This is a genomic window from Mesorhizobium sp. WSM4841 (assembly GCF_055811515.1).
In genome coordinates, this window is record NZ_JBVVQC010000004.1 from 1 (window position 1) to 56,490 (window position 56,490).

Sequence of the window (56,490 nt, forward strand, 5' to 3'; positions counted from 1 at the left end):
GGAAGCCTCTTTGAATCACGCTAACCTGCGGCGGGCCACAAATTACACGCCGTCGTTAACCTGAACTCGTTGCCCTGCATCGCACGGCCGCTTTCAAGCGTCGTCACCAGATTAGGTCGCCTTGGGTCGGGAACATCGCTCGGATGCTGGCGCTGCGTCGCCTGGGCAGGCCGTTCGGTCAGGTCCGCAGCCGGTACCCGGTCCTGAAGATCCACGCGACGATCGCTATGCAGATAAACAGGAAAACGACGGTCATGCCGAGGCTGATGCCGATCGAGACGTCGGACTTGCCGTAGAAGCTCCAGCGAAAGCCGCTGACCAGATAGAGGACGGGGTTGAACAGCGTCACCGAGCGCCAGACGCCGGGCAGCATGTCGATCGAATAGAAGCTGCCGCCAAGGAAGGTCAGCGGCGTGATGATCAGCAGCGGCACCAGCTGCAGCTGCTCGAAGCTTCTCGCCCAGATGCCGATGATGAAACCGAACAGGCTGAAGGTCACCGCCGTCAGCACCAGGAAGGCAAGCATCCAGAACGGATGCTCGATGGTCAACGGCACGAACAGCGCTGCGGTCGCCAGTATGATCAGGCCGAGTATGATCGACTTGGTCGCCGCACCCCCGACATAGGCAATGATGATCTCCAGATAGGACACCGGCGCCGACAGCAATTCGTAGATCGAGCCGACAAATTTCGGGAAATAGATGGCGAAAGAGGCGTTGGAGATCGACTGCGTCAGCAGCGACAGCATGATCAGCCCCGGCACGATGAAGGCGCCGTAGCTGATGCCGTCGATCTCGGTGATGCGCGAGCCGATGGCCGAGCCGAAGACGACGAAATAGAGCGATGTCGAGATGACCGGCGAAACAATGCTCTGCAGCACGGTCCGAAAGGCGCGCGCCATTTCCATCTTGTAGATCGCCCAGACGGCTCGCAGGTTCATGCGTCCCTCCTCACCAGATTAACGAAGATCTCCTCGAGCGAGCTGTTTTGCGTGTCGATATCGCGGAACTGGATGCCGGCCGTCTCAAGGTCGCGCAGCAGCGAGGCGACGCCTGGCCGTTCGCTCTGGTTGTCATAGGTGTAAGTCAGTTGATTGCCGTCCGGCGAAAGCTCCAGCGCATAGCGCGAAAACGTCTCGGGTATGGTGACAAGCGGACTGCGCAATTCCAGCAACAGCCTTTTGCGGCCGAGCGTGCGCATCAGTTCGGCCTTGTCCTCGACCAGCACGATCTCGCCGCGATTGATAACACCGACGCGGTCGGCCATCGCCTCGGCCTCCTCGATATAGTGCGTCGTCAGGATGATGGTGACGCCATCCTCGCGCAGCCGGCGCACCATCGCCCACATGTCCTGGCGCAGCTCGACGTCGACGCCGGCTGTCGGTTCGTCGAGGAACAGCACCCGTGGTTCGTGCGACAGCGCCTTGGCGATCATCAGCCGCCGCTTCATGCCGCCGGACAGGGTGATCGCCTTGGCGTCCTTCTTGTCCCACAACGACAGATCACGCAGCACCTTCTCGACGAAGGCGTGGTCGGCCGGCTTGCCGAACAGGCCGCGGCTGTAGTTGACCGTCGCCCATACGCTCTCGAACGCGTCGATGGTCAGTTCCTGCGGCACCAGCCCGATCAGGCTGCGCGCGGTGCGATAATTCCGGCTGATGTCGTTGCCGTCCACGGTGACCGTGCCCGACGAGCGGTTGACGATACCGCAGACGATCGAGATCAGCGTCGTCTTGCCGGCGCCGTTCGGCCCGAGCAGCGCAAAGATCTCGCCGCGCTCGATATCGAGGTTGATCTCCTTCAGCGCCTTGAAACCGGTGGCGTAGGTCTTGGTGACCCCGGAAATGGAAATGATGGATGGCATGGCTGAAAAACGGCTGCTTGAAAGGAGGTCTGTTGATTTTAGTCCGCTGAATGTCGGTGCGCGCAGCTGGAAGTCAATGGCTCTCCTGACAGTTCTGGACATCGACATGTGAGGACGCATCCACCGCTGCCGCGGTCCTGCGGCGTTCCGCCTCGCGTGACGCCACGCCGCTTTGACCGGTCGGCGCATCCGGCCTATCTTCCCTGACATAGCAGCAGCCGGAGCCCACCATGGACCCGCTCATCCTTTCGCGCATCCAATTCGGCGCGAACATCTCGTTCCATATCCTGTTTCCGGCTATCACCATTGCGCTTGGCTGGGTGCTGCTGTTCTTCAAGCTTCGCTACAACGCCACAGGCGATTCCGCCTGGATGCGCGCCTATTTTACCTGGGTGAAGGTGTTCGCGCTGTCCTTTGCCATGGGCGTGGTTTCAGGCGTCACCATGAGCTTCCAGTTCGGCACCAACTGGCCGGGTTACATGGAGACCGTCGGCAACATCGCCGGCCCGCTGCTCGCATATGAGATCCTCACCGCCTTCTTTCTCGAGGCGGCTTTCCTCGGCATCATGCTGTTCGGCTTCCGCCGCGTCTCCAACCGCATCCACACGCTGGCAACCGTGCTGGTGGCCGGCGGCACCACCCTGTCCGCCTTCTGGATCATCGCGCTCAATTCCTGGATGCAGACGCCGGTCGGCTTCGAGATGCGCAACGGCGTAGCGCACGCTATCGACTGGTGGGCGATCGTCTTCAACCCGTCCATGCCCTACCGGCTCGTCCACATGCTGCTTGCCTCCGGCCTGACGGTCTCGTTCCTGATCGCCGGCCTGTCGGCGCTGCGCTATCTCTATGGCGACCGCTCGGAATCGATGTGGAAGGCCTTGCGCACCGGTGTCTTCACCGCGGCGATCCTGATCCCCATCCAGATCTTCGCCGGCGACCAGCATGGCCTCAACACGCTGGAGCATCAGCCGCAGAAGATCGCCGCCATGGAGGCCAACTGGAACACCGGCCCCAATGTGCCGCTGGTCCTTTTCGCGCTTCCCGACGAGGCGGCAAGGGAGAACAAATTCGAAGTCACCATCCCCGACGGCGCCAGCCTCATCCTCAGGCACAGCGCCAGTGGCGTCGTGCCGGGGCTGAACGACTATGCCGGCAACCACCCGCCGGTGTTCCCGGTGTTCTGGGCTTTCCGCATCATGGTCGGCACCGGCGTCCTGATGCTCGTCGTCTCCTGGTCGGCCGCCTTTTTCCTCAAGCGCCGCCACAGCCTGCCGAAACCGCTGGCGCTGGTGATGGTGCCGATGGCGCTGTCCGGCTGGCTAGCGACGCTGGCCGGCTGGTACACCACCGAGATCGGCCGCCAGCCCTGGCTGGTCACCGGCGTGCTCAGGACCGTCGATGCCGTCGGCCCGGTCGCCGGCAGCCAGGTCGCGCTGTCGCTTGCGGTCTATCTCATCCTCTATGCGCTGCTTCTGACCGCCTATCTCGGCGTGCTGGTCTATCTGGCGCTGAAGGCGGCGAAGGACGGCGATACCTCGCCGCTGCCGGGCGTTCTCGACGCGCCGCTGTCGCAGCCGGCGGCGAAATAGGAGGAATGGTGATGACCCTCGACTGGCCGACATTGCTCCCCCTCATCTTCGCCGGCCTGATGGGCCTTGCCATCCTGATCTACGTCATCCTCGACGGCTTCGATCTCGGCATCGGCATCCTGTTCGCGGCCTCCGAGGACGCCGAGCAGGACACGATGATCGCGGCAATAGGCCCGTTCTGGGACGCCAACGAGACCTGGCTGGTGCTGGCCGTCGGCCTGCTGCTGGTCGCCTTTCCGCTGGCGCACGGCACCATCCTCACCGCGCTCTACATCCCGGTCTTCCTGCTCCTTGTCGGCTTGATCCTGCGCGGCGTTGCCTTCGATTTCCGTGCCAAGGTGCCGGCCGGCCGGAAGCATCGCTGGAACCGCATCTTCTTCCTGGGTTCGGTCATCGCCTCGCTGGCGCAGGGCTACATGCTGGGGATCTATGTGCTCGGCCTGGATGTCGGCCTCGGCGGCATGGCCTTCGGCGCGCTGGTGGCGCTCTGCCTTGCCGCCGCCTATGCGGCGATGGGCGCGGCCTGGGTCATCTACAAGACGGACGGCGAATTGCAGAAGAAGGCGGTGCTCTGGCTGCGCCGGGCGCTGGTGCTGACCGCGCTCGGCATGGTCGCCGTCTCGCTGGCCACGCCGCTCGCCAGTCCGCGCATCTTCGACAAATGGTTCGTCTGGCCCGCCATGCTCTATTTGTCGCCGCTGCCGATCCTGTCGGCGGTGCTGTTCGCGTGGCTGTGGCGGCAGACCTTCCATCTGCCTAAGACGGACGATCGCCATGCACTGACGCCGTTCTTGACGCTGGCCGCCATCTTCACGCTGGGCTTTGCCGGGCTCGCCTGGTCGTTCTATCCCTTCGTCGTTCCCGACAGGCTGACCATCTGGCAGGCGGCGTCCGCGCCTGAAAGCCTCGCCATCATCCTGGCCGGCACGGTGGTCGTGCTGCCGATCATCATTTTCTATTCGTTTTATGCCTACCGCGTGTTCGGCGGCAAGGCGACGGATCTGACCTACGACTGACAGGCAGCAGCCGCCGCACTGCACAATATGTAGGCAGCCTGCCGGTCGGGCGGGTATTGGATCGTGAAGACGGCCTTCCCAATCCTACTGGGAAACGCCGATTCGCGCTGATTTCGATGGTTTGGCATGTCTGTTGCTTTGCCCTGACGACCAATCGGTTTTGTTCAGTCAAAGGGAAAAATAATGAACCGTCGCAATGTATTCATGCTGGCCTTCGCCGCCGTGGCTGGAATCGCCATGGCTCCGTTTCCGCAGGCGCGGGCTGACGCCTTGAGCGACATCGGCGCGCGGGGCACCATCCGCATCGCCGTCCCACAGGATTTCCCACCCTTCGGCAGTGTCGGCGCCGATATGACGCCGCAAGGCTATGACATCGATATCGCCAATCTGATTGGCGAAAAGCTCGGCGCCAAGGTCGAGATCGTCCCGGTCACCAGCGCCAACCGCATTCCCTATCTCCAGACCAACAAGGTCGACCTGGTCATCTCCAGCCTCGGCAAGAATCCCGATCGCGAGAAGGTCATCGACTTTTCCGAAGCCTACGCCCCCTTCTACAATGGCGTGTTCGCTCCGGCGGACGTCGCGGTCGCGAAGGCGGAAGACCTCGCTGGCAAGACCGTTGGCGTCACCCGGGGCGCGATCGAAGACCTCGAACTGACCAAGGTCGTGCCGGCGAGCGTCGAGATCAAGCGGTACGAGGACAACAACGGCACTATTTCCGCTTTCCTTTCGGGGCAGGTCGAGGTGATCGCAACCGGGAATGTCGTCGCCGCCGCCATCCTCGAAAAGAACCCGCCCAAGCGGCCCGAGCTCAAGTTCCTGATCAAGAACTCGCCCTGCTACATCGGCATGAATAAGGAGCAGCCGGCATTGATGGCCAAGATCAACGGTATCATCGCCGCTGCCAGGTCCGACGGCGCCCTCAACGCGATTTCGCAAAAATGGCTGAAGGTGGACCTGCCGGCTGACCTGTGATCGCCGCCCGCCGCGTGTGGCTGAGGTCAGATAGCAAGCCATGACCTATCATTTCGATTTCGGCTGGCTGATCGATTCTCTGCCGGTGCTGCTCAAGGGCATCCGGATTACCGTGCAGCTCATCCTGATCGGTGCGGTGTTCGGCGTGGCATTGGGCATTGCCTGCGCCTGGGTGCGGGCGCTGGGGCCGAAATGGCTAAAACCTGTCGTCGCGACCTATGTCGAGCTGATCCGCAACACGCCGTTTCTGATCCAGCTGTTCTTCATCTTCTTCGGCCTGCCGTCGCTTGGCATCAGGATGTCGGAACTGACCGCCGCCAACCTCGCCATGATCGTTAACCTCGGCGCCTACAGCTGCGAGATCATCCGCGCCGGCATTCAGGCCACGCCACGTGGCCAGTTCGAGGCCGGCGCGAGTCTCGCCATGACCCCGTTCCAGGCCTTCTGGTATGTGGTTCTGGTCCCGGCGCTGCAGCGCATCTGGCCTGCGCTGTCGTCGCAGATCGTCATCGTCATGCTAGGTTCGGCCGTCGTTTCGCAGATCGCCGCCGAGGACCTGACCTTCGCCGCCAACTTTATCCAGTCGCGCAATTTCAGGGCCTTCGAAACCTACATCGTCTCCACCTTGATCTACCTGGCCCTCGCCATCCTGCTGCGCCAGCTGCTGGCCGGCCTGGGCTGGATGCTGTTTCCAAGGAAGGCGTCGCGATGAGACAAGCGCCATGATCGAGTTCAGCTTCTGGGACATCCTGCGTAACCTGCTTTTGGCCGCCCGCTGGACCGTTGTGCTTTCGCTGGTCTCCTTCATCGGCGGCGGCATCGTCGGTGCGGCCCTGCTTTTCCTGCGCATCGGCGGCCGGCATTGGCTGCGGCTTCTGTCACGCGGCTACATCCAGCTGTTCCAGGGCACACCGCTCTTGATGCAGCTCTTTCTCGCCTTCTTCGGCCTTGGCCTGTTCGGCGTCGACGTTCCCGCCTGGCTTGCCGCTTGTGTCGCGCTCGTCCTGTGGACCGCCGCCTTCCTCGCTGAAATCTGGCGCGGCTGCGTCGAGAGCATCGCCAAGGGTCAATGGGAGGCGTCCGCCAGCCTCGGCATGGGTTACCTCCAGCAGATGCGCTACGTCATCCTGCCGCAGGCGCTGAAAGTGGCGGTGCCGCCGACCGTCGGCTTCTCGGTGCAGGTGGTGAAGGGCACCGCGCTCACTTCCATCATCGGCTTCGTCGAATTGTCGAAGGCGGGTTCGATCGTCACCAACGCGACGTTCCAGCCGTTCACGGTCTATGGTCTGGTTGCGCTCATCTACTTTGCTTTGTGCTGGCCGCTGTCGAAATCGAGCCAGCTCCTGGAAAGGAAGCTCAATGTCGCTCATCGCAATCACTGAGGTGAAGAAGCGCTTCGGCGACAACGAGGTGCTGAAGGGGATTTCCATCGACATCGCGCCGGGCGAGGTCGTCGCCATCATCGGCAAGAGCGGGTCCGGCAAGTCGACGCTGCTGCGCTGCATCAACGGGCTGGAGACCATCGATGAAGGTTCGATCGTTGTCGCCGGCGCCCAGTTCCTGCCCGACGAGGTGCATCTCAAGGCGCTGCGCCTGAAGGTCGGCATGATCTTTCAGCAATTCAACCTGTTTCCGCATCTCACGGCCGGCGGCAATGTCATGCTGTCGCAGATGGTGGTAAAGAAGACGCCGAAAAAAGCCGCCGAAGCGGTCGCGCGAAAAATGCTCGACCGCGTCGGTCTCGCCCACAAGTTCGACGCCTTGCCGGATGAACTGTCCGGCGGCCAGCAGCAGCGCGTGGCGATCGCCCGGGCGCTAGCCATGCAGCCCATCGCGCTGCTATGCGACGAGATCACCTCGGCGCTCGACCCCGAACTCGTTGCCGAGGTGCTGGCGGTCGTCAAGGAATTGGCCGCGGAAGGCATGACGCTGGTGATGGTCACCCACGAGATGCGCTTCGCCCGCGACGTCTGCTCGCGCGTCGTCTTCATGCATCAGGGCCGCGTCCACGAGATCGGCGCCCCCGAGGACGTCTTCGCCAACCCCAGGACGCCGGAGCTCAGGCAGTTTCTGGGCGTGCACTAAGCGGGCATTGCTGCCCGCTCGCTGCCCTAAGCGCGTCGCAAAAGATCAGCTCTTGTTGGCGACCAGCACCAGCACCGGCTTGTCGCTGTAAAGGCTGGGGAATAGCGTCTTCAAATTCTCGACCTTGGGCAGGTCGTTGTAGACGATGTAGGGGTAGGTCGGGTTCAGCGTCAAAAAGTCCTGGTGATAGTCTTCGGCCGGATAGAACGTCTTTCCGGTCTCCAGCGTGGTCACGATCGGCTCTGGAAACACCTTGGCCTTGTCGAGCTGGGCGATGTAGCTCTCGGCGATCTTCTTCTGGGCATCGTTTTCGGCAAAGATCGTCGAACGGTATTGCGGGCCGCGGTCCGGACCCTGATAGTTCAGCTGCGTCGGGTTGTGCGCGACCGAGAAATACACCTGCAGCAACAGGCCGTAGCTCACCTCTGTCGGCTCGTAGGTGATCTCGACGGCTTCGGCGTGCCCGGTCCGGCCGGTGCCGACCGTCTCGTAGACGGCAGTGTCCTTGTCGCCGCCGGCGTAGCCGGAGACGGCGCTGGTCACGCCCTTGACGTGCTGGAACACGCCTTGCACGCCCCAGAAGCAGCCACCGGCGAAGACCGCCTTCGCGGTGCCGGCGGCGGGTTTCTCGTCCATCGCCGGCGGCGGGATCACCACCGCCTCCTCGGCCGAGCTTGCCGGCGTCTGCCACAAGGCGGCGCCGGCCGCCGCGAGCATCAGCGCCGCAAGCGCGCCCCTGGCGAAGCTCGTCGAGCGCCTCGCAATGGGTTCTCGAATGCCAGTCATGTCTGATCTCCCTTGATGGTGTTGTGACTATAGAACATTTGGGTCCGCCGGCGTCTCACATTGCCGTGCGTACTTTCGGGCCGTGCGTATTTGGAATGGTGCACCGGCGCGGGATTGAAACCCCGCGCCGGTGCCGCGAGGGCTTGCCGGACCTACTTGGCCATGCCCATGGCGTCGCAGGCCTTGGTTGCCTCATCCTTCTTCATCGCGTCGGTCTCCATGGCTGCTTTGTCTATGCACTCCTTCATCTTTTCGGCGGCCATCGGATCGGCCGGCTTCATCGCGTCGGTGGCCATCGCATCGGCGGGCTTCATGGCATCCGTGGCCATCGGCTTCATCGCATCTTCGGCGCGGGCAATGCCGCCGGCGAAAAGCGCCGTCGAGCAAAGCGCGAAGGCGAGCGCCGGCAGCGTCAGTCGGGTAAAGTTGGTCATGGTGGTCTCCTCTGGGTGGCGCGCTGATGCGGCCGGCATGTGCGGCGCCGCTCATGCGGCGTTGCGCAGATCTTTGGATTCTAGTTCGTCGCGGCGGCCAGGATCGGTCCGCCATCCGGCACTTGCACCAGCACCGCGGTGCTTAGCCCGCTCGGCGGTGCCGGCAGCGGCAGCGCGATGGCCTCGCCGGTCCAGGCGCCAAGCCTGGAGAGGGAATGCACGACGTTGGCATGCGGCAGCGTGCGTCCGGTGTTTTCGCCGCGCGCCACCGGCACTTCGATGACGCCCTGCCGGTAGCGCACCAGCCAGATATCGGCCTTGCCGCCCGACACCGGGCCGGCGCCGATGGCGATCTTGCCGCCGTCGAGTGACAGCGAGGGTCCTTTCGCGCGGCCGCTGCTCGAAATCAGCTGCTCGATCTCGCCGGGCCGGGCGCCGACCGCATCGGAATTGCCATTGACCACCACTTGCGGCGTGAACGGACCCGAACGGCCGAGAGACGGCTCGTAGCGGACCTGACGCTGGGTGAATTCCTCCCTGCCGAAAGTGTCCTTCCAGCCGAGATAGTCCCAGTAGGTGACGTTGAAGGAGAGCGCCAGCACATCAGGCCGGTCCTTGACCTTGATGAGATTGGCGTTGGCCGGTGGGCAGGATGAGCAGCCCTGGCTGGTGAACAGCTCCACCACGGTGAGCGGCTGGCCGGCGGCGCCGGTTGCTGAAAACAGAACAGCGGCGAGCCCTACAAGGACCGCGCCTGCGCTTGATTGCGTCGCGCTCCCGCTGCGTTTGGCTTGTGATCCAGTCATCGGCTGTCCTCCGCTGCGACGGGCGTGAAGCGCCGTCATGTTCACACTTCGGCGCCGCAGTGCGGTTCGTTACAGCCATCACCGCTTCGTGATCGTTTATCTTCGTTTGCTGCCGGCGCGATGCCGCGAATAACGGCGTATTCGGCCGCCTGCGCTCAGCCCTGGCGCCGCGTTTCCATGTAGTGCCATAGGCCGGCCGCGACGGCACCGGCCGCAATACAAACGGCGATCCAGATCCCGGTGTTGCCGCCCACATTGCCGAACGCGGCGCCCAGCACCACCCCCCCGAGAATGCCCCAAACCAGCTTGCTCGCCATTGGTTTGTCCTTTCGTGAGTTCGGAAGGATAAGAGCCTTGCATAGCTGTGTGGTCATTTCGACACCGGACGGAGACCGGAAAATGGCCGGCACCGATGGATGCCGCTTCGGCTTTCGCCAGCCACTAATGCTGGAACACAGGCGGGGTGAGCGCAAACCTGACGCGATTGCCCTGGCGCCGCGCCCGGCCGCTTGCCCGGGCAAGCTGCCCCTGCTAAAGCCGCCCCATCATGACCACGCCGATCAAAAACATCCGCAATTTCTCCATCGTCGCCCATATCGACCATGGCAAATCCACGCTTGCCGACCGGCTGATCCAGTCCACCGGCGGGCTGGAGCTGCGCGACATGAAGGAGCAGGTGCTGGACTCGATGGATATCGAGCGTGAGCGCGGCATCACCATCAAGGCGCAGACGGTCCGGCTGAAATACCGCGCCAACAATGGCGAGGACTATATCCTCAACCTGATCGATACGCCCGGCCATGTCGACTTCGCCTACGAAGTGTCGCGGTCGCTCGCCGCCTGCGAAGGCTCGCTGCTGGTCGTCGATGCCTCTCAAGGCGTCGAGGCGCAGACGCTGGCCAATGTCTACCAGGCCATCGACAACAACCACGAGATCGTCGTGGTGCTGAACAAGGTCGATCTGCCCGCCGCCGAGCCCGAGCGCATCCGCGAGCAGGTCGAGGAGGTGATCGGCATCGATGCCTCCAACGCCGTGCTGATCTCGGCCAAGACCGGGCTCGGCATTCCCGACGTGCTGGAGGCGATCGTCAACGATTTGCCGCCGCCGCGCGAGGGCGACATCACAGCACCGCTGAAGGCGATGCTGGTCGACAGCTGGTACGACGCCTATCTCGGCGTCATCGTGCTGGTCCGCATCATCGACGGCGTGCTGAAGAAGGGCCAGACCATCCGCATGATGGGCACCGGCGCCAAGTACCTTGTCGAGCGCACCGGCGTCTTCACGCCGGCCCGCATCAATGTCGACGAGCTCGGCCCCGGCGAATTCGGCTTCTTCACCGGCTCGATCAAGGAAGTCGCCGATACCCGCGTCGGCGACACCATCACCGAGGACAAGCGCCAGACGGCCCAGGCCCTGCCCGGCTTCAAGCCGGCGCAGCCGGTGGTGTTCTGCGGCCTGTTCCCGGTCGACGCCGCCGATTTCGAGGATCTTCGCGCCGCGGTCGGCAAACTGCGCCTCAACGATGCTTCCTTCTCCTTCGAAATGGAAACCAGCGCGGCCCTCGGCTTCGGCTATCGCTGCGGCTTCCTTGGCCTTTTGCACCTCGAAATCATCCAGGAGCGGCTGGAGCGCGAGTTCAACCTCAACCTCATCGCCACTGCGCCCTCGGTCGTCTACCGGCTGCTGTTGAACGACGGCACGACGAAGGAATTGCACAACCCGGCCGACATGCCCGACGTGGTCAAAATCCAGGCGATCGAAGAGCCGTGGATTCGCGCCACCATCCTGACGCCCGACGAGTATCTCGGCGGCATCCTAAAACTCTGCCAGGACCGGCGCGGCATCCAGGCCGATCTGTCCTATGTCGGCAAGCGCGCCATGCTGACCTACGATCTGCCGCTCAACGAGGTTGTCTTCGACTTCTACGACCGGCTGAAGTCGATCTCCAAGGGCTACGCCTCCTTCGACTATCATTTGACCGATTATCGCGAGGGCGACCTGGTCAAAATGTCGATCCTGGTCAATGAGGAGCCGGTCGACGCGCTGTCGATGCTGGTCCACCGCACGGCGGCGGAAAAGCGCGGCCGGCTGATGTGCGAGAAGCTGAAGGAACTTATCCCGCACCATCTGTTCAAGATCCCGATCCAGGCGGCCATCGGCGGCAAGGTCATCGCCCGCGAAACGATCTCGGCGCTGCGCAAGGACGTCACCGCCAAATGCTACGGCGGCGACGTCTCACGCAAGCGCAAGCTGCTCGACAAGCAGAAAGAGGGCAAGAAGCGGATGCGCCAGTTCGGCAAGGTCGATATCCCGCAGGAGGCGTTTATCCAGGCGCTGAAGATGGGGGACTGAGAAGCCGGTTGGCGCGCAGCGCGCCAAGTCATCGATCCGGTGGATCGATGACAGGCTTCGAAAGCGGGGGAGCTGCCGGAGGCAGCAGGCCCCCCGCCAGCGCGGCGTTGAAGCTGCCCGGTAGAGAGCGAGTGTAACGACCCAGTCGCCATTGCGTTTTCTACCCCCGATTGTATCTTTGCCTCGGGGTCTTTGGGGAAAATCGCCTTTCATGCGCAAATATGTTGTTCCGTTCCTTTCGCTTTTTCTTGATTTCATCTGGATCAACGCCGTTGTAGGTCTGGCTATCTATCTAGCGCCATCACTACCGGAAACTGCGTTTGGCGGACCTTTGCCGTGGTCGGCGCAAATCGTCATTTCCCTGGTCTTGCTCTCGATTAATCGCCTGCTGAACCTCTCGCTCGGTGAGTATCTGCTATCCTACGCTGTCGCTGAATGGGAAGCCGGCGTGCGGCTTCGCCAATGGCCAAACCTCCTCCTTGGGACGGTCGGAGTCCTGTCCGGCGTAAACGAGCTGGTGCGCGGGACCGAGCCTGGCACCGGAGTGCCGTTCCTTTTCATGGTGGAGGAAACACGGCTCAAGATGGTCTCGCTCATGGTCTACGGAGCGCTCTATGGTTTGGGGGGCATCATGTTGCTGAGGTTTGCAACAGGTGCGAAACTGCTCAACGCCGCCTTATTAGCGAGCGGCGCTGTGATCTTTGCGATCAACATGCTGTTCAGCCATGACGCAATGGTTGAAGCAATCATCGCGCGCAACGAAGATCAAGGCAGACCAATCACCTGGGGAGCGGCAGAACAAGTCGTGGCGTTCTCGCCATACTATCTCGCAGTTATGTTGGCTGTCATGGCCGCGATCCTGTACTTTTGCCGGGAGCGCCCGGCAGCCCGGTGACCGGCAAGCTGCTCGACAAGCAGAAAGAGGGCAAAGGAACGCGCGGCAGTTCGGCAAGGTAGATATGCCGCAGGAGGCGTTATCCACGCTGAAAATGGGGACTGAGCGAGCTGCGCCACGAAAACCAACGATTGGAGAACGCCCTTTCCTGAAGTATCCTTGGGCTTGGAAGGGGGATCTCAATGCGTTCCGCCAACCCTGCCATCTCCGATATCGTCGCCGCGATTGGCCTGGCGATCGGTGGCGCCTTTGGGCTTGCCGGCACCTTCGTGGCGAGCGCCGAGCTGCGCGAAACACTTTGGACGATCGACGGCGTCGCACTCGTGGTGGCAGCCGCCCTGTTAACGATGAAGTACCAGCGGCTGGGCAATGACTGGGTCGCGGCCGGGTTCCTCACCTTCGTCGCCGGCGAGAGCCTGCTGCTGTCAGGCAATGCCGCAGGCCTCGAGGCCAGCGTTCCCTCCTATGTCGGGGGCATCTCGCTTTGGGCGGCCGCCCTTGTCATGGTCAGCGCGCCGAAAACCTTCGCACTGTGGATGCGCCTGACCGCTGTCGTGGCCGCTGTGCTGTTTGTCGTGTCGGCAGGCCTGATCCTCTGGGGCGCCCCTTTGCTGGCGACTTCGGCGCCGCTGCCCGCTGCCGGATATCCGTTTCTGGTCCTCACATTCATCGGCTGGATCTGGACCCTGCTGAAATCAGGGCGATGAGTGGCCCATGTCTTCGCCCGTCGAAATCCGCAACAGCCCCACCGGAAAAATCTTTCCCGCGCTCGGGCCGCTCCTGATCGCTGCGATCTTCGGCTTCTTCGCGCTGAAGGGGCTTGCGTCAGGCGCCCCGGGCCAAGGGCTGTTCCTGGTGGTGGTGCTGGCGCTTGGCTGCCTGGGGCTTGGTCTGTTCCTGGCGCGCGGCGCGTTCGACACCGGCGTCCAGGTGGTGCTCGACGCCAGTGGCTTTCGCGACCGGCGCGGTGGCGACGTGCTGGTGCCCTGGGAGAAGGTGCGCAGCGCGCACCTCACCTCCGGCGAAGGCGCGGCGATGATCAGCTTCGAACTGACCGAGCCGCCTCCCGATGCGATCAGATATGCGCCGGCCAACGCGCTCGGCCGCTTGCTGCCCTTCGGCAAAAACATCGTCCATATGGAGATATCCTCGCTCGACATCACCGGCGCCGACATGATCGCGGCGATCCGGCGGCTCGCGCCGCATGTGGCGGTGTTGAGGTAAGCGCTCCCCCTTCTCCCCCTTTGTTTGGACTGGGGACATCGCGAACAGGTGTGCGAGGACATCGCGAACAGTTTTGCGCGTTGTGCGCGAGGGGGTTCGGGATGCCGTTCAAGGACAGAAGCGCGATGTCCCCAGTCCAAACAAAGGGGGAGAAGGAAAGGTCGCGCCTTTCGCGACGCGCAGATTTACCGCCACCCCCTTCCACCCCTCCAGCCTCTATGCCATGGTCTCCTCGCGGCCGGGCAGGCCGTTTCATTCCGGGGGGAATCATCATGTTGTCTTACGCTTTCGCGCGGCGCATCGCCGTCGCGCTCTGTCTTGCCGCATCGTTTGCATCGGCGGCTTATGCCGGCGATGTCACCTTCGCCATCAAAAACAGCCATCCCAACGCCATGCGCGTCGAGCTCTACAGCCAGGACCGCGACCATATCTGGCCGGGCAACAATCAGGACTATTATCTCAGCGACGGCGAGACCAAGTCGATCCCGCTGTCCTGCGATGACGGTGAATCGATCTGCTACGGCGCCTGGGTCGACGGCGACGAGGGCACCTATTGGGGCGTCGGCCCCGGCAACACCGAAAAATGCGACGATTGCTGCTACACCTGCAGCGGCGGCGAGACCGAAGAGATCGATCTGGTTCCGTGAGCGGGAATCTCCCCCCTCGAGGGGGAGATGTCGCCAAAGGCGACAGAGGGGGTCGGTACGTCCGGACGCGACTCGATCGCGGACAAAGGATGCCGGCGCTCCACGCGAGACGACCCCCTCTGGCCTGCCGGCCATCTCCCCCTCAAGGGGGGAGATTACGCGCGCCTGGCCCAGCGCTCGCGGCTTTATCGGCCGGGCCATATCGGCTAAGGGCTTCACAGCAAAAACCTCGCCGCCCCGGACCGCTGCTAAAATATGACCGCCAAATCCTCCCCCCTGTTCCTCGGCATCGACACCGGCGGCACCTATACCGACGCCGTGCTGTGGTCGGAAGCCGGCGGGCCAAGCGGAAAAGTGCACGCCAAAGCCAAGGCGCTGACCACCCGCCACGATCTGGCGGTCGGCATATCAGGCGCGGTCGATGCGGTGCTGCAAAAAGCCGGCACCGATCCTGCAGCGATAAAACTGGTATCGATGTCGACGACGCTCGCCACCAACGCACTGGTCGAAGGCCAGGGTGGCCGCGTGGCGCTGGTGATGATCGGTTTTTCCGAAGGCGATCTTGCCCGCGACGGGCTGAAGGCGGCGCTCGGCACCGACCCTGTGGTGTTCTGCCCCGGCGGCCACGATGTCCATGGCAATGCGGCAAAACTCGACCTGTCCGGGCTGGAGGCGGCGCTGCCGGAACTCGGCGCCTCGGTGTCCGGCTTTGCCGTCTGCGCCTATTTCGCCACCCGCAATCCGGCGCATGAGCTTGCCGCTCGCGACCTCATCCGCGAAAAGACCGGCCTGCCGGTCACCGCCAGCCACGAGCTTTCGGCCAAGCTCGGCGGCCCGCGCCGGGCGCTCACCACGTTGCTCAATGCCCGGCTGATCTCGATGATCGACCGGCTGGTGGCGGCGACCGAAGGGTTTTTGGCCGCCCGCAAGATCGCAGCCCCGCTGATGGTGGTGCGCGGCGATGGCGCTTTGGTCTCGGCCGCCTTCGCCCGCCAGCGGCCGATCGAAACGATCCTTTCCGGCCCCGCCGCCAGCCTTGTCGGCGCCCGCCACATGACCGGCCTCGACGATGCTGTCGTGTCCGATATCGGCGGCACCACCACCGATGTCGCCGTGCTCGACGGCGGTCGTCCCAGGCTCGACCCGGAAGGCGCCACCGTCGGCGGCTTCCGCACCATGGTCGAGGCCGTCGCCATGCGCACTTTTGGGCTCGGCGGCGATTCCGAAGTGGCGCTGGAGGACGGCGCGCTCAACCCGAAAATCCTGCTTGGGCCGCGCCGCCTGGTGCCGCTGGCGTTGGCCGGCATGGTGCATGGCGAGGCGGTGACTGTCGAACTGGAACGCCAAATCCGGGCGCCCAACCCCGGCCGCATGGATGGCCGCTTGGCGGTCAGGACCGGCGTGCCGGAGCGGCTGGCGGCCGGCCTGACCGGCGCCGAAGCCAAGCTTTATGAAATGATCCGCGCGACTCCGCTCACCGTCGACAGGCTTTTGACCTCGAATGCCCAGAACGCCACTTTGAACCGGCTGGTGTCGCGCGGCCTGGTGCATGTCGCCGGCTTCACGCCGTCGGATGCCGCCCATGTGCTGGGCAAGCAGGCCAATTGGGACGCCGCCTCGGCCCGTCTGGGTGCGGAGCTGTTCGCCCGCAAGCGCGACGGGCGCGGGCAGGCGATCGCCGCCTCGCCGGAGGAGATATCGGAACGGGTGCTGACCACGCTGACCCGCCTGTCGGCGGAAGTCATCCTCGAAACCGCCTTTGCCGAGGACGGGCTCGATGGCGCGGCGACCGTGGCGCACGCGCTGGTGCAGCGCGCTGTCGACGCGCATCCCGGCATCGCCCGCCTCAGCGTCGCGCTCGACCGCCCGGTCATCGGCCTCGGCGCCTCGGCGCCGCTGCACTATGCCGGCCTGGCCGAACTGGTCGGCAATGACTGCGTCGTGCCGGAAGATACCGACGTCGCCAACGCGCTTGGCGCCGTCGTTGGCCAGGTCCGCGTCTCAGCCGAGGCCCGCGTCAGCCAGCCCAAGGAAGGGCTGTTCCGCGTTTCGTCCGGGGAGACAGTCCGCGATTTTCTCGACGAGGCTGCGGCGATCGCGGCGGCCGAGGCCGATGTGCGCGCGCTTGCCGCCGGACGGGCCAGGGAAGCCGGCACCGACAGCGCCGAGATCGAGGTCGCCACCGAATTCCGCGTCTCCACCGTCGAAGCCCAGCGCATGTTCATCGAGGCGCATGTCGTGGCGGTGGCGTCGGGAAGGCCAAGGATTGCGGTGTGATGTCAGATGGAGGATTTGGGCGCGGTTGCAAGTCGCTCGAAAACCGCGTTTACCCGTATGCGGCTGCCATTGGGATCGACGATCTGCATGACCAAAATCAGCCGCTTTTGATGAAGCTTGAAGGCGGCCGCCAAGCCTCTGGCCTTGGCGCCTGCCGAAGTTGACTCCGGCCAAGTGCCTTTTCCGATCAACGCAGCTTCTCCATTGATCGTTTCTGCTTTCAGATCGGCGGTCCACCCATTACTTGCAGCGACCTGCAGGCCGGGATTGTCGCTGCGGATGACGACCGTGCAATCGCTGCATTGGCCGCCGGTCGAGTAAGCCTGCTGCCAGGTGCCGATGAATTCGGCATCAGCAGCCGCGGCAGGACCAGCGCTCGCGAATGCAAGAGAGAATAGAGCAAAAGCAAGCCAGGCAAATCTCAACATCGGCCAACTCCAAAACGTCTTCTTCATTTGACAGGCAATGTATAAGGCCGGGTTTACTGGAATGAGAAAATTGGCCCGATATGCGATTGCACATAGCCGCTTATGCGCCGCGACGTCGTTTCGCTCCTGCTTCGCCTGGGATGACGAAGTGGACCAAAATACCCACCTTCACCCTAAGCTGAATTGACCGTGCTACCCTGACATGCCAAAGGCCCGGCCAAAGCCTTCATCTTGGAGACCCCGATGACCGATCGCGTCGAAATCGCCGGATTGCGGATTGCCCGCGAGCTTTATGATTTCGTCGTGAACGAGGCGCTGCGGGGCACCGGCATTGCAGCCGACGCCTTCTGGACCGGCCTCTCGACCATCGTTCACGAGCTTTCGCCGAAGAACCGGGCGCTGCTGGAAAAGCGCGACGCGCTGCAGGACCAGATCGACCGCTGGTATCGCGACAATGGCGCGCCCAGCGATATGGAAGCCTACAAGGGATTCCTGAAGGAGATCGGTTATCTCGTGCCTGAGGGGCCGGCCTTCTCAGTGACGACCGAAAATGTCGACCCGGAGATCTCGGTGGTTGCCGGGCCGCAGCTGGTGGTGCCGGCGATGAACGCGCGCTACGCGCTGAACGCCGCCAATGCGCGCTGGGGCTCGCTCTATGACGCGCTCTACGGCACCGACGCCATTCCCGAGACCGGCGGCGCCGAGAAGGGAGGCAGATTCAATCCCGTGCGCGGCGCCAAGGTCATTGCCTGGGCGAAGGATTTTCTCGACGAGTCGGTGCCGGTCACCTCGGGCAAATGGGCAGGGGTGAACGGGCTTTCGGTTGCCAACGGCATGTTGCGGCTGGGCGAGGGCGCCGGCGCCACCACGCTTGCCGACCCCAGACAGTTTGCCGGCTATCGCGGCGACGCCGCCAATCCCGAAGCCGTCCTGCTCACCAAGAATGGCCTGCATATCGAGATCGTCATCGACCGCAGCAACCAGATCGGCAAGACCGATCCGGCCGGCATTGCCGAAGTCGTGCTGGAATCGGCGCTGACCACCATCCAGGACTGCGAGGATTCGGTCGCGGCGGTGGATGCGCAGGACAAGGTCGTGGTCTACCGCAACTGGCTCGGCCTGATGAAGGGCGACCTTGCCGAGGAGATCACGAAGGGCGGCAAGACCTTTACGCGAAAACTCAATTCCGACCGGTCGTATACCGCGCCTGATGGCGGCGCTCTGAGCCTGCCCGGCCGCTCGCTGATGCTGGTCAGGAATGTCGGTCACCTCATGACCAATCCGGCGATAACGGACCGCGACGGCAACGAGGTGCCGGAAGGCATCATGGATGCGGCGATGACGGCGTTGATCGCGCTGCACGATGTTGGGCCGATCGGGCGCCGCGCCAATTCACGCGCCGGCTCGATGTATGTCGTAAAACCCAAGATGCACGGGCCGGAGGAAGTCGCTTTCGCCGTCGAGATATTCGACCGCGTCGAGGCGCTGCTCGGCATGGCCGAAAATACCATCAAGATGGGCATCATGGACGAGGAGCGGCGCACCACCGTGAACCTCAAGGAGGCGATCCGCGCCGCCAAAGACCGCGTCGTCTTCATCAACACCGGTTTCCTCGACCGCACCGGCGACGAGATCCACACCTCGATGGAAGCCGGCCCGATGATCCGCAAGGGCGACATGAAGCAGGCCGCCTGGATTGCCGCCTATGAGGCCTGGAACGTCGACACCGGGCTGGAATGCGGGCTGGCCGGCCATGCCCAGATCGGCAAGGGCATGTGGGCGATGCCCGACCTAATGGCGGCAATGTTGGCCGAGAAGATCGCCCATCCCAAGGCCGGCGCCAACACCGCCTGGGTGCCGTCGCCGACGGCGGCAACGCTGCACGCCACCCACTACCACAAGGTCGACGTTCAGGCCGTGCAGGCGGCGCTGAAAAGCCGGCCCAAGGCAAAGCTCGACGACATATTGTCGGTGCCGGTAGCGGTGCGGCCGAACTGGTCTCAGGCAGACATCCAGAAGGAGCTCGACAACAACGCGCAGGGCATTCTGGGCTATGTCGTGCGCTGGATCGACCAGGGCGTCGGCTGCTCGAAAGTGCCTGACATCAATGACATCGGCCTGATGGAGGACCGCGCCACGCTGCGCATCTCCTCGCAGCACATCGCCAACTGGCTGCATCATGGCGTCTGCACCTCGGACCAGGTGATGGAGACGATGAAGCGCATGGCTGGCGTCGTCGACCGCCAGAACGCAGGCGATCCGCTCTACCAGCCGATGGCGCCGGACTTCGACAAATCGATCGCCTTCCTCGCTGCCTGCGACTTGGTTTTCAAAGGCCGCACCCAGCCCAACGGCTACACCGAACCAGTACTGCACGCGCGGCGGCTGGAGCTGAAGGCACGTGCATCGGCCTGACCCGAAGGTTCAACCTTTAAGGAGGCGGGTGAGGTAGGCTCGGCGTCCCCCACCCCTCAAGGGGAGGGAAACGTCACGCCGCCTGCGCCATCCGCTCCGAGCTCATGCGGTAGGAAATCGCCTCGGCCAGATGGATGCGGCCGACCGTCTCGCTCGCCTCGAGATCGGCCAGCGTCCGCGCCACTTTTAGCACCCGATGATAGGCCCGTGCGGAAAAGCCGAGTTTTTCGCTGGCGTCCCTGAGCAGCGACAGGCCTGATGCATCCGGCATCGCGATCTCCTCAATGACCGAGGGCGAGCAATGCGCGTTGGTGGTGGCGGAGGTCGCGCCGAGCCGTTCGAAACGCTCGCGCTGGATCGTCCGGGCGCGTGCCACGCGCAATGCCACCGCGGCACTTTTCTCCGCCCGGTCCGGCCGGATCAGATCGCTGGCCGAGACCGCCGGCACCTCGATCCGGAGATCGATGCGGTCGAGCAGCGGGCCGGAAATGCGCGCCTGGTAGTCGGTGCGGCAACGGTCGCCGCGCAGGCAGCGATAGCCCGGCTCGCCGGCCATGCCGCAGCGGCACGGATTCATCGCCGCGACCAGCTGGATGCGCGCCGGATAGGTGACGCGATGGTTGGCGCGGGCGATCATGCAATCGCCGGTCTCCAGCGGCTGGCGCAGCGCATCGAGCGCCTGCGGCGAGAATTCGGGAAACTCGTCGAGGAACAGCACGCCGTGATGGGCAAGCGAGGCCTCGCCCGGCCGCACGCGCAGGCCGCCGCCGACCATCGCCGCCATCGAGGCCGAATGGTGCGGCGCTCGGAACGGCCGCCGGTCGGTCAGTTTTCCCTCGCCGAGTTCGCCTGCCACTGATGCGATCATCGAGACTTCGAGCAATTCCCTCGGCGCCAGCGGCGGCAGGATCGACGGCAGCCGCTGCGCCAGCATCGATTTTCCCGATCCCGGCGGTCCGACCATCAGCAGATTGTGGCCGCCGGCTGCCGCCACTTCCAGTGCTCGCTTGGCGGTCTCCTGGCCCTTGATGTCGGCGAGATCCGGCAGGTCGCGCGCCGAGGTATGGATGCCGGCTTCCGGCCGCGACAGCACCTGCGTGCCGCGAAAATGATTGGCGATGGCGATCAGGCTGCGTGGCGCCAGGATGTCGAAATCCTTGCCGGCCCACGCCGCTTCCGGGCCGCAGGCGAAAGGACAGATCAGGCCCTTGCCTTCGGCATTGGCGCCGATCGCCGCCGGCAGCGCGCCGGCCACCGCGGCGATGGTGCCGTCGAGCGACAGCTCGCCAAGCACGACATAGCCGGACAGCATGTCGCCTGGAATGGCGCCCAATGCCGCCATCAGACCGAGCGCGATCGGCAAATCGTAATGGCTGCCTTCCTTGGGCAGGTCAGCCGGCGCCAGGTTAACCGTGACCTTCTTGGACGGCATCGACAGGCCCGACGCATGCAGCGCTGCCTGAACCCGCTCGCGGCTTTCGGCCACCGCCTTGTCGCCGAGGCCGACGATGTGCATGTTGACCTTGCCCGGCGCGATCATCACCTGCACGTCGACCGGCACGGCCTCAATGCCTTGGAAAGCGACCGTGCGAACCCTTGCCACCATTTTTTGTCCCCGGACATGGGCTCGCCCGAAGCCCATGCGATCATGCCGCGAACGGCGTTTACCAGAAACAACCACAGATTTCACACGAAGGCAAGAACATTACGGGAACAACTGGACGCTACAATCTGATGGCGTCGCGGCGCTAACGGGTCGGAAAAACACTGTTCCGCAAAGCGTGCGCTTACTTGCGTTTGTCCTCGACCGCATCCCAGAACAGGCTCGCAATATCGGCGCCACCAAAACGCTGCACCTCGCGCACGCCGGTCGGCGACGTCACGTTGATCTCGGTCATGTAGTCGCCGATCACGTCGATGCCGACGAGGATAAAGCCGCGCTCTTTCAGCGACGGGCCGATGCGGGCGCAGATCTCGCGTTCGCGCTCCGTCAATTCGGTTTTTTCGGCACGGCCGCCGACATGCATGTTGGAACGTGAATCAGTCTCGGCCGGCACCCGGTTGATGGCGCCGACCGGCTCACCGTCGATCAGGATGATGCGCTTATCGCCGGCGCGCACCTCCTTGAGATAGCGCTGCACGATGTAGGGCTCGCGGAACAACTGCCCGAACATCTCGAGCAGCGAGGCAAGGTTGCGGTCGGCCTCGTGCAGGTGGAAGATGCCGGCGCCGCCATTGCCGTAGAGCGGCTTGACGATGATGTCGCCGAACTCCTTGCGGAAGGCGGCGACCTCCAGCGGGTCCTTGGTGATCAGCGTTTCCGGCATCAGGTCGGGGAATTCGGTGACGAAGATCTTTTCCGGGCTGTTGCGCACCCAGGCCGGGTCGTTGACCACCAGCGTCTTGGGATGGATACGCTCGAGGATATGCGTGGAGGTGATGTAGTTCATGTCGAACGGCGGATCCTGCCTGAGCAGGATGACGTCCATCTCCGACAGGTCGGTGCGGACTTCTTCGCCGAGCGAATAGTGATTGCCGTTCTCATCGCGGACCTGCATTGCCTCGATGCGGGCAAACACCTTGCCGCCGCGCAGCAACAGTCGATCGGGCGTATAATGGAAGAGCTGATGGCCGCGCCGCTGCGCTTCCAGCGACAGCGCGAAAGACGTGTCGCCGGCAATCGAGACGGTGGAGATGTGGTCCATCTGGACGGCGATTTTCAAAGGCATGGCGGATCTCCGGCGGATCGTATGGGCTGCTTGCTTGCCTGTACAACCTCGCCGGTCATCTGCCAATCGCGACATTTTGAGGATTGCCTGCTGCAAGCGGGCGTCTGTCGGTCAGTTGCAGGCAAAGCGAGGCTGTGCGTGCGCTCGATGCCTTCGTGGGTTGGCCGCGCTGCGAGGACGCATAGTGGGGCGTGATCGACTTTTTGTCTGACATAAGCCTCGGGAATCGGTTTTTCTCCCTTGCTCCCCCGACCGGGCTGGGTAGGATGCGCGCCGACTGAGCCTACAGCGCCGCGCGTCCTTTTGGACGCTCAAAGGACGCTGTAGCACTTTGATTTTGCGCATGATCCTTTCCGAAAATCGAAACTGATTTTCGGGCCATGCGCAGGGAGAAAAAGATGATGCCATCGGCGCGCTTTGCCGACCTTGAAGGTGCTTCGGTGCTGATTACCGGCGGCGGTTCCGGCATCGGTGCGGCGCTGACGGAGGGCTTTGCCCACCAGGGAGCAAAGGTCGCCTTCATCGACATCGCCGACGGCCCGAGCCTGGCGCTGGCCGATCGCATCGAGAAGGATCTCGGCCGGCGGCCCTTTTATCTCAAGACGGACATACGCGACATCGAGGCGCTGCGGGCTTCAGCCGCCAAGGCGGCCGAAGCCCATGGCGACGTCACCGTGCTGGTCAACAATGCAGCAGTTGACGATCGCCACGCGGTGGAAGATGTCACCGTGGAGTTCTGGGACAACAACCAAGCGGTTAATCTGCGTCCGCATTTCTTCTCCGCACAGGCGGTGGCGCCGGGCATGAAGCGCGCCGGCGGCGGCTCGATCATCAACTTCACGTCGACATCGTTTCTGATCAACCACCCCGATATGCCGGCCTATACCGCGGCCAAGGCCGGCATCGTCGGCCTGACCAAGGGGCTTGCCGGCAAGCTCGGCGCCGACGGCATTCGCGTCAATGCGATCGCACCCGGCTGGGTGATCACTGAGCGGCAGAAGGAGCTCTGGGTTAGCGAACAGGCGCTCGCCGCCCATATTGCCAAGCAATGCATCAAGCAAGTGATGCAGCCGGAAGACATTGTCGGCACGGTGCTGTTCCTGGCGTCGGATGCTTCGCGCATGCTGACCGCGCAGATGCTGATCGTCGATGGGGGCTTCCTGTGAACTCAGCGAGCAGCGTGCCTTCTGTCGCCGCCGTCGACTGGGGCACGACCCGTCTCAGGGTCTGGCTGGTCGATGAGGCCGGAAACGTGCTTGCCGAGCGCCGCGGCGACGACGGGCTGATCACCGCGCAAGCCGCCGGGTTTTCGACCGTCCTCGAAGGACATCTGGCGGCGATGGGCGCGCCGGAAGCGATGCCCGTCATCGTCTGCGGCATGGCCGGATCGCGCCAGGGCTGGCTGGAGGCGCCCTATGTCACCGTGCCGGCGCCGATCGGTGCCATCCTTGCCGGCGCTGCGCGCGTCCCCGGCCAGCGCCGCGACATCCGCATCGTGCCGGGCCTGGCCCAGCGCCAGGCCGACGCGCCTGACGTCATGCGCGGCGAGGAAACGCAGCTTGCCGGCGCCGGTTTGCCGGCAAAAGGCCGCCATCTCGTCTGCATGCCCGGCACCCATTCGAAATGGGTGCTGGTCGAGGACGGCGCCGTTACCGGTTTCGGGACATGGCCGACCGGCGAGCTGTTTTCGGTGCTGGCGGCGCATTCGATCCTGCGCCATTCGCTGGGCGAGCAGCCACAGCCGGTTGCATCAGGCAATCCGTTTTTCCGGCGCTGGTGCGAGCAAGCGCTGGCCGAGGGCGGCGATGTCATGTCGAGGCTGTTCTCGATCCGCGCTGCCGGCCTGCTGCAGGACCTGAAGCCCGGCGATGCCGCTGCTTGCCTATCCGGCCTGCTGATCGGCGGCGAGATCGCGTCGGCCAGCCGCCGTTATGCCAAAGGCGGGTCGGTCGTGCTGGTCGCTTCCGGCGCGCTCGGCACGCTCTATACTGCGGCGCTCGGTCTTGCCGGACTTGCGGTGAGAGCCGTCGATGCCGACGAGGCGGTGCGTGCCGGCCTGATCGAGGCGGCGCGCAAAAATGGCATGATTGCTGGAAGCGGAGTTGCCGCATGACCGAGACCGCACCGTTTCCGAAGCTCGAGCGCGGGCTTGTCGCCATCCTGCGCGGCCTCAAGCCGGACGAGGCGGTGGCCATAGGCCGGGCGATCTTCGAGGCCGGCATCGAAGCGATCGAAGTGCCGCTCAATTCGCCGGACCCGTTTTCCTCCATCGCGAGGATTGTTGAGGCGCTGCCGGCGACGGCACTGGTCGGCGCCGGGACTGTACTGACCGCGGCCGATGTCAACGGATTGCACAACGCCGGCGGACGGCTGCTGGTCAGCCCCAACATTGATGCCGAGGTCATGGGCCGAGCTATGCATTACGGCATGGTGACGATGCCCGGCGTGTTCACGCCGACCGAGGCCTTCCAGGCCATCCGGCTCGGTGCCTCGGCGCTGAAATTCTTCCCGGCCAGCGTGCTTGGCGCGGCCGGCATCGCGGCGATGCACGCCGTTTTGCCGGCTGAGACGCTGGTCGGCGCGGTCGGTGGCGTTTCGGAAAAGGACTTTGCCGGCTACAAGGCGTCAGGTGTCAGCGTCTTCGGCCTTGGCTCCAGCCTTTTCAAGCCAGGTATGAGCGTCGATGAGGTGGCAACGCGGGCCCAGGCCGCAGTCGCAGCCTGGGATGCGGCGTTTGGAGCGGCAGGATGAGCGAAGCCATCGTCTCGGTTTTTTCCGACCATGTCTGCCAGCTCGGCGAAGGCCCGAGCTACGACCCCACCACCGATACGCTCTACTGGTTCGACATCGTCAACGGCCAGCTTTTGGAAAAGCGCCTTTCCGGCGGTACGGTCAAAATCCAAGAGCTTGGCCAGATGGCCAGCGCGATCGCCTTCATCGACGACAAAAGACAATTGATCGCCACCGAAACCGGCCTGCATGTCCGCGACGTGGCGACCGGCAAGATGACACTGCACACGGCGATCGAGGCCGACAATGCGGGGACGCGCTCGAACGATTCGCGCGTCCACCCCTGCGGGGCCTTTTGGGTCGGCACGATGGGCAAGGGTGAGGAAAAGGCCGCCGGCTCGATCTACTGGTTCCTCAAGGGAGAGTTGCGCCGGCTTTATTCCGACATCGCGGTGTCGAACTCGATCTGCTTTTCCGAAGATGGAACGTTCGCCTTTTATACCGACACCAGCACCGGCCTGTTGATGCGCGTCGCCTGCGATCCAGCGACTGGCCTGCCGGTCGGCGAACCGAAGATCTTCGTCGATCACCGCAAGGCCAAGGGCTATATCGACGGTTCGGTGCTCGATCGCGACGGTGTTCTTTGGAACGCCTGCTGGGGCGGCAGCGTCATCGAAGCATACGGGCCTGACGGCAAGCTCATCCGATCGGTCGCGATGCCGGTGACGCAGCCCTCCTGCCCGGCCTTTGTCGGCAGGAATGCCGATCGGCTGGCGGTCACCTCCGCCTGGTCGGGCAAGGATGAGAAACAGCGCCTGCTGGATCCGCAAGCCGGCATGACGTTTCTGCTCGATATTCCGGTGAACGGCCACTTCGAGCCGCGCGTGCTGATCGCCTAGGCCATGATCCCGAACCTTCGGTCCGGAAAAGATCACGGTCAACAGGAAGATCGCGCCAGCACTGTCGCGCAGGCGTCCAGCTGACGTCGGTTTTCCGCGAAAGCCGAATGCGTCTGCCGTGCGATGGTAGGCAATCGCGCTGCCAGGACCCGTTCATCCCGGATCGTGCATCTCATGTCAAGCCGCAGGCCGAAGCTGATCCTTGTATACGAGCCGGAAAAGGCCTGCTTCGACCGGCTGGTCGCCGATGGCCACGTGCCGGCGCGCGCCGCCGAAATCGCCTCCTATCTGGCGCAGTCGACCGACATCGCCCCTGAGTTCGACACGCTGGCGGCAGCCTGCCAGACGCGCGGTCTGTCGTTCGTGCCGGTGGAACTCGACGATGCCGCAAGCGTGCTTGCCGGTGAGGACACGACGCTCGTCTGGACGCTGACAGACGGCGTCGCCTATTTCCGCGGTAGCGCGGCACCGGCTTTGGCGAGGCTGAACGGCCTGAAGGCACTCGGCGCCGATGATGCGCTGTTTGCACTGTGCCAGGACAAATTCCGCTCCGGCGCCGTGCTCGGCGCACTCGGCCTGCCGGTGCCGCAATCCGGCTTGGCCCGCGACGGCCGCTGGCTGGTCGAGCCACCAGCTTCGCCAGCCGGCTGGTTCGTCAAGCCGAACCGGCTCGGCGCCAAGATCGGCATCTGGCCGGAGTCGCGCAGCAGTGATCTCGGCCACGCACTGGAGCTCAGCCGGCGTGTTTTCGACGCCTATCGCGACGATGTCGTCGTGCAGCCCTATGTCGCCGGGCGCAATGCGCGCGCCAGTTTTCTGGGCCTGAAGCCGGACACCGGCGTCGAAGCGCTCGGCGTCGCCTTTGTCGATTCGGGCGGTGATTTCCAGACCATGGCGGACAGCCTGGTGCTTTACGGCGACACCGGCGAGGCTGCCAGGGCGGCGGGAACATACACCGAGCCGGTGCTGCTGCCGGTCGCCGCCACCCAGCCGCGAGCCGATGCAAGGATCCGACGGATCGCCGAAAGCATGATGACCGGACTGGGCTTGCGGGATGTGTTTTCCATCGATTTCCGGGTCGAGGCCGACGACAGCGTCCATCTCATCGAGTTCGAGGTCTGCCCCGGCCTGCCGTGCTTCGATTTCCGCGCCTATTGCCGTACGCAGTGGGAGATGGGCCTCGCCGATGCGATGGCCGAGACCGCTGCGAGTCGTTTTGGTCGATTGGCCGCGTCTTGAGCAGAAATCCTGCGTGAAGCTGCCCGGAACCCTGCAGCCAAGTCCGCCAGTGGACTTCGGAAGATGGCAAGATCGAAGTCGGTGTCTGGGAATGTTCGCAGGGCCGGTTCACCGCGCGCCGAGACACGAATTCCGAGATTTGCCACATCGTCTCCGGCCGCGTGACGCTGCACGGTCCCGACGGCGCGGCCAAAGATGTCGGGCCCAGCGAATTGCTTGTCCTGCCTCTTGGCTGGGAGGGCGAATGGACCATCCACGAGAAAACGCGCAAGCTTTACATCCTGCATTCGGTCTGATCGCCGCGGGCACGTTCGCGACGGTTCCAAATGACTCTGCACGCTACGGCGGTGGCCGCTGAACTAAACCCCTTCGACCAGCACGATCTCGCCGTCGGCCACCTTCTGGCGGATCGCGACGGCGCGCTGGTATTCGGGCGAGTGATAGCAATCCTGCGCCGCAGCCAATGACGGAAACTCGATGATCACATTGCGGTCGCGACCTGGGCCCTCGGCCTTTTCATGTGCACCGCCACGTGCCAGGAATTTTACATCGAAAAGGTCGAAGGCAAGCTTGGCGGCGGCAACATAGTCCTTGTAGCCTTCGGCATCGCGCACATCGACGCGGGCGATCCAGTATCCCTTTGGCATGCTTCTTCTCCTGGTTTTTGGCCGTGCACGGACCGATTTCGAAAATCGCTCCGGCGAGATGGCTGGGGGCGTTTTCGAGAACCGGAGTGGAGCGTACGTAAAGTATATGAGCACCGGAAGCGGAGAAAACGCCGTCAGACAGCCGCCGGAGTAGAGTTTCGGAATTGGTCCTAGGCCGAGCGCATTTCGTCAAGAATTGCTTCCGCGACCGCCCGTCTGTCGGCGGCGCCGACGATCGGCCGGCCGACGACGAGATGGCTGGAGCCGTTGCGGATCGCCTGCGCCGGCGTGACCACGCGTTTCTGGTCGCCATGGTCGCTGCCCTTGGGCCGTATCCCCGGCGTGACGACGGCCATGTCGGGCCCGACGATCCGGCGCACCGCTTCCGCTTCCTCGGCCGAGCAGACGATGCCCCCCATGCCGGCATGCAGCGCCTGTTCGGAGCGCCTCAGCACCAGCGTGTGCGGGTCATGCTCATAGCCGGCGTCGATCACGTCCTGCTCGTCCATCGAGGTCAGCACGGTGACGCCGAGCAGGCAGAGATCGCTGCCCCTGGCGGCCTCGACCGCTGCCTTCATCGTCTTCGGATAGGCGTGCAGCGTCAGCATGGTCATGCCCATTCTGGCAATGGCCTCGACACCCTTGGCCACCGTGTTGTCGATGTCGAGCAGCTTCATGTCGAGGAAGATCCTGGTGCCGCCGCTGGCGAGCTCGCGGGCGAAGTCGAGGCCGCCGGCGAATGCGAGCTGATAGCCGATCTTATAGAAGGAGATGACCCCGTCGAGCTCGCGCACCGCCTTCTCGGCGTCCTTCAGCGTCGGCAGGTCGAGGCCGACGATCAGCCTGTCTTGCATGGTGCTGTCGCGTTGCTGGATCACGCCTCGATCCGCGTCGACAGCATGCGCGAGGTTTCGATCAGCGTGCGGCATAGGTGCTCCATCGATCTGTGCAGTTTCTCGTCCCTGAAATTTCCGTCCTCGTCGAAGGCGTTGCCGCCCTCCGGCACCGAGCATTCCGGCGTCACCACCTCCATCTTGCAGCGCACCAGCACGGCGCGCAGATGGTTGATGCAGCGTACCCCGGCGAAATGTCCTTTGGAAGACGAACAAAGGCCGGCGGGCTTGCCGGCGAACGGCCTGAACGACCGCCCGCCATCCATGCGCACCCGGCTCACCCAATCGATGGTGTTCTTGAGCAGCGGCGGGATCGAGCCGTTATATTCGGGCGTCGCGATCAGCAGCCCATCATGCGCAGCGATCTGCCGGGCAAACTTGATGGCGTTTTCAGGAATGCCTTTCTCCTTTTCCAGGTCCTCGTCGAGGATCGGCAGCGGATACTCGGCAAGCGAGATGCGGGTCACCTCGGCACCCTGCAGGGCGAGTTCCCTCTGCGCCACATCGGCGGTCCTGCCGCTGTAGGCGCCAGTGCGAATCGAACCTGCGACGACGAGAATTTTCGGGATCACTGCCATTGGCCACACTTGTCCCCGGACAGGTACAGCCAAGGAACGGTCAAATCAACGCACCGGCCCAAAAATCGAAAAGCGATCTTTGAGGCACTTGAGTGAAGGGTGTGTTGAGATTCAGGTCAGGCCGAGCCGGAGTCGAAGACGGGCGCGAAGCGACCAAACAGGTGGGTTCCGAGAACCGGAGCGGAGCGTACTTGAAGTACGTGAGCACCGGAAGCGCAGGAAGCTGCCATTTGCAGGCCGGCCTCACCTGAATATCGGCACACCCTAATGCGCCCCGCGCCGGTAGATCCACAGCTGCGTTGGCGGGATGTTGCGGATGACGAAATGGAAGTGCTCGACCGTGTAGTCGCCGCGGCCGGGCGGGATCGGCGACAGCGGGCCGTAGGTCAGCTGCACGATCGGGCGGCCTGTCGGGATGCGGTCGAGAAGGCTTTCGACATAGGCGATGCGCTGGGCGACCGGGAAATTGAGCAATGGCACGCCGGAGATGACCGAATCGAAGGTCAGACCGCTCTTGTCGCCGAGCGTCGCATCGAGATTGAAGGCGTCGCCCTCGATGACGTTGACGCCGGGATAGAGCTGGCGCAGATGGCGCACGAAATCGGGGGAGTATTCGACTGCGTAGAGATTTTCAGGCTTTACGCCCTGGGCGAGGATGGCTCGGGTGATGACGCCGGTGCCGGGCCCGACTTCGAGCACCGGCAGGCTCGACTTCGGGTCGACGACGGAGGCCATCTTGCGGGCCGTGATGGAACTGGTCGGCACGATCGAACCGACCGCCTTCGGCTTGTCGATCCAGCCCTTGAAGAATTTCAGTTCGTCGTCGAACTTCTCTGCCAGAGCCTTTCGCAGTCCGGGACCATGTGCCATGCAAGTTCTCCTGAACGGTCCCCCGAGTGGCTACTTAGCAGCTACGGGCTTCAAGGCAAGGCGGACGCCGGTATAAGGTGTTGATGACGCTAGGGGAGCTTCCGCTCGATTGTATCTTACACCCGATTGGCGAGAGTCGCCATCAGCGCTCGCCGAAGGTCTCGAAAAAGTCCTTCATGCGGGCGAAAAAGCCGCTCGACTGCGGCGAATTATCCTTCGAGGAAAGCTGCTCGAACTCCTCCAGCAGCTCGCGCTGGCGGCGGGATAGGTTCTGCGGCGTCTCGACCGCGGTCTGGATGTAAAGATCGCCGACGTTGTGCTGGCGCAGCACCGGCATGCCCTTGCCCTTGAGGCGGAACTGGCGGCCGTTCTGGGTTCCTTCCGGCACCTTGACCTTCGTCTGGGTGCCGTCCAGCGTCGTCACCTCGAAGGAACCGCCAAGGGCAGCCGTCGTCATTGAGATCGGCACCTTGCAGTAGAGATCGGCGCCGTCGCGCTGGAAGAATTCGTGCGGCTTGACCGCCAGGAAAATATAGAGGTCGCCCGACGGGCCGCCGCGCAGGCCGGCCTCGCCCTCATTGGCAAGGCGGATGCGCGTGCCGTCCTCGATGCCGGCCGGGATATTGACCGACAGCGAGCGCTCCTCGGTGACGCGGCCCTGGCCGGCACATTTCGGGCACGGCTCCTTGATGGTCTGGCCACGCCCCTGGCATTGCGGGCAGGTGCGCTCGATCGAAAAGAACCCTTGCGTGGCGCGCACCTTGCCGTGGCCGTTGCACATCGAGCAGGTGACGGGCTGGGTGCCGGGCTTGGCGCCGCTGCCGGAGCATTCCGTGCAGGAGATCGAGGCCGGCACGTGAATCTGTGCGGTCTTGCCGGTAAACGCCTCCTCCAGCGTGATTTCCATATTGTAGCGCAGGTCGGCGCCGCGCTCGCGGCCACCTGAGGAGCGGCGCTGGCGCCCGCCCATCATGTCGCCGAAAATATCCTCGAAGATGTCGGCGAAGCCGCCGGCGCCGAAGCCGTGCGCGCCGCCGTTCATGCCGCCCTGTTCAAAGGCGGCGTGGCCGAAACGGTCGTAGGCCGCACGTTTCTGCGGGTCCTTCAGCGTCTCGTAGGCTTCGTTGATTTCCTTGAATTTGTGCTCACAGGCATGATCGCCGGGATTGCGATCGGGATGGAACTGCATGGCGAGCTTGCGGAAAGCGCTCTTGAGCTCCTTCTCGTCGGCCCCCTTTTGCACGCCCAACGTTTCGTAGAAATCAGCTTTCATCTTTTCCTGCAGTCCGGATATTCAACGTCTTGAAGCCTTGTTGCGTCGTTTGCCGGCACGCTGTTCCGATTTAGGTGCGATGGAGCCGGGATGCCAGTGTTGACACGGGCTTGCTCGCACTTTTTCGATCAGGCCCGCACTTTTTCGGCCAGAGTTGCAAAAAAGCCCGGCTTTGCGCCGGGCTTTCTGCCTAAACCTGCCATCCGGCCGCTCAGGCCGACTTCTTCTTGTCGTCGTCCTCGTTGATTTCCTCGAAATCGGCATCGACCACGTCGCTGTCCTTGGCGGCATCCGCCTTGGCGTCAGCCTCCGCGGCTTCCTTCTGCGAAGCCTCGTACATGGCCTGGCCGAGCTTCATCGAGGTTTCTGCGAGCGCCTGGGTCTTGGCTTCGATCTCGGCCGTGTCGTCGCCTTCGGCAGCGGTCTTCAGCGCCGCGATCGCATCGGCGATCGCCGTGCGATCGGCCTCGGAAACCTTCTCGCCATATTCCTTCAGCGACTTCTCCGAGGAATGCACCAGCGCCTCGGCCTGGTTGCGGGCCTCGACCAGCGCGCGCCGCTTCTTGTCGGCCTCGGCATTGGCTTCGGCGTCCTTCACCATCTTCTCGATGTCGGCGTCCGAAAGGCCGCCAGACGCCTGGATGCGGATCTGGTGCTCCTTGCCGGTGCCCTTGTCCTTGGCCGAGACATTGACGATGCCGTTGGCGTCGATGTCGAAAGTGACCTCGATCTGCGGCACGCCACGCGGCGCCGGCGGAATGCCGACCAGGTCGAACTGGCCGAGCGCCTTGTTGTCGGCGGCCATTTCACGCTCGCCCTGGAAGACGCGGATAGTCACGGCCGACTGTGAATCCTCGGCCGTCGAGAACACCTGGCTCTTCTTGGTCGGGATCGTCGTGTTGCGCTCGATCAGCCGCGTGAACACACCACCCAGCGTCTCGATGCCGAGCGACAGCGGCGTCACGTCGAGCAGCAGCACGTCCTTGACGTCGCCCTGCAGCACGCCGGCCTGGATGGCGGCGCCCAATGCGACGACCTCATCCGGGTTGACGCCCTTGTGCGGCTCCTTGCCGAAGAACTGCTTCACGATCTCCTGGATCTTGGGCATGCGGGTCATGCCGCCGACCAGGACGACCTCGTCGATTTCGCCGGCTTTCAGACCGGCATCCTTGAGCGCCGCCTTGCAGGGATCGATCGTGCGCTGGACGAGATCCTCGACCAGGCTCTCGAACTTCGCCCGCGTCAGCTTCAGCGTCAGGTGCTTGGGACCGGTGGCATCGGCGGTGATGAAGGGCAGGTTGATCTCGGTCTGCGTCGTCGACGACAGCTCGATCTTGGCCTTTTCGGCCGCTTCCTTGAGGCGCTGAAGGGCGAGCTTGTCGCTCCGCAGGTCGATGCCCTGTTCCTTCTTGAACTCGGCCGCCAGATATTCGACCAGACGCATGTCGAAGTCCTCGCCGCCGAGGAAGGTGTCGCCATTGGTCGACTTCACCTCGAAGACGCCGTCGCCGATTTCGAGCACCGAAATGTCGAAGGTGCCGCCGCCAAGGTCATAGACGGCAATGGTCTTGCCTTCCTTCTTGTCGAGGCCATAGGCAAGCGCGGCCGCGGTCGGCTCGTTGATGATGCGCAGCACTTCGAGGCCGGCGATCTTGCCGGCATCCTTGGTTGCCTGGCGCTGGGCGTCGTTAAAATAGGCTGGAACGGTGATGACCGCCTTCTCGACCTTCTCGCCGAGATAGGCTTCCGCCGTTTCCTTCATCTTCTGCAGGATCATCGCCGAGATCTGGCTGGGTGACTGCTTCTTGCCGCCGGCCTCGACCCAGGCGTCGCCATTGTCGCCCTTGACGATCTTGTAGGGGACAAGCTTCTTGTCTTTTTCCGTCACCGGATCGTCATAGCGGCGGCCGATCAGGCGCTTGACCGCGAAGATGGTATTTTCAGGATTGGTGACTGCCTGGCGCTTGGCCGGCTGGCCGACGAGGCGCTCGCCATCGCTGTTTATGGCGACGATGGAAGGGGTCGTGCGCGCGCCTTCCGCATTCTCGATCACCTTCGATTCCTTGCCATCCATGATGGCGACACAAGAGTTGGTGGTCCCCAGATCGATACCGATTACTTTTGCCATTTTTCTAATCTCTCCGCTAAGCAGGCTCTCAGGACCCGTACAGGCGTTCCGGCGAAAGCCCCTGTTCACAAGAAATTCCGCTTCGGCAACCGGCATTCCGGCGTCGAACGGCTTGGCGCGTATATAAGAACAGGCTGCGCGGCGCGCAAGCATTCTGCGCAAGGCGTCCAACATCCTTTTCTCGGGCCGGCCGGTTGTTCTCCGGCCATGGCTCCCCTGAACCTTTCCGCGTCCGTTCGCGACTGACACCAAGGTGCGCCGCATGGTGCGGCCCTGGAAAGGAAAGCCCCATGACTGGAAATCCAGAGCCTCCGCGGTCTCCGGGAACTCAGCGCGACCACCGCTTGCGGGATGGAGCCGATATGCCAGGCCTTCCGCTGATTCCGTTGACCCCGCGTAAGTGCCGGCATATCGTGACTACGAGGAAAGCAGACAATTCGATCAGGGAAAAACGTGCCGGAACGCCGCGCCTTGCCCTGATTTGCGCGGAAATGCCGGATGTTTCTCCCGTAGCCCGGGGGGGGGGAACTCCATGTCTGGCGACCACGGCGCGTTCGTGCGCACTCGTGCTGGCCGTTCGCGTCGTGCGATGCAACAAACCAGTGGCTTTCTGGCGCTGGCGCTCGCCACCACCCTGTGGCTTGGCGGTGCCGCCCAGGCGCAGGAAACGCAGATCATCTATCGAGGCTCGATGGCGGTGACCGGATTTTCCGGCACCGTCATTCCCGATTTCGAACAGGATCCCACTCTCGAAGAAGGCCCCAAATTCGAAGAGGGCCTCCCGCCCGGCGTCGACCCTGTCGGCGAAACCTTCATCGACACGACGCGCGCAACCTTGCGCGTTTTCGATGTTTCAAGCCTAGGCGGGCCGGCTTCCGGCCAACTCGTCTTCACGCCGCCGCCCTTCGAAGTGACGGCCGGGCAGATCGGCCAGGTGTTCGCCATCACCTATGACGACGGTGTCCGCGACGGCGCTCCCTCAGGCATTCCGAACCTCTATGCCGGCGCCACCTCGTTGCATGGCATCCGCATCGTCACGTCAGACGAAGATGCGGACGGTCCTCCCGAGCGGCAGCGTCGCGGTGCTGCCGGCGCCACCTTCATGGATGGCCAGTTCGGCACCGAGAACGGTGGCGGACCGGGCACGATCTGGAAGATCGACGGCATCTCCGGCCAAGTGAGCAAATTCGCCGACATCGACACCAACAGCGGTCCCAGCATCGGCGACGTCACCTTCGACACCATCAACCGCCAGCTCTTCGCCAGCGACCTCGACACCGGTCTCATCCATCGCATCGATGCCAACGGCGCCCTGGTCGACATGTTCGACCACGGCATTGCCGGGCGTCCGGCGCACCAGTTGGCCCCGCTTGCCGACGATGGGACGGGGATGGACATCGAAGACGCTGCCTTCGACAGCGAAGACCCCGACAGCTGGGGCTACACGCAGGATGAGCGCCGCGTCTGGTCCGTCGCCTATCATGGCGGCCGACTCTATTATTCGGTTGGTGAAAAGGCCGAGATCTGGTCGGTGGGCGTTGCCCGCGACGGCAGATTTGCCGGCGACCCGCGCTGGGAGCTGACGGTCAAGGCCGACAAGGACCACGCCGTCACCGACATCGCTTTCGATATCAGCGGCTTCATGTACCTGGCCCAGCGCGGCCCGGTGGAAAGCCGCTACGACTACAGCCAGTTCGCCGATTCCGGCAAGGGAGAGGTCATCCGCTATTGGCGCGAAAACCCGGACGATCCGGCGACGGAATCAATCTGGGTGGAAATGCCGCAGGACTATCCGGTCGGTTTCCCGCAAGACAACCGGCAGTCGGCCGGCGGCCTCGACCTGCAATATGGCTATGGCGCCGACGGCAATCTCGACGCGAGCGTCTGCACCGAAACGCTGGTCAAGACCGGCGACAAATTGCGCAACAATCCGGCGCTTGCCGAACAGCTCGCCGGCGGCGGGCCGCTCGCCTTGCACGGCGTGCAAATCACGCCGGCGGCATTGGTCAAGCCGGCCAACGTGCCCCCCTTCGGCTCGTGGTTCGTCGACTTCGACGGTTATTTCGAGGACCCCGAGGTTGAAGGTCATGTCGGCGACGTCGAGGTCTGGCACCCCTGCGAAGGCCGTGCCGGCTACTACGAGCAGATACCGGGCGGCGGTTACCTGCCACCTTTCTATCCGCCTGATTTTCCGCCGCCCGGCGGCGTGCCTCCTTGCCTCGACCTTGAGGATGTCAGGTATTTCTGCACGCCCTCCGGTCTCGAGGCCGAACTCTATCTCCGCGACCCTGCCGGCTTTGGCGGCGATTCGATCAAGGCTCTGTCCAGGACATCAGGCGTCGGCGTGACTTCACCCCTCTCGCATGCTCCCGGCGCGCGCCACACGATCGGCATCACCGGCCATTATCCTGGCGACACGATCGATGTCGGGCTCTGCTTCTACAGGCAGTCCGACCGCGAGAAGGGCGGCTACTTCCCTTGCTGCAAGATGACCGTGTCGCTCAGAACCCCAGCCGTCAGCTGCGAACGTTGAGGAGGGGAAGGTGAGCATTTCAGCATTTTCCCCGCTTGCGACGAGCATGAAACCGCTGTCACTCGCCAGGCGCAGCGCGCGCTGGCTGATGGCGGCCGGGATCGCGGTTGCCATGCTGGCCCCGGCGCAAGGCTTCGCCCAGGACCTTGTTCCGGCCCAGACCAGCCAGGTCGACCTCGACAAGCCCGCCGATCCCGGTCCGCTCGTAACCGCCAGTCCGGATTTCGGACTCGACCTGGACAATCCGCGCATCGTCAATCCGCGGCCCGGCCGGGTTGTGCCTTTCTTCACCAAGAAAGGCAGGCAACGAGGCTGCGACTTTGTCGTATATTCGCTGAGCTTTGGCCTGCGCGGCAACCCGCAATCTTTTGCCAGCCCGAGCCTCGCGGCCGCGCTGGAAAAGGTCAAGATCGACTTCAAGGACCAGCTTCCGAATGGCCTGCGGATCGTCGGCGTGCATGTGTCCGGCGACGGCACGGATGCGTCCGGCGGACCGCTGCCCGGGGCCTCGATCAGCACGGCGGCAAATCCCAACGACACGGCTGATGTTTCCGATTTCCGGCTCTCCGCCTCCGATCTTGATGGCGTCGGCGCTCCGAACGAGCGCGTCATTACCTTGCAGATCACCGCCAGGATCGACCATGCGGCGTTTGCCTCGCCGGCGATCGTCGACAATCAGGGCATGATCAAGCTGACGGTCGGACCCGGCACCGGGACCATCATCCCGTCGCAGGATCCGGCCAAGCCGGACGAAGGCAATTTCCTCACCGGCGAAAAAACCTCGATCAAGATCGACTTGACCAAATGCAACCCGCCGCCTCCACCTCCCGGCGACCGGGAATGCTTCAAGGTGGAACGCGGCACGGTCGATTGCGTACCCGGCGGCGGCGCCTTCATCTACCACATGCCGGTCGGCGCCGAGATGGGCGGCAAATGGGTGCAACTTTCGACGACGACACCCGGCATCACCGTCATCCCCGACATGCAATTGGTGCCGGCGGGCGGCGGTGTGCTCGACTGGAAGATCGTCGGTGCCTCACCTGGCGAGGTCATCCACCTCATCGTCACCGGAATCGAAACCTATGCCGGCCCGGAAGAGGGCTGGGGCCTGTGCTGCACGCAGACGATCGAAATCGTCATTCCGCGCGACCAGAGGTGTCCGCCCAAGAACAGGGAGCCGGATCTGAAAGTCGAAAAACGCGCCGACGTTCCGCGTTGCACGATGGGTGGCGACTGCGACTTCACCATCAGGGTCACCAATGTCGGCGACGGGCCGTATCACGGCAAGATCGTTATCGACGAAGTAACGCTGCCGGCCGGCTCCACTCTCGATTCAGGACCGAATGCGCCCTGGGCCTGTGCGCCGGCGGCCACCCCGATGATGTGCACCCATCCAGTGACCACGCTCAACCCGGGTGCCTCCGTCGACCTCAAGCTCGGCTTCAAGCCGGCCGGAGGTTGGAAGGGCCGCATCTTGCGCAACTGCGCCGCCTATAATTATGGGGCCAGCGGCAAGCCGCTGTTCGGCAGCCAGCAAAACGACCGCGGCTGCGCCTCGATCCCGATCTGCCGGCGTGGCGACCGTGACCGCGACTGCCGGCCGCCGGTGGAAAAGAATGTCGATCTGATCCTGAAGAAGCGTGCCCGCACCCCGGTCTGCACGGCCGATGGCGTCTGCACCTTCGTGATCGACATCATCAACAACGGCAGCGTCCTCTATGACGGGCCGCTGACGGTCACCGACACCTATCCGGGCGGCGCGCCGGCATCGTCGAGCTTCGGCCCAACCCCGCCCTGGACATGCGGACCGAACGGCCCCGGCCAGTTCCGTTGCGACAATGCCGGCATCGTGCTCTCGCCGGGCGCCTCGACGCCGATTTTCGTCAAGGCGGTGATGCCGGCCGGCTATCGCCCGGACACCGTCGAGAACTGCGCCGAGGTGAAGGCCATCCCCGGCGAGAGCGACCTCAGCAACAACCGCGCCTGCGCGAAGCAACGCATCGGTGATGGCGGCAAGCCGGCCATGCGCATTACCAAGATGTGCAGCGGCTCGCTGGCCGGCGCTGCGGCCGTCACCTGCCGCATCACCGTCATCAGCACCGGCACCACTGCTCCCACCGGTCCGGTGCGGGTCAGCGATGCCGCCACGCTGGTGGTCGGAGGCGCCCCCGTCCCGATCCAGACTATCACCCCTGACGGCGCGGAATGGGCGTGCGGACCGGTTCCAGCCAATGCGCTGTCGTGCCAGATTCCCGGCGCCATTATGACGCCCGGAACCAGCCGCCATTTCGATGTGACGGTTGCCGGCAATGGCGTGTTCGAGAACTGCGCGCGCGGCTTCTACGGCCCGGCGCCAGGAGACGACATCGTCTATCCCATCGGCAGGGCCTGCGCCAAGGGTGGCGGCGCCTCGACCATCCGTGTCGAGAAGACCGGCGATGCCGAGTGCCGGATCGGCCAGCCCTGCTCTTTCGAGATCACCATCGCGAACGATGGCCAAAACGTCTTCTCCGGTCCGGTTCGCATCGGTGATGCGATCGGCGTCGAAGGCCTCGGCCGGCTGGAAGGTGTTGCGATCACCTCGATCGACCCGCCCTTCGGCTGCGCGCCGGAACCGGCGACCTTGCCTGCGTCCTGCATCGCCAACCTGACGCTCGGCGCCGGGGAAAGCCACGTTCACCGTGTGACCGTGATCATTCCCGACGACGGCCGCCTGGCCGATGTGCAGGGCACCGTCAGCGGCCAGAACTGCGTCGGCGCGCTGTCGCCCGAAACGCCGGTGCGAGGTGCGGGCGAAGGGCTCTCCCGCGACCCGGCCAATGTGCAGGGCGATCGCGGCAAGGCCTATGCCTGCCATCCCATCACCATCATGCGTGACGTGAAGAAGGAGAAGGAGTGCTCCGAGGGTTTCGTGATGAACGACGCCGGCCGGTGCGTCTGCCCGGAAGGCAGCACTTTCCGCAACGGCCAGTGCTCGTCGGGTGGCGGCTCGGTCATCATACCGAAGCCGAAGGAGCGCTGCGTGCTGCTCAAGGGCCAGATCCGTACCCAGGATGGTGATTGCATCTGCCCGAGAGGGACGGAACTAAGGGGCGACGCCTGCCGGCCGATCCGGAAAAAGCCGCCCCTAGTGGAACAGTGCAAGCTGCTGCGCGGCCAGATCCGCACCAAGAACGGCGCCTGTGTCTGCCCGCGCGGGACCGAGGTGATCAGAGGGGCATGCCGCAGGCCGCAGGTGGAGTGTGCGCCTGGCTCACGGCTGATCAACGGCCGGTGCCAGCCGATCGTCAAGCGGCGCTGTCCGGTCGGGACAGTCGGACAGTATCCGGACTGCGCTCGGATCCGCAGGGCGCCGACGCTGCAGATCGATCCGAACCTGTTGCTGAACCCGAACATCCTACAGCAGCCGAGGCGCAGGCCGCGGGCTCTCCAGTAGGGACCCGGCGCGCAACAGTCCGTCACATTGGACCGCAATACCAAGACCTCGCGGGAGCAATCCGGCGGGGTTTTTCGTTGGTCGGACGTGTTTCAGCCGCTGCGTGAACCTAATCGCTGCAGTCGGCGACAAACTCCCTGAAGGAACATTTCAGGGAGAGAGAGAAGATGTCTTCAACCAAGCATATTTTTCGCAACACGGCGGCGACCGTCGCCCTGATCGCAGCCGCGCTCGCCACCACACCGGCCTTCGCCAAGCAGGCGAACATCAAGTCAATGTCGTTCAACACCGAAAGCGCCAAAACGACGATCCATGTCGGCTCCAGCGACAAGCAAAAATGGGACACGCTTAAGAGCGGCAACGTCCAGTTCTGGGGCCACATGAAGCTCAACACATGGTGGCCAGGTTATGTGCAGGATGTCGGCGTGGCGCTCGGCGTTTGTGGACCGGGCCAGTGCGGCGCGTTTCCGCCGATCTGGAGCGCGTCGCCTGTCAGCCGCGACTACGATCGCCAGGAAAATTTCTCCTTCGATCCCTCCATAATACCGCTGTCGTCGGACACCGGTATCGCCGTCGTGCCTTACGGCGACCAGATCATTGCCAGGTGCAACCAGCACCTCCAGCCCGATGGGCCGACAAAGTCTTACTCGTTCACGCACAGCTTCCATGCGAGCTTCTCGGCACTGACCGACACGGCGCTCGATATGGACAATGCGGTCAGCGAGGCCCAGGGCGGCAGCTGGCCCCATCCGCTGTACGACTCGCACTATGCCGAGCACGGATCGTTCGACGTCCAGGTTGTCTGCGACCCCGTCATCAAGCCGCCGGTTCAGGACGTCGCCAATGATTTCGGCGAATTCGACGTGGGCAACGTCAAGCTGTTCCTGACCACCTACCAATCGAACCAGACCGGCTCGACGCTCGGTACGGTCTGCCCGTCGTTGAAGGTCACGAGCCGGGCGCAGGCTAACCAGGCCGGGCCTGTGTCGATGCGCATCTGGCGCCAGAAGAACGACGGGCCGATCACCTCCGAGGTGCAGCAGGCGTGGGCGTCATACGACGCTACCAAGAATGGCTATTTCGGCACCTACGAGAAATGGGAGGATGTCGGCGCCACCGCCTACTTCCAATACAAGACCGAGATCATCGGCATCGGTCCGTTCGAACCATTTGACGGCTGGAAGGACATCACCGTCCATTGCACCGGCGCGGGCGGGGGCGGCTTCACCGACGCACCTCAGGACAACCCCGAAAACCCGCCGGCGCATTCGGACTGGCAGGGAGAGGTCACTGTCTCGGACAGCGCTGGCTTCAAAAAACTCTGCCCACGCAAGGGTCAGGTGGCGTTCCAAGTTGAGCGCGATGCGCCGGGTGCGTTTCACTACCGCATCAGCTGCTCGAACGGCGCATTCTTCACCGGCACGACGGCCGCCTTCAACGATGGCGGTGTGGTCAAGGCGAGTGCCGCACACGAGCTCAGCATCGTCAGAACCCGCTCGATCCAGTGCACCCTGCAGGAGATCAAGCAGAACGGTTCGATCGCCACCGTCGACAACAGCAGCGAGGATTTTACCTGTATCAAGCGCAATTTTGATCCGAATGGCGATGGTCTGGCGGTCGATACGCGACCCAATCCCGGCAAACCGCAACTTCCGCCGGTCGTCATCGATGCCGGCCGCACATGCCTGCCGAGCCAGAGGCTGATCCGTGGCAAATGCGTCGACAGGCCGCTCGTGGCTGCCTGCCGCAGCACCGAAAAGCGTGTCAACGGCAAGTGCGTTGGGGTCAGCATCCACTGCCTGCCCGGTTACCATCAGGTCGGCCTGAAATGCGTGCGCAATGCAGTGATCGCCGACAGGTGCAAGCGCAACGAACAACGCATCGACGGGAGATGCGTGCGCAATACCCCCATCATTATCGACTGCAAGCGCGGCTATCATCTGGTCGGCAAGGCATGCGTTAAGAACCGCTGATCATCACCGCCTGCCGGGCAACCGAAAAACTGGTGGGTGGACACTGCGTGCCCAAGCAACCTGTGAAAAAGCCCAATCTGCAAAAAGTGAAGCAAGGCAGCGGCAGGGTCTTACTGCCACGACTGGCCAGGCCGCGGCATCCGGTGGACTGAAATCGCGACGCTTGAACAGGGAGAGAGGTGGCCGACGCTGCCTCTCTCCTTTGTGCAACAACCCATCTTCGTGCAACAGCCACCGGCGCCGGATTCCTGTCGACAAGCGGCGCTGAGACGATTAGAGCGACGTCAAAGTACGCGTCTCAAAGCTTTGAATCTTCGCTTCGTGCTTTCCGAAAATCCATTCCGATTTTCGGGCCGATGCGGTAGGCGAAGGCGGGCTCAAGAACGGGAAGCGAACATGGCTCACAAGATCCTGATCGCGCCATCTGTGCTGGCGTCGGATTTTTCGAAGCTCGGCGACGAGGTCGAGGCGGTAGCGGCGGCCGGCGCCGACTGGATCCATCTCGACGTCATGGACGGGCACTTCGTGCCCAACATCACCTTCGGTCCGCCGGTGATCAAGGCGATCCGCAACCGCACCAAGGCCTTCTTCGACTGCCATCTGATGATCGCGCCGGCCGATCCCTATCTGGAGGCCTTCGCCGAAGCCGGCTGCGACGGCATGACGGTGCATGCCGAGGCCGGGCCGCATCTCGACCGTTCGCTGCAGACGATCAGGGACCTCGGCAAGAAGGCCGGCGTGTCGCTCAACCCGGCGACGCCGGAAACGGCGATCGAATATGTGCTCGATCGGCTCGATCTGATCCTTATCATGACCGTCAATCCGGGTTTTGGCGGCCAGGCCTTCATTCCGGGGGTCGTCGACAAGGTGAAGCGGGTGAAAGCGCTGATCGGCAATCGGCCGATCCGGATCGAGATCGACGGCGGCATCTCGCCGCAAACAGCACCTTTGGTCACCGCCGCCGGCGCCAGCGTGCTGGTCGCCGGTGCATCCATCTTCAAGGGCGGCAGCGTCGAAGCCTATCGGGCGAACATCGAGGCGATCAGGACAGCGGCCGACCAGCCGGCCGGTTGACGCTGCCGGCGTCGTTACCAGAACGCGCCGTCTCTTCAGCCGGTCAGGAATTCGTTGGCCGACGCCGGTGCGCTTGTGCTCGTGACATGCGGCCCCATATGCTCTGTCTCACCCTCATGCCTCTCCGGACCCTCCCGCAGGCTCCTCTTCGACGGTCGGATTGATGAACCGCAGCCCTTTCTTCGCTGATTTGCTGAACACCATCGCCGATCGCGGCCGGATGATGCTGAACCTCGTGCGCGGTGACGAGCCGGTCTCGGCCGACAGCCTGGGGCGTCTGTGCGCCCGTCTGCTTTCCAGCCAGGGCGAGGCATCGGGTGTCGCCTATGCAAGGGAAATCCTGGAGCGCTGGCGCATCCTCGGCGCCGACAGAAGGCTGGCTTTCCTGCATGTGCTGCGCGATCGTTTCGGCACTGATCACGCCAGGCTTGCCGCCGCGGTGGATGCCTATCGCGCCGAGCCCGACGATCGCTCGGCACTTGCCCTGCACGACGCCGCCGAGCCGGCCAGGCAGGAGCTCCTGCGCCGCCTGAACCTGGCGCCCGGCGGCATCGAGACGCTGGTGCGCATGCGCGAGGATCTGCTTGCCCGGCTGCCCACATCGCCCGATCTCGCCATCGTCGATGCCGATTTCACGCACCTCCTGTCGTCGTGGTTCAACCGCGGCTTCCTGGTGCTGCGGCGGATCGACTGGTCGACACCGGCCAACATATTGGAAAAAATCATCCGCTATGAGGCGGTGCACGCCATCCACACCTGGGACGACCTGCGCCGCCGGATCGAACCCGACGACCGGCTCTGCTATGCGTTCTTTCATCCGCAACTCGGCGACGAGCCGCTGATCTTCGTCGAGGTCGCGCTCACCCGGGCGATGCCGACGACGATCGCCGAGCTGCTTGCCGACGAGCGGCCGCTGGTGCAGCCACGGCAGGCCACGACGGCGGTATTCTATTCCATCTCCAATTGCCAGGAGGGCCTGCGCGGCATCTCGTTCGGCAATTTCCTGATCAAGCAGGTGGTCGAGGACCTGCGCCGCGACCTTCCCGGCTTGACCGATTTCGTCACGCTGTCCCCGGTGCCGGGCTTTGCCCGCTGGCTGGCCGAGCAGGCTGAAACCATCCCCTCCGCCGCCGAAGTGTTAGACCTCGTCGCCGACGAGGGCTGGCATGCGGACGCTGCCGCGCGCGACCGCGCGGGCCGGGCCCTGCTTCCTCTTGCGGCACAGTATTTCCTCGAAGCCCGCACCGCTTCCGGCAAGGTGATCGATCCGGTCGCCCGGTTCCATCTCGGCAATGGCGCGCGGCTGGAGCGCATCGACCTTTTCGGCGACCTGTCGCCCCGCGCCCTGCGTCAGGCGCATGGCCTGATGGTCAATTATCGCTACAAGCTCGACGACATCGAGAAGAACCACGAGCTGTTCGCCGCCAGGAACGATGTGGCGGCCGCGCCCGCCGTGCGCCGCCTGCTGCCGAACCGGCGAGACTGGGCCGCGCCGCGGCTTCCGGCGCAAGCTCAGGGGATTGAGGACAAGAGGGACATATGAGCAACCCACCCGCTTCAGGCTGCGGGCCGAACGGCTGATACCTTAGGCGCCCTTTGCGACACCGGCCTCGAAAACCCTGTCGCCTTCTATCCAGACGCCCTTGACGTCCAATTCGTCCGACAGCGCAACGATATCGGCGGCGGTGCCGTTGGCGAACCGCCCGAGCCGGTGTGATTGGCCGATCGCCTGCGCCGGATAAAGCGAAGCCATGCGCAGTGCCTCCGACAGGTACAGTCCAACGACACGGTGGACGAAGCGCACGGCGGAGATCATGTCGAGGTCGGCGCCCGCCAGCGTCCCGTCGGCAAGCCGCAGGCTGCCCTCCTTGCGGTAGACGGTGCGGCCGTTCAGCGTGAACGACGTCATGTCGGTGCCGATCGTCGCCATGGCGTCGGTGACCAGGAAAATTTTTGCCGGGCCCTGCTTGGCGCGCAAAGCGATGGCCATGGTGGCTGGATCGACATGGATGCCGTCGGCGATGATGCCGGCAAACAATGTGCCTGTATCGATGGCAGCACCCGCCAGACCCGGCTCGCGGTTGCCGATCTGGCTCATGGCGTTGAACAGATGGGTGACCATTGTTGCGCCGGCATCGGCGAACGCGCGCGCCTTGGCATAGCCGGTGTCGGAATGGCCGAGGCTGACGACGATGCCGGCCTCGACGAGCCCCGAAACGCGCACGGTGTCGACGGATTCCGGCGCGATCGTGGTCAGCAGCACCGGCAGGGTTTTTCGCGTCGCAATCAGCATCGCCTGGTCGGAATCCGGCATCGGTCGGATCAGCGCTGGGTCATGCGCGCCCTTGCGGGCGATCGACAGATGCGGGCCTTCGAGATGCAGGCCCAAAAAGCCAGGCACCTTTTGCCTTGCGGCCTCCGCTCCGGCGGCAACCGCCGCTGCGGTGATGGCAGGCGTGTCGGTGATCAGCGTCGGCAACAGCGCGGTTGTACCGAACGGCGCGTGCGCCCGACAGATAGTTTCGATAGAGGCGACGTCGGGATGGTCGTTGAGCATAACGCCGCCGCCGCCATTGACCTGCAGGTCGATGAAGCCCGGTGCAAGCATGCCGCCGCCGGTTTCGATACGCTCGACGCCGGACGGAACGGCTCCGGTGGCAACGATGGCCTCGACGAGACCGTCTCGCACGACAAGGGCGGCGTCGTCGTGCCAGTCGTCGCCGTCAAAAATCCGGGCGCCAGTCAGGGCAAAACGGTCGCTCATATGGTTTCCGTCACCTTGCGAAGATTGGGCGGCGTGTCCGGATCGAGACCACGATGACGGGCAAAGGCCTCGACGAAGCCATAGAAGGACACGATCAGCGCCAGTGGGTCGGTCAACGGATGGCCGGTGGCGACATGCGTCAGGTGCTGAGCGCTTTTCGCCTGGTCCGAAGTCACGAAGACGGCCGCACCCTTGGCCGCCAGGCTGTCGGCGGCCTCTGCGATCGATGGCTCGGAAGCATCGCGGGCGGCGAGCGCCAGCACCGGAAAATCGGGCCCGACCAGTGCCAGCGGGCCATGCATCACTTCGGCAGCACTATAGGCCTCGGCATGCATGGCGCAGGTTTCCTTGAACTTCAGCGCCGCTTCATTGGCGATCGCAGCGGACGGACCGCGACCGAGGATGAACAGCGATTTCGGCGTCTCCAACGCACCGGCCAGCGCCATCCAGTCGCAGGCGATCGCCTTGCGAAAATGCTCCGGCAAGCGGGCAAGTGCTGCCAGAAGCTTATCGTTGCCGGTGCTATGCGCCATCAAGGCGAGGCCGGCGACAGCCGAATTGACGAAGGTCTTGGTCGCCGCAACGCTGCGTTCCGGGCCGGCCAGGATGTCGATCGCATAATCGGAGGCGCGCGCCAGCGGCGAATCGGCAGTGTTGGTGATGGCGACGGTCAGGGCACCGCCGGCTCTCGCGGCTTGCGCCATGGCGACAATGTCCGGGCTCTTGCCCGATTGCGAGATCGCCAGGCAGGCTGAGCCGGCCAGCTTGAGCTTGGCGCCGTAGATCGAAGCGATCGACGGGCCGACCGACGCAACAGCAAGGCCGGCGGTCAGCTCGACGGCATATTTCATGAAGGTGGCGGCATGGTCGGACGAGCCGCGCGCCACGGTGACGACGAACTGCGGATCGCGCTCGCGGATGCCGCGCCCGGCCTCGGTCAGCACCGCTGCCGAGCCGTCGAGCAGGCGTGCGGTCGCCTCCGGGATCTCCTCGATCTCGCGCCGCATATGGGTAATTGTCGCGCTCATGGCCGGCCCTCTTCGCCCGGCCCGCTCAGCCGGAGTTCGGCGACGAAATCATAGGCGTCGCCCCTGTAGATCGAGCGGGTGAATTCGATCACCTTGCCGCTCGCCAGATAGGAAATACGCTCGATGTGCAGGGCGGCAATGCCAGGCGGCACTTCGAGCAGGCGCGCGTCGTCGTCGCCGAGATTGGCGGCGGAAATGCGCTGCACCGCCCGCACCGGCCGCAGCCCCGTCGTTTCCAGCGCCGCGTAGAGCGACGAACCGATCGCCGCCGGGTCGGGCAGCACGCTGGCCGAGAGGGCGGCGCGCTCGATCGCCAGCGGCGTGTCGTTGGCAATGCGCAGGCGCGCCACCCGCGCCACCAGTTCGTTCGACGACAGGCCGAGCACCATCATCTCGTCCGGCGAGGGCGCGTAGAGGCCGCGGTCGAGCCAGGCCGAACGCACAGCCATGCCGCGCCGCGCCATGTCCTCAGTGAAGGATGTCAGCCGCGACAGCGACTGCTCGACGCGTTCCATTCGCGGCGCGACGAAGGTGCCGGAGCCGTGGCGTTGGACGAGGATGCCGCCCTTGACCAGATCCTGCACCGCCTTGCGCACGGTGACGCGCGAAATGTCGGCTTTGCTGGCGATGTCGCGCTCGGACGGCAGCGCGTCGCCCGGCCCGATCAGGCCGCGATTGACCGCGTCCTCGATGCTCTTCCTGAGCTGCAGATAGAGTGGCGCGCCGCTTTGCGACGACTGTTTCAGCGTGGCGAAAATCTGGTCGGCGGCCTCGCTCATCGCGTTGCCTCCGCCGCTTTGGCGAAGACACGGACCGCCATCTGCACCGCGCCGCCCAGCGCATCGTCGAGCGGCGGCTTCAGCAGCGCCCGGTAGCGCGACGACAGGCGCGGCGCGTAAAACGGCGCCAGCCCGCCAAGCAGGCAGAGCGGATCGTCGTCGCCGAGATCGAGCACGCCAAGTGCTGCCTCGACGTCGGCGACCGCCTTGTCGAGGATCCAGTTGGCGACGGCGTCGCCCTTTTCGGCATGGTCGAACACCTTTGGCGCGAAGCCGCCGAAATCGCCGGGTTTTGCGTTGGTGGTGAACTCGACCAAATCCTCGGGATTGTCGCGGAAGATGGCGAGCATGGCCTGCGTCAGCGGCGACCCCTGGCGGATGCCGTCATAGGCAAGCAGCGTCTGTTCGAGCAGGTCGCGGCCGATGCGGGCGCCGCTGCCCTGGTCGCCGACCTGAAAACCCCAGCCGCCGATGGCGCGCGACTTACCGTTTTTACGCGCCATGTAGGCGGTGCCGGTGCCGAGGATGGCCATGGCGCCGTCACCGAAGCCGATCGCGCCTTCCAGCGCGATTTCGGCGTCGGTCTCGACGCGGCTGATGCTGAACGGCAGGATCGCTTCGAGCTGCTGCCTGTAGGTGCCGACATTGGCGCCGGCGAGGCCGAGGATGGCCGGGGTCTGCGGGATCAGTTCGGGGTCTTGTCCGGCGGCGACAAAGGCCTGCCGCGCCGCGTCGACGATGTTGGCCCTGGCGCCGGTTAGATCGGTGCGGATGTTGGCGGCGCCGCTCTTGGCGCGGCCAATGACGGTGCCGTCCGCTGTTGCAAGGGCCGCTCTGCAGCTGGTGCCGCCGCCATCGATGCCAAGCACGAATTTCACACGATTTCTCCTCCGTGCGGATAATACCAATAAAATACCAATAGCCAAGGATTAATTTCCGTTTCAAAAAGATTAAGGCGTAGTTGATTGAAAAACCACCATATTTTGCCTGAACGGCGATTTCAGGGCAGGGAAGTCGCTAATGCGTGTGGACAAGTGGTATTTTTTTGGTATTGTTTTCTGGATTGGAGGGAAAGCGGATGGCCGAAACGCGCACCGAAGCGCTTCACCAGAATGCCGAGGGGCTGGACATCCAGGCTCCGGACGCAATCCTTTCCTCTTTGGCCAGCGCGCAGATCGAGGCCGCCAAGGCGGTGCGCGGCGCCATTCCCGCCATCGCCAAGGCAGCCGAAATCATCGCCAGCCGGCTGAACAGCGGCGGCAAGCTCGCTTACGCGGCAGCCGGCAGCTCGGGCCTGATGGCGCTGGCCGATGCGCTGGAACTGCCGGGTACCTTCGGCATTCAGCGCGACCGTATCGCCATCCTGATCGCCGGCGGCGACGATGCCTTCAAGACACTGGCCGGAGGGCCGGAGGACGACACCGAAGAAGCCTCGGCGGCGGTTGCCGCTGCCGGCATCGGCGAGGGCGACTGCCTGATCGCGGTCTCGGCCAGCGGCTCGACGCCCTATGCGGTCACGGCGATCGAGGACGCCAGGCGTCGGGGTGCGGCAACCATCGCCATCGCCAATAACAAGGATGCGCCGCTGCTTCGGCTGGCCGACATCGCCATACTGCTCGAAACGCCGCCGGAGCTGATCGCCGGCTCGACGCGCATGGGCGCCGGCACCGCCCAGAAGATCGCGCTCAACATGCTGTCGACGCTGGCCGCCATCCATCTTGGCCATGTCCATGACGGCTATATGGTCAACCTCATGGCCGACAACATCAAGCTGCGCGACCGCGCAACACGCATCGTCGCCGTCATCAGCGGACGCGACAAGGAGGATGCGGCGCGCCTGCTCGAAAAGAGCGGCGGCGCCGTCAAGACCGCCATTCTGCTCGCCGCCGGCGCCGCCAATGCCGATGCGGCCGAGAAGATACTGGAAGGGACCGGCCAGAAGCTGCGCCCGGCCCTTTCCGCGATTGAGGGGAGCATGGGGCAGAAAGCCTCTGTTCTCAAAACCGAACCTGAAAAAGGTCAACAGGGAGACTGAGCATGACAACGAAACTACTGACGGCACTGCTTCTCGGCACCAGCATTCTCGGCTCAGCCGGAATGGCCTATGCCCAGGACGTAACGCTCAACATCGAAAGCTGGCGCGGCGACGACCTTGCCATCTGGAAGGACAAGCTGATCCCGGCTTTTGAAGCCAAGAACCCCGGCATCAAGGTGGTGTTCGCGCCGTCGGCACCGACCGAATATGACGCCGCACTCGGCGCCAAGCTCGCCGCCGGCTCGGCCGGCGACCTGATCACCTGCCGCCCGTTCGACAAGTCGCTGGAACTTTTCAAGAAGGGCAACCTCGCCGATCTGTCGGCGCTGCCGGGCATGGAGAATTTTTCCGACGTCGCCAAGGCCGCCTGGCAGACCGACGACGGCAAGGCGACCTTCTGCGTGCCGATGGCTTCGGTCATCCACGGCTTCATCTACAACAAGGACGCCTTCGACCAGCTCGGCATCAAGGTGCCGACCACCAATGAGGAGTTCTACGCCGCGCTCGACAAGATCAAGGCCGACGGCACCTACATCCCGATGGCGATGGGCACCAAGGACCTCTGGGAAGCCGCGACCATGGGCTACCAGAACATCGGCCCGAACTATTGGAAGGGCGAGGAAGGCCGCACCGCGCTGATCAAGGGCGAGCAAAAACTGACCGACCCGCAGTGGGTCGCGCCCTTTGCCGAACTCGCCAAATGGCAGCCCTATCTCGGCGACGGCTTTGAGGCACAGACCTATCCGGACAGCCAGAACCTGTTCACGCTTGGCCGCGCCGCCATCTACCCTGCCGGCTCGTGGGAGATCGCGCTGTTCAACACCCAAGCCCAGTTCAAGATGGGCGCCTTCCCGCCGCCGGTGCAGAAGGCCGGCGACACCTGCTACATCTCCGACCACACCGATATCGGCATGGGTCTGAATGCGGCGTCGAAGAATGCCGATGCAGCCAAGACCTTCCTGTCCTGGGTCGCCTCGCCGGACTTCGCCACTATCTACGCCAACGCGCTGCCGGGCTTCTTCAGCCTGAACAACACGCCGGTGAAGATGGAAGACCCGCTGGCCCAGGAATTCGTCTCCTGGCGCGACAAGTGCAAGTCGACGATCCGCTCGACCTACCAGATCCTGGGGCGCGGCACGCCGAACCTCGAGAACGAGACCTGGGTTGAATCGGCCAACGTCATCAACGGCACCGATACGCCGGAAGCTGCCGCAAAGAAGCTGCAGGACGGCCTCGACAGCTGGTATAAGCCGGCGAAGTAAGAGCGCGGCGAACAGCTATCTCCCCTCGAGGGGGAGATGTCGCCGGAGGCGACAGAGGGGGTCGGTTGAGGGAGGCCGCGGCTTCGTCGTTGCCGGAAGGCGCGATCGAAAACACGATGGCGCACTGCTCGGCCGACCCCACCCGCCTCGCTTCGCGAGGCACCCTCCCCTCGAGGGGGAGGGAGGCGCCGTGCCCTTTGGCGGCAATTGCAAGAACCTGATCGGCGGGGACCGAACGCATGGCCGCAGCACCGAAACGACCGTTCCGCTGGCACATCGGCGTCTTTCTGGCGCCGGCAGTGCTGGTCTATACGGCGATCATGATCCTGCCGCTGGCCGGCACGCTGCAGCTCTCCTTGTTCCGCAACATAGACCAGTCCCAAGTCTTCGTGGGACTGGCAAACTTCCGCACGCTGTTCGGCGATCCTAACTGGTCCGTGGGTTTCTGGAATGCGCTGAGGAACAATGTCTGGTTCTTCATCATTCATATGCTGGTGCAGAACCCGATCGGCGTCCTTTTGGCGGCGCTTCTCTCAAGCCCGCGGTTGAGATTCTCCGCCTTCTACCGCACAGCCATCTTCGTGCCGACGATCCTGTCCTTCGTCATCGTCGGCTTCGCCTGGAAGCTGATCCTGTCGCCGCTATGGGGCGTGGCGCCAAACCTTATGGATCTTGTCGGCCTGAAAAGTCTGTTCACACCGTGGCTGGGCAAGGAGCAATATGCGCTGACCACACTCAGCCTGATCTCGGTGTGGCAGTTCATCGGCATTCCGATGATGCTGATCTATGCGGCGCTGCTGTCGATCCCCGACGAGGTGATCGAAGCGGCCGAATGCGACGGCATCACCGGCATGTCGCAGTTCTGGAAGATCAAGCTGCCGCTGATCCTGCCGTCGATCGGCATCATCTCGATCCTGACCTTCGTCGGCAATTTCAACGCCTTCGACCTGATCTACACCGCGCAAGGCGCGCTGGCCGGGCCGAATTATTCGACCGATATCCTCGGCACCTTCCTTTACCGCGCCTTCTTCGGTTTCCAGCTGCAAATCGGCGATCCCAACATGGGCGCGGCGATCGCCACGATGATGTTTCTGATCATCCTTGGCGGCGTCTGCGTCTACCTGTTCCTCGTCCAGACGCGCCTGCGTCGCTATCAGTTCTGAGGCCCGAGATGAGCACGGCCACCCATTCCCTGCCCCGCACCATTGGCGCCCATGCGGTGCTGTTGACCTACACGGTGATCGCGCTGTTTCCAGTGATCATCGTCATCGTCAATTCGTTTAAATCCCGCGCGGCGATCTTCGGCGCGCCGCTGGCGCCGCCGACCCCGAAGACCTTCGACCTGATCGGCTACACCACCGTGATAGGGCAGGGCGATTTCATCCACTATTTCCAGAACAGCCTTGTCGTCACCGTCGCCTCGCTGTTCTTCGTGCTGTTGTTCGGCGCGATGGCCGCCTTCGCGCTGTCGGAATATCGCTTTCGCGGCAATTCGCTGATGGGGCTTTACCTGGCGCTCGGCATCATGATCCCGATCCGCCTCGGCACCGTCGCCATCCTGCAGCTGATGGTGGCGAGCGGACTGGTCAACACGCTGACGGCGCTGATCCTGGTTTATACGGCGCAAGGCCTGCCACTCGCCGTCTTCATCCTGTCGGAATTCATGAAACAGGTGTCCGACGATCTGAAGAATGCCGGACGCATCGACGGCCTGTCCGAATACACCATCTTCTTCCGGCTGGTGCTGCCGCTGGTCAGGCCATCAATGGCGACTGTCGCCGTCTTCACCATGATCCCGATCTGGAACGATCTGTGGTTTCCGCTGATCCTGGCGCCGTCGGAGGAAACCAAGACGGTGACGCTCGGCGCCCAGCTGTTCCTCGGCCAGTTCGTCACCAACTGGAACGCGATTCTGGCGGCGCTGTCGCTGGCGATCATGCCGGTGCTGATCCTCTACGTCATCTTCTCGCGGCAACTGATCCGCGGCATCACCTCGGGAGCGGTCAAGTGAGCTCGCAAAAACCCCTTCGCGTCGTCGTCGCCGGCCTCGGCAATATGGGCCGTAGCCATGCGCTGGCCTATCACACCAACCCGGGCTTCCAGATCGCCGCACTTGTCAACCGCTCGGATGTGCCGTTGCCGGCCGGGCTTTCCGGCTATGGCATCAGGCGTTCCTTCGACGAGGCGCTGCGCGACGAAAAACCTGATGTCGCCTGCATCGCCACCTATTCCGACAGCCATGCCGACTATGCGGTGAGGGCATTCGAGGCCGGCTGCCATGTCTTTGTCGAAAAGCCGCTGGCGACGACGGTGGCGGATGCCAAACGCGTCGTCGCGGCAGCCAAGGCCAATGGCAGAAAACTGGTGATCGGCTACATCCTGCGCCATCACCCGTCCTGGATCAGGCTGATCGCCGAGGCGCGAAAGCTGGGCGGTCCTTACGTGTTCCGCATGAACCTCAACCAGCAATCCTCCGGCCATAGCTGGGAGACGCACAAGCAGTTGATGCGGACGACGTCGCCGATCGTCGATTGCGGCGTGCATTATCTCGACGTGATGCTGCAGATCACCGATGCCAGGCCGGTCGAGGTGCGCGGCATGGGGCTGAGGCTGACCGATGAGATTGCACCCACGATGTACAATTACGGTCATCTGCAGGTGCTGTTCGACGATGGTTCGGTCGGCTGGTACGAGGCCGGCTGGGGGCCGATGATCTCGGAAACCGCCTTCTTCGTGAAGGACGTGATCTCGCCCAATGGCTGCGTGTCGATCGTCATGAAGGAGGGCGTCAAATCCGACGACATCGACACCCACACCAAGACGTCGACCATCCGCCTGCACAGTGCGGCGACCGGCGCAGACGGCAAGTTCGCCAAAGCGGATGAGATGCTGTCGATGGAAGGTGAACCCGGCCATCAGGATCTCTGCGACCGCGAACAGGCTTTTCTGCTCAAGGCGATCCGCGAGGATCTGGATCTGACCCGCCATATGGACGACGCGGTGAAGTCGCTCGCCGTCTGCCTTGCCGCCGATGAGAGCGTGCGCAGCGGCGCCCCAATCAGACTCTAGACCAGTCAAACTCTAGAACAGGAACGAAGCCGTGGGCTCGCTGAACATCGAGAATGTGAAAAAAGCCTTCGGGCCGGTCGAGGTGCTGAAGGGCATCAACCTCGAAGTGACCGACGGCGAATTCGTCGTCTTCGTCGGCCCCTCCGGCTGCGGCAAGTCGACCTTGCTCAGGGTCATCGCCGGATTGGAGGATTCGACCTCGGGGCGTGTGGTCATCGACGGGGCGGACGTCTCCGCAACCCCGCCGGCCAAGCGCGGCATCGCCATGGTGTTCCAGACCTACGCGCTCTACCCGCATCTGACGGTGAAGAACAATATGGGCCTCGGCCTCAAGCAGGCCGGCACGCCGGCGGCCGAGATCGACCGCCGCATCGGCATCGCCTCCTCGATGCTGTCGCTGGAGCCCTATCTCGCAAGGCGCCCGGCCGAGCTCTCCGGCGGCCAGCGCCAGCGCGTCGCCATCGGCCGCGCCGTGGTGCGCGAGCCCAAACTTTTCCTGTTCGACGAGCCTTTGTCCAACCTCGATGCCGCACTGCGCGTCAACACCAGGCTGGAGATTGCGCAGCTGCATCGCCGGCTGAAGGCGACGATGATCTACGTCACCCACGACCAGGTCGAGGCGATGACGCTGGCCGACAAGATCGTCGTGCTCAACGCGGGGAAGATCGAGCAGATCGGTGGGCCGATGGAGCTTTATAATTCGCCGGCGAATGAATTCGTCGCCGGCTTCATCGGCTCACCGAAGATGAATTTCGTCGACGGCGCCAGGCTTGGCGAAACGGCCAAGACCATCGGCGTTCGTCCCGAGCACCTGACCGTCGATGCGAAATCCGGCGCCTGGAAGGGCACGGTCGTCCATGCCGAGCATCTCGGCGCCGACACCAACCTCTATCTCGACTGCGAGAAGGCCGGGCTGATCACCGTGCGCATTTTTGGCGTCTACAACGCAGAGCCCGGCGCTACGCTCTACGCGACGCCGGATCCGGCAAGGACGTATCGGTTTGGAGCGGATGGGAAGGTGCTGAAGTAGGGTTGCGGCAAAGGTTGGCGCTGCCCCTCACCCTTACCCTCTCCCCGTATAGAGACGGGGAGAGGGGGGCGTCAGCGCTGCAGCTTCGTCCTTCTCCCCGCCACTATACGGGGAGAAGATGCCGGCAGGCAGATGAGGGGCGGCGCAAACTTGCCAAAGTGAAGCGCCTACTCGTCCGCCTTGAACGTCTGCTTCTGCATGCCCAGCCCTTCGATGCCGAGCTCGACGACGTCGCCGGGCTTCAGGAACACCGGCGGCTTCATGCCGAGACCGACGCCGGGCGGCGTGCCGGTCGAGATGATGTCGCCCGGATGCAGCGACATGAACTGGCTGAGATAGGAAACCAGGTAGGCGACGCCATAGACCATGGTCTTGGTCGAGCCGTTCTGCATCGTCTTGCCGTTGACCTTCAGCCACATCGGGATGTTCTGCGGGTCCTGGACCTCGTCCTTGGTCACCAGCCACGGGCCGATCGGCCCGAACGTGTCGCAGGACTTGCCCTTGGTCCACTGGCCCTGGCGCTCTGCCTGGAAGGCGCGCTCGGAAACGTCGTGCGCGACGCAATAGCCGGCGACATAGTCCAGCGCCTCGGCCTCGGTGACGTATTTGGCTTTTCTGCCGATGACCACGCCGAGCTCGACTTCCCAGTCGGTCTTGACCGAGCCGCGCGGGATCAGCACATCGTCATCAGGCCCGACGATGGCCGAGCTTGCCTTCATGAAGATGATCGGCTCCGGCGGCACGACGGCGCCGGTCTCGGCGGCATGATCGGAGTAGTTGAGGCCGATGCAGATGAATTTGCCGGTGCCGGCGACGCACGCACCGATGCGCGGCTTGCCGGAAACCGCCGGCAGCGATTTTGGATCGAGCTTCGACAGTGTCTCAAGCGACGCCGGGTCGAGCGCCTTGCCGGCAATGTCGGTGACATGGGCGGAGAGGTCGCGGATCGTCCCATCCGCATCGAGTAGGCCGGGGCGTTCGCTCCCCGCTTCGCCATAGCGCAGCAGTTTCATTCTTTTTCTCCTAATTGCGGCGCAGAGGCCGTTTGCAAACTCGCTCCGCTGCGGCGAATGGCGTGGTTTTCGAGAACCGGAGCGGAGCGTACTTAAAGTACGTGAGCACCGGAAGCGCAGAAAACCGCGCTAGGCGCCCGGCGGAGTAGAGTTTTCAAATGGCCTCTTAGATCGACCAGCCACCGTCGATATTATAAGCCTGTCCCGACGTATAGGTGGCGCCGGCCAGATAGACGGCGAGATCGGCGATTTCCTCGGGCGTGCCGAGGCGGCCCATCGGCTGGCGGGCGATGAAGGCGGCGCGGGCTGCCTCGTAGTCGCCCTGCGCATGCATGCGGTCCTCCAGCGACGGGCTTTCGACCGTGCCGGGGCAGATGGCATTGCAGCGTATGCCCTTGCCGACATAGTCGGCGGCGACCGATTTGGTCAGGCCGATGACGGCCGCCTTGGTCAGCCCATAGACGAAGCGGTTGGGCACGCCCTTGGTCGAGCCGGCCAGCGACGCCATGTTGATGATCGAGCCGTCGCCGCGCTCCAGCATGCCGGGCAGCACGGCGCGGATGGTGCGAATCATCGAGCGAACGTTGAGATCATAGGCAAAGTCGAGATCGGCGTCCTTCATCTCAAGGATCGAGCCTGAATGGACAAAGCCGGCGCAGTTGAACAGCACATCGACGACGCCGATCTCGGCGAAGGCCGACGCCACCGCCTCGTC

51 protein-coding genes and 1 pseudogene (1 of these 52 only partly in view) are annotated in these 56,490 nt (G+C 63.9%); 31 read left to right on the forward strand and 21 right to left on the reverse strand.

Annotated features, from left to right (window positions below):
* Positions 1-178: 178 nt before the first annotated feature.
* Together AC0L14_RS05600 and AC0L14_RS05605 are read right to left on the reverse strand one after the other, a co-directional pair.
* Positions 179-940 carry an ABC transporter permease gene (locus tag AC0L14_RS05600; protein WP_473528336.1) on the reverse strand — a complete coding sequence of 254 codons (762 nt, stop codon included), beginning with the start codon at positions 938-940 and terminating at the stop codon, positions 179-181.
* Positions 937-1,863 (reverse strand): ABC transporter ATP-binding protein, encoded by a 927-nt coding sequence (locus AC0L14_RS05605; protein WP_123146025.1) that lies wholly within the window; start codon positions 1,861-1,863, stop codon positions 937-939. The genes AC0L14_RS05600 and AC0L14_RS05605 overlap by 4 nt, the downstream gene beginning before the upstream one ends.
* Here AC0L14_RS05605 and AC0L14_RS05610 point away from each other — a divergent pair.
* The 7 genes from AC0L14_RS05610 (at position 1,850) to AC0L14_RS05640 (ending at position 7,528) form a co-directional block, all read left to right on the forward strand.
* Positions 1,850-1,975 (forward strand): hypothetical protein, encoded by a 126-nt coding sequence (locus AC0L14_RS05610; RefSeq protein ID WP_473528337.1) that lies wholly within the window; start codon positions 1,850-1,852, stop codon positions 1,973-1,975. The two genes, AC0L14_RS05605 and AC0L14_RS05610, sit on opposite strands and share 14 nt — an antisense overlap.
* Before the next feature lie 118 nt (positions 1,976-2,093).
* On the forward strand, positions 2,094-3,452 hold the full coding sequence (locus tag AC0L14_RS05615; protein WP_473485684.1) for a cytochrome ubiquinol oxidase subunit I: 1,359 nt from the start codon (positions 2,094-2,096) through the stop codon (positions 3,450-3,452).
* Between the two features lie 11 nt (positions 3,453-3,463).
* The gene (locus tag AC0L14_RS05620; protein WP_473485683.1) at positions 3,464-4,468 is read left to right on the forward strand and encodes a cytochrome d ubiquinol oxidase subunit II; all 1,005 of its coding nucleotides are present in this window, start codon (positions 3,464-3,466) and stop codon (positions 4,466-4,468) included.
* A 180-nt stretch (positions 4,469-4,648) separates the two neighbouring features.
* Positions 4,649-5,443, forward strand: a complete 795-nt coding sequence (locus AC0L14_RS05625; RefSeq protein WP_473485817.1) for a transporter substrate-binding domain-containing protein — start codon at positions 4,649-4,651, stop codon at positions 5,441-5,443.
* Positions 5,444-5,483: 40 nt separating this feature from the next.
* Positions 5,484-6,155 (forward strand): amino acid ABC transporter permease, encoded by a 672-nt coding sequence (locus AC0L14_RS05630; protein WP_123146027.1) that lies wholly within the window; start codon positions 5,484-5,486, stop codon positions 6,153-6,155.
* Positions 6,156-6,165: 10 nt separating this feature from the next.
* Positions 6,166-6,825 (forward strand): amino acid ABC transporter permease, encoded by a 660-nt coding sequence (locus AC0L14_RS05635; RefSeq protein ID WP_473485682.1) that lies wholly within the window; start codon positions 6,166-6,168, stop codon positions 6,823-6,825.
* Positions 6,803-7,528, forward strand: coding sequence for an amino acid ABC transporter ATP-binding protein (locus tag AC0L14_RS05640; protein WP_473485681.1), 726 nt, complete (start codon positions 6,803-6,805; stop codon positions 7,526-7,528). Before AC0L14_RS05635 ends, AC0L14_RS05640 begins: the two co-directional genes overlap by 23 nt.
* A gap of 45 nt (positions 7,529-7,573) precedes the next feature.
* Here AC0L14_RS05640 and msrA read toward each other — a convergent pair whose 3' ends face one another.
* The 4 genes from msrA to AC0L14_RS05660 all read right to left on the reverse strand — a co-directional run bounded on the left by msrA (position 7,574) and on the right by AC0L14_RS05660 (position 9,871).
* Positions 7,574-8,314, reverse strand: coding sequence for a peptide-methionine (S)-S-oxide reductase MsrA (gene msrA / locus AC0L14_RS05645; protein ID WP_473748873.1), 741 nt, complete (start codon positions 8,312-8,314; stop codon positions 7,574-7,576).
* A gap of 152 nt (positions 8,315-8,466) precedes the next feature.
* Positions 8,467-8,748 (reverse strand): hypothetical protein, encoded by a 282-nt coding sequence (locus tag AC0L14_RS05650; protein WP_473485679.1) that lies wholly within the window; start codon positions 8,746-8,748, stop codon positions 8,467-8,469.
* Positions 8,749-8,828: 80 nt separating this feature from the next.
* Complete coding sequence (locus AC0L14_RS05655; RefSeq protein ID WP_473748874.1) at positions 8,829-9,554, reverse strand: DUF1223 domain-containing protein; 726 nt, start codon at positions 9,552-9,554, stop codon at positions 8,829-8,831.
* Between the two features lie 155 nt (positions 9,555-9,709).
* The gene (locus AC0L14_RS05660) at positions 9,710-9,871 is read right to left on the reverse strand and encodes a hypothetical protein (RefSeq protein WP_473748875.1); all 162 of its coding nucleotides are present in this window, start codon (positions 9,869-9,871) and stop codon (positions 9,710-9,712) included.
* A 230-nt stretch (positions 9,872-10,101) separates the two neighbouring features.
* Between AC0L14_RS05660 and lepA the strand changes: the two genes are divergently transcribed.
* The 6 genes from lepA (at position 10,102) to AC0L14_RS05690 (ending at position 16,950) form a co-directional block, all read left to right on the forward strand.
* On the forward strand, positions 10,102-11,907 hold the full coding sequence (gene lepA, locus AC0L14_RS05665; RefSeq protein WP_473485676.1) for a translation elongation factor 4: 1,806 nt from the start codon (positions 10,102-10,104) through the stop codon (positions 11,905-11,907).
* 211 nt (positions 11,908-12,118) lie between these two features.
* A complete protein-coding gene (locus AC0L14_RS05670) occupies positions 12,119-12,802 on the forward strand; it encodes a hypothetical protein (RefSeq protein WP_473485675.1) in 684 nt (227 codons plus the stop codon).
* Between the two features lie 182 nt (positions 12,803-12,984).
* Positions 12,985-13,509, forward strand: a complete 525-nt coding sequence (locus AC0L14_RS05675; RefSeq protein ID WP_473485674.1) for a hypothetical protein — start codon at positions 12,985-12,987, stop codon at positions 13,507-13,509.
* 7 nt (positions 13,510-13,516) lie between these two features.
* Positions 13,517-14,026, forward strand: a complete 510-nt coding sequence (locus AC0L14_RS05680) for a hypothetical protein (protein WP_473485673.1) — start codon at positions 13,517-13,519, stop codon at positions 14,024-14,026.
* Positions 14,027-14,301: 275 nt separating this feature from the next.
* Positions 14,302-14,673 (forward strand): hypothetical protein, encoded by a 372-nt coding sequence (locus AC0L14_RS05685; protein ID WP_473529343.1) that lies wholly within the window; start codon positions 14,302-14,304, stop codon positions 14,671-14,673.
* Between the two features lie 255 nt (positions 14,674-14,928).
* On the forward strand, positions 14,929-16,950 hold the full coding sequence (locus AC0L14_RS05690) for a hydantoinase/oxoprolinase N-terminal domain-containing protein (protein ID WP_473485672.1): 2,022 nt from the start codon (positions 14,929-14,931) through the stop codon (positions 16,948-16,950).
* A gap of 2 nt (positions 16,951-16,952) precedes the next feature.
* Here the strand turns inward: AC0L14_RS05690 and AC0L14_RS05695 are convergent, their stop codons facing one another.
* Complete coding sequence (locus tag AC0L14_RS05695) at positions 16,953-17,405, reverse strand: cadherin repeat domain-containing protein (protein WP_473748876.1); 453 nt, start codon at positions 17,403-17,405, stop codon at positions 16,953-16,955.
* 216 nt (positions 17,406-17,621) lie between these two features.
* Here AC0L14_RS05695 and AC0L14_RS05700 point away from each other — a divergent pair, with 216 nt between their 5' ends.
* Positions 17,622-19,793, forward strand: a complete 2,172-nt coding sequence (locus tag AC0L14_RS05700; protein WP_473748877.1) for a malate synthase G — start codon at positions 17,622-17,624, stop codon at positions 19,791-19,793.
* A 73-nt stretch (positions 19,794-19,866) separates the two neighbouring features.
* Here AC0L14_RS05700 and AC0L14_RS05705 read toward each other — a convergent pair whose 3' ends face one another.
* Positions 19,867-21,399, reverse strand: coding sequence for a YifB family Mg chelatase-like AAA ATPase (locus tag AC0L14_RS05705; RefSeq protein ID WP_473529335.1), 1,533 nt, complete (start codon positions 21,397-21,399; stop codon positions 19,867-19,869).
* A gap of 181 nt (positions 21,400-21,580) precedes the next feature.
* Complete coding sequence (gene gshB / locus AC0L14_RS05710; RefSeq protein ID WP_473748878.1) at positions 21,581-22,522, reverse strand: glutathione synthase; 942 nt, start codon at positions 22,520-22,522, stop codon at positions 21,581-21,583.
* A 398-nt stretch (positions 22,523-22,920) separates the two neighbouring features.
* Between gshB and AC0L14_RS05715 the strand changes: the two genes are divergently transcribed.
* The 6 genes and pseudogenes from AC0L14_RS05715 to AC0L14_RS05740 form a co-directional block, all read left to right on the forward strand.
* Positions 22,921-23,688, forward strand: a complete 768-nt coding sequence (locus AC0L14_RS05715) for an SDR family NAD(P)-dependent oxidoreductase (protein ID WP_473748879.1) — start codon at positions 22,921-22,923, stop codon at positions 23,686-23,688.
* On the forward strand, positions 23,685-24,635 hold the full coding sequence (locus AC0L14_RS05720) for a 2-dehydro-3-deoxygalactonokinase (RefSeq protein ID WP_473748880.1): 951 nt from the start codon (positions 23,685-23,687) through the stop codon (positions 24,633-24,635). Before AC0L14_RS05715 ends, AC0L14_RS05720 begins: the two co-directional genes overlap by 4 nt.
* Positions 24,632-25,273, forward strand: coding sequence for a 2-dehydro-3-deoxy-6-phosphogalactonate aldolase (locus AC0L14_RS05725; protein WP_473748881.1), 642 nt, complete (start codon positions 24,632-24,634; stop codon positions 25,271-25,273). The genes AC0L14_RS05720 and AC0L14_RS05725 overlap by 4 nt, the downstream gene beginning before the upstream one ends.
* Positions 25,270-26,151, forward strand: a complete 882-nt coding sequence (locus AC0L14_RS05730; RefSeq protein ID WP_473748882.1) for an SMP-30/gluconolactonase/LRE family protein — start codon at positions 25,270-25,272, stop codon at positions 26,149-26,151. The genes AC0L14_RS05725 and AC0L14_RS05730 overlap by 4 nt, the downstream gene beginning before the upstream one ends.
* A gap of 174 nt (positions 26,152-26,325) precedes the next feature.
* Positions 26,326-27,390, forward strand: coding sequence for a D-alanine:D-lactate ligase-like protein (locus AC0L14_RS05735; protein ID WP_473748883.1), 1,065 nt, complete (start codon positions 26,326-26,328; stop codon positions 27,388-27,390).
* A 68-nt stretch (positions 27,391-27,458) separates the two neighbouring features.
* Positions 27,459-27,686, forward strand: a pseudogene (locus tag AC0L14_RS05740) (cupin domain-containing protein); the annotation flags it as partial.
* Positions 27,687-27,749: 63 nt separating this feature from the next.
* Here AC0L14_RS05740 and AC0L14_RS05745 read toward each other — a convergent pair.
* The 6 genes from AC0L14_RS05745 to dnaK all read right to left on the reverse strand — a co-directional run bounded on the left by AC0L14_RS05745 (position 27,750) and on the right by dnaK (position 33,779).
* Positions 27,750-28,037, reverse strand: a complete 288-nt coding sequence (locus AC0L14_RS05745; protein WP_123146043.1) for a DUF1330 domain-containing protein — start codon at positions 28,035-28,037, stop codon at positions 27,750-27,752.
* Positions 28,038-28,207: 170 nt separating this feature from the next.
* Positions 28,208-28,891: an orotidine-5'-phosphate decarboxylase gene (gene pyrF / locus AC0L14_RS05750; RefSeq protein WP_123147316.1), complete on the reverse strand. Its 684-nt coding sequence runs from the start codon at positions 28,889-28,891 to the stop codon at positions 28,208-28,210.
* A gap of 20 nt (positions 28,892-28,911) precedes the next feature.
* Complete coding sequence (locus AC0L14_RS05755) at positions 28,912-29,508, reverse strand: NADPH-dependent FMN reductase (protein ID WP_473485663.1); 597 nt, start codon at positions 29,506-29,508, stop codon at positions 28,912-28,914.
* 264 nt (positions 29,509-29,772) lie between these two features.
* Positions 29,773-30,378 (reverse strand): phospholipid N-methyltransferase PmtA, encoded by a 606-nt coding sequence (gene pmtA, locus AC0L14_RS05760; RefSeq protein WP_473485662.1) that lies wholly within the window; start codon positions 30,376-30,378, stop codon positions 29,773-29,775.
* Between the two features lie 142 nt (positions 30,379-30,520).
* Positions 30,521-31,651, reverse strand: coding sequence for a molecular chaperone DnaJ (gene dnaJ / locus AC0L14_RS05765; protein ID WP_473485661.1), 1,131 nt, complete (start codon positions 31,649-31,651; stop codon positions 30,521-30,523).
* Positions 31,652-31,862: 211 nt separating this feature from the next.
* On the reverse strand, positions 31,863-33,779 hold the full coding sequence (gene dnaK / locus AC0L14_RS05770) for a molecular chaperone DnaK (RefSeq protein ID WP_123147317.1): 1,917 nt from the start codon (positions 33,777-33,779) through the stop codon (positions 31,863-31,865).
* Positions 33,780-34,368: 589 nt separating this feature from the next.
* Between dnaK and AC0L14_RS05775 the strand changes: the two genes are divergently transcribed.
* The 5 genes from AC0L14_RS05775 to AC0L14_RS05795 all read left to right on the forward strand — a co-directional run bounded on the left by AC0L14_RS05775 (position 34,369) and on the right by AC0L14_RS05795 (position 44,338).
* Positions 34,369-36,312, forward strand: a complete 1,944-nt coding sequence (locus AC0L14_RS05775; RefSeq protein ID WP_473748884.1) for a hypothetical protein — start codon at positions 34,369-34,371, stop codon at positions 36,310-36,312.
* Between the two features lie 46 nt (positions 36,313-36,358).
* Entirely contained in the window at positions 36,359-39,748 is a 3,390-nt protein-coding gene (locus AC0L14_RS05780; protein WP_473749043.1) for a DUF7929 domain-containing protein, read from the forward strand.
* A gap of 167 nt (positions 39,749-39,915) precedes the next feature.
* The gene (locus tag AC0L14_RS05785; RefSeq protein WP_473748885.1) at positions 39,916-41,721 is read left to right on the forward strand and encodes an EB domain-containing protein; all 1,806 of its coding nucleotides are present in this window, start codon (positions 39,916-39,918) and stop codon (positions 41,719-41,721) included.
* Between the two features lie 396 nt (positions 41,722-42,117).
* On the forward strand, positions 42,118-42,795 hold the full coding sequence (rpe, locus tag AC0L14_RS05790; RefSeq protein WP_473748886.1) for a ribulose-phosphate 3-epimerase: 678 nt from the start codon (positions 42,118-42,120) through the stop codon (positions 42,793-42,795).
* A 163-nt stretch (positions 42,796-42,958) separates the two neighbouring features.
* Positions 42,959-44,338, forward strand: coding sequence for a malonyl-CoA decarboxylase (locus tag AC0L14_RS05795; RefSeq protein ID WP_473748887.1), 1,380 nt, complete (start codon positions 42,959-42,961; stop codon positions 44,336-44,338).
* Between the two features lie 42 nt (positions 44,339-44,380).
* Here AC0L14_RS05795 and nagA read toward each other — a convergent pair whose 3' ends face one another.
* Genes nagA through AC0L14_RS05815 form a run of 4 tightly spaced genes read right to left on the reverse strand, consistent with a single transcriptional unit; the run spans position 44,381 to position 48,244 of the window.
* Positions 44,381-45,559 carry an N-acetylglucosamine-6-phosphate deacetylase gene (gene nagA, locus AC0L14_RS05800; RefSeq protein ID WP_473748888.1) on the reverse strand — a complete coding sequence of 393 codons (1,179 nt, stop codon included), beginning with the start codon at positions 45,557-45,559 and terminating at the stop codon, positions 44,381-44,383.
* Positions 45,556-46,587, reverse strand: coding sequence for an SIS domain-containing protein (locus AC0L14_RS05805; RefSeq protein WP_473748889.1), 1,032 nt, complete (start codon positions 46,585-46,587; stop codon positions 45,556-45,558). Before AC0L14_RS05805 ends, nagA begins: the two co-directional genes overlap by 4 nt.
* The gene (locus AC0L14_RS05810) at positions 46,584-47,366 is read right to left on the reverse strand and encodes a GntR family transcriptional regulator (RefSeq protein WP_473639132.1); all 783 of its coding nucleotides are present in this window, start codon (positions 47,364-47,366) and stop codon (positions 46,584-46,586) included. Before AC0L14_RS05810 ends, AC0L14_RS05805 begins: the two co-directional genes overlap by 4 nt.
* Positions 47,363-48,244, reverse strand: a complete 882-nt coding sequence (locus AC0L14_RS05815; RefSeq protein WP_473748890.1) for a glucosamine kinase nucleotide-binding domain-containing protein — start codon at positions 48,242-48,244, stop codon at positions 47,363-47,365. Before AC0L14_RS05815 ends, AC0L14_RS05810 begins: the two co-directional genes overlap by 4 nt.
* Positions 48,245-48,444: 200 nt before the next feature.
* Here AC0L14_RS05815 and AC0L14_RS05820 point away from each other — a divergent pair, with 200 nt between their 5' ends.
* The 6 genes from AC0L14_RS05820 (at position 48,445) to AC0L14_RS05845 (ending at position 54,762) form a co-directional block, all read left to right on the forward strand.
* Positions 48,445-49,401: an N-acetylmuramic acid 6-phosphate etherase gene (locus tag AC0L14_RS05820; protein WP_473748891.1), complete on the forward strand. Its 957-nt coding sequence runs from the start codon at positions 48,445-48,447 to the stop codon at positions 49,399-49,401.
* 2 nt (positions 49,402-49,403) lie between these two features.
* On the forward strand, positions 49,404-50,663 hold the full coding sequence (locus tag AC0L14_RS05825; RefSeq protein ID WP_473748892.1) for an ABC transporter substrate-binding protein: 1,260 nt from the start codon (positions 49,404-49,406) through the stop codon (positions 50,661-50,663).
* Between the two features lie 239 nt (positions 50,664-50,902).
* Positions 50,903-51,826 (forward strand): carbohydrate ABC transporter permease, encoded by a 924-nt coding sequence (locus AC0L14_RS05830; protein ID WP_473485651.1) that lies wholly within the window; start codon positions 50,903-50,905, stop codon positions 51,824-51,826.
* An 8-nt stretch (positions 51,827-51,834) separates the two neighbouring features.
* Complete coding sequence (locus AC0L14_RS05835; protein ID WP_292396099.1) at positions 51,835-52,674, forward strand: carbohydrate ABC transporter permease; 840 nt, start codon at positions 51,835-51,837, stop codon at positions 52,672-52,674.
* On the forward strand, positions 52,671-53,732 hold the full coding sequence (locus AC0L14_RS05840) for a Gfo/Idh/MocA family protein (RefSeq protein WP_473748893.1): 1,062 nt from the start codon (positions 52,671-52,673) through the stop codon (positions 53,730-53,732). The genes AC0L14_RS05835 and AC0L14_RS05840 overlap by 4 nt, the downstream gene beginning before the upstream one ends.
* A gap of 31 nt (positions 53,733-53,763) precedes the next feature.
* Positions 53,764-54,762 (forward strand): ABC transporter ATP-binding protein, encoded by a 999-nt coding sequence (locus AC0L14_RS05845; RefSeq protein WP_292183460.1) that lies wholly within the window; start codon positions 53,764-53,766, stop codon positions 54,760-54,762.
* A 167-nt stretch (positions 54,763-54,929) separates the two neighbouring features.
* Here the strand turns inward: AC0L14_RS05845 and AC0L14_RS05850 are convergent, their stop codons facing one another.
* Both AC0L14_RS05850 and AC0L14_RS05855 read right to left on the reverse strand, forming a co-directional pair.
* Positions 54,930-55,775 carry a fumarylacetoacetate hydrolase family protein gene (locus AC0L14_RS05850; RefSeq protein ID WP_473529320.1) on the reverse strand — a complete coding sequence of 282 codons (846 nt, stop codon included), beginning with the start codon at positions 55,773-55,775 and terminating at the stop codon, positions 54,930-54,932.
* A 166-nt stretch (positions 55,776-55,941) separates the two neighbouring features.
* Positions 55,942-56,490, reverse strand: the 3' portion of a protein-coding gene (locus tag AC0L14_RS05855) for an SDR family oxidoreductase (protein WP_473748894.1). It continues 183 nt past the right edge of the window; 549 of the gene's 732 nt are visible here — the last part of the coding sequence; its start codon lies beyond the right edge, outside the window — the gene reads right to left on this strand; the stop codon is at positions 55,942-55,944.

What these genes read in the sequence shown, in the direction of transcription:
- AC0L14_RS05680 (WP_473485673.1), top strand. Translation starts at nt 13,517, where the DNA reads ATGTCTTCGCCCGTCGAAATCCGCAACAGCCCCACCGGAAAAATCTTT.
- AC0L14_RS05690 (WP_473485672.1), top strand. Translation starts at nt 14,929, where the DNA reads ATGACCGCCAAATCCTCCCCCCTGTTCCTCGGCATCGACACCGGCGGC.
- AC0L14_RS05785 (WP_473748885.1), top strand. Translation starts at nt 39,916, where the DNA reads ATGTCTTCAACCAAGCATATTTTTCGCAACACGGCGGCGACCGTCGCC.
- AC0L14_RS05650 (WP_473485679.1), bottom strand. Translation starts at nt 8,748, where the DNA reads ATGACCAACTTTACCCGACTGACGCTGCCGGCGCTCGCCTTCGCGCTT.
- lepA (WP_473485676.1), top strand. Translation starts at nt 10,102, where the DNA reads ATGACCACGCCGATCAAAAACATCCGCAATTTCTCCATCGTCGCCCAT.
- AC0L14_RS05745 (WP_123146043.1), bottom strand. Translation starts at nt 28,037, where the DNA reads ATGCCAAAGGGATACTGGATCGCCCGCGTCGATGTGCGCGATGCCGAA.
- msrA (WP_473748873.1), bottom strand. Translation starts at nt 8,314, where the DNA reads ATGACTGGCATTCGAGAACCCATTGCGAGGCGCTCGACGAGCTTCGCC.
- AC0L14_RS05795 (WP_473748887.1), top strand. Translation starts at nt 42,959, where the DNA reads ATGAACCGCAGCCCTTTCTTCGCTGATTTGCTGAACACCATCGCCGAT.
- AC0L14_RS05730 (WP_473748882.1), top strand. Translation starts at nt 25,270, where the DNA reads ATGAGCGAAGCCATCGTCTCGGTTTTTTCCGACCATGTCTGCCAGCTC.
- AC0L14_RS05675 (WP_473485674.1), top strand. Translation starts at nt 12,985, where the DNA reads ATGCGTTCCGCCAACCCTGCCATCTCCGATATCGTCGCCGCGATTGGC.
- AC0L14_RS05635 (WP_473485682.1), top strand. Translation starts at nt 6,166, where the DNA reads ATGATCGAGTTCAGCTTCTGGGACATCCTGCGTAACCTGCTTTTGGCC.
- AC0L14_RS05600 (WP_473528336.1), bottom strand. Translation starts at nt 940, where the DNA reads ATGAACCTGCGAGCCGTCTGGGCGATCTACAAGATGGAAATGGCGCGC.
- AC0L14_RS05810 (WP_473639132.1), bottom strand. Translation starts at nt 47,366, where the DNA reads ATGAGCGAGGCCGCCGACCAGATTTTCGCCACGCTGAAACAGTCGTCG.
- AC0L14_RS05630 (WP_123146027.1), top strand. Translation starts at nt 5,484, where the DNA reads ATGACCTATCATTTCGATTTCGGCTGGCTGATCGATTCTCTGCCGGTG.
- AC0L14_RS05670 (WP_473485675.1), top strand. Translation starts at nt 12,119, where the DNA reads ATGCGCAAATATGTTGTTCCGTTCCTTTCGCTTTTTCTTGATTTCATC.
- pmtA (WP_473485662.1), bottom strand. Translation starts at nt 30,378, where the DNA reads ATGGCACATGGTCCCGGACTGCGAAAGGCTCTGGCAGAGAAGTTCGAC.
- AC0L14_RS05725 (WP_473748881.1), top strand. Translation starts at nt 24,632, where the DNA reads ATGACCGAGACCGCACCGTTTCCGAAGCTCGAGCGCGGGCTTGTCGCC.
- AC0L14_RS05830 (WP_473485651.1), top strand. Translation starts at nt 50,903, where the DNA reads ATGGCCGCAGCACCGAAACGACCGTTCCGCTGGCACATCGGCGTCTTT.
- rpe (WP_473748886.1), top strand. Translation starts at nt 42,118, where the DNA reads ATGGCTCACAAGATCCTGATCGCGCCATCTGTGCTGGCGTCGGATTTT.
- AC0L14_RS05780 (WP_473749043.1), top strand. Translation starts at nt 36,359, where the DNA reads ATGAAACCGCTGTCACTCGCCAGGCGCAGCGCGCGCTGGCTGATGGCG.
- AC0L14_RS05660 (WP_473748875.1), bottom strand. Translation starts at nt 9,871, where the DNA reads ATGGCGAGCAAGCTGGTTTGGGGCATTCTCGGGGGGGTGGTGCTGGGC.
- AC0L14_RS05615 (WP_473485684.1), top strand. Translation starts at nt 2,094, where the DNA reads ATGGACCCGCTCATCCTTTCGCGCATCCAATTCGGCGCGAACATCTCG.
- AC0L14_RS05735 (WP_473748883.1), top strand. Translation starts at nt 26,326, where the DNA reads ATGTCAAGCCGCAGGCCGAAGCTGATCCTTGTATACGAGCCGGAAAAG.
- AC0L14_RS05715 (WP_473748879.1), top strand. Translation starts at nt 22,921, where the DNA reads ATGATGCCATCGGCGCGCTTTGCCGACCTTGAAGGTGCTTCGGTGCTG.
- AC0L14_RS05620 (WP_473485683.1), top strand. Translation starts at nt 3,464, where the DNA reads ATGACCCTCGACTGGCCGACATTGCTCCCCCTCATCTTCGCCGGCCTG.
- dnaK (WP_123147317.1), bottom strand. Translation starts at nt 33,779, where the DNA reads ATGGCAAAAGTAATCGGTATCGATCTGGGGACCACCAACTCTTGTGTC.
- nagA (WP_473748888.1), bottom strand. Translation starts at nt 45,559, where the DNA reads ATGAGCGACCGTTTTGCCCTGACTGGCGCCCGGATTTTTGACGGCGAC.
- AC0L14_RS05705 (WP_473529335.1), bottom strand. Translation starts at nt 21,399, where the DNA reads ATGGTGGCAAGGGTTCGCACGGTCGCTTTCCAAGGCATTGAGGCCGTG.
- AC0L14_RS05820 (WP_473748891.1), top strand. Translation starts at nt 48,445, where the DNA reads ATGGCCGAAACGCGCACCGAAGCGCTTCACCAGAATGCCGAGGGGCTG.
- gshB (WP_473748878.1), bottom strand. Translation starts at nt 22,522, where the DNA reads ATGCCTTTGAAAATCGCCGTCCAGATGGACCACATCTCCACCGTCTCG.
- pyrF (WP_123147316.1), bottom strand. Translation starts at nt 28,891, where the DNA reads ATGCAAGACAGGCTGATCGTCGGCCTCGACCTGCCGACGCTGAAGGAC.
- AC0L14_RS05805 (WP_473748889.1), bottom strand. Translation starts at nt 46,587, where the DNA reads ATGAGCGCGACAATTACCCATATGCGGCGCGAGATCGAGGAGATCCCG.
- AC0L14_RS05825 (WP_473748892.1), top strand. Translation starts at nt 49,404, where the DNA reads ATGACAACGAAACTACTGACGGCACTGCTTCTCGGCACCAGCATTCTC.
- AC0L14_RS05655 (WP_473748874.1), bottom strand. Translation starts at nt 9,554, where the DNA reads ATGACTGGATCACAAGCCAAACGCAGCGGGAGCGCGACGCAATCAAGC.
- AC0L14_RS05610 (WP_473528337.1), top strand. Translation starts at nt 1,850, where the DNA reads ATGATGGATGGCATGGCTGAAAAACGGCTGCTTGAAAGGAGGTCTGTT.
- dnaJ (WP_473485661.1), bottom strand. Translation starts at nt 31,651, where the DNA reads ATGAAAGCTGATTTCTACGAAACGTTGGGCGTGCAAAAGGGGGCCGAC.
- AC0L14_RS05755 (WP_473485663.1), bottom strand. Translation starts at nt 29,508, where the DNA reads ATGGCAGTGATCCCGAAAATTCTCGTCGTCGCAGGTTCGATTCGCACT.
- AC0L14_RS05605 (WP_123146025.1), bottom strand. Translation starts at nt 1,863, where the DNA reads ATGCCATCCATCATTTCCATTTCCGGGGTCACCAAGACCTACGCCACC.
- AC0L14_RS05850 (WP_473529320.1), bottom strand. Translation starts at nt 55,775, where the DNA reads ATGAAACTGCTGCGCTATGGCGAAGCGGGGAGCGAACGCCCCGGCCTA.
- AC0L14_RS05700 (WP_473748877.1), top strand. Translation starts at nt 17,622, where the DNA reads ATGACCGATCGCGTCGAAATCGCCGGATTGCGGATTGCCCGCGAGCTT.
- AC0L14_RS05775 (WP_473748884.1), top strand. Translation starts at nt 34,369, where the DNA reads ATGCAACAAACCAGTGGCTTTCTGGCGCTGGCGCTCGCCACCACCCTG.
- AC0L14_RS05640 (WP_473485681.1), top strand. Translation starts at nt 6,803, where the DNA reads ATGTCGCTCATCGCAATCACTGAGGTGAAGAAGCGCTTCGGCGACAAC.
- AC0L14_RS05695 (WP_473748876.1), bottom strand. Translation starts at nt 17,405, where the DNA reads ATGAAGAAGACGTTTTGGAGTTGGCCGATGTTGAGATTTGCCTGGCTT.
- AC0L14_RS05835 (WP_292396099.1), top strand. Translation starts at nt 51,835, where the DNA reads ATGAGCACGGCCACCCATTCCCTGCCCCGCACCATTGGCGCCCATGCG.